Annotated in this window: 53 protein-coding genes, 1 pseudogene and 1 riboswitch (2 of these 55 cut by a window edge); of the genes and pseudogenes, 21 read left to right on the top strand and 33 right to left on the bottom strand. The window is 53.7% G+C overall.

The window, feature by feature from the left end:
* From ACYVHX_RS01035 to ACYVHX_RS01025, 3 genes are all read right to left on the bottom strand, one after another.
* Positions 1-2,499: the 5' portion of a SusC/RagA family TonB-linked outer membrane protein gene (locus tag ACYVHX_RS01035; RefSeq protein ID WP_460669735.1), read on the bottom strand. The gene continues 633 nt to the left of window position 1, outside the view; the window shows 2,499 of its 3,132 coding nt (coding positions 1-2,499); its start codon is at positions 2,497-2,499; the stop codon falls past the left edge of the window.
* Between the two features lie 292 nt (positions 2,500-2,791).
* Entirely contained in the window at positions 2,792-4,282 is a 1,491-nt protein-coding gene (locus tag ACYVHX_RS01030) for a RagB/SusD family nutrient uptake outer membrane protein (RefSeq protein ID WP_460669734.1), read from the bottom strand.
* Positions 4,283-4,334: 52 nt separating this feature from the next.
* Positions 4,335-7,406: a SusC/RagA family TonB-linked outer membrane protein gene (locus ACYVHX_RS01025; protein ID WP_460669733.1), complete on the bottom strand. Its 3,072-nt coding sequence runs from the start codon at positions 7,404-7,406 to the stop codon at positions 4,335-4,337.
* A gap of 207 nt (positions 7,407-7,613) precedes the next feature.
* On the opposite strand from ACYVHX_RS01025, the gene ACYVHX_RS01020 reads away from it, so the two are divergent.
* Positions 7,614-8,960 (top strand): amidohydrolase, encoded by a 1,347-nt coding sequence (locus ACYVHX_RS01020; protein ID WP_460669732.1) that lies wholly within the window; start codon positions 7,614-7,616, stop codon positions 8,958-8,960.
* Between the two features lie 103 nt (positions 8,961-9,063).
* Here ACYVHX_RS01020 and ACYVHX_RS01015 read toward each other — a convergent pair whose 3' ends face one another.
* The 3 genes from ACYVHX_RS01015 to ACYVHX_RS01005 form a co-directional block, all read right to left on the bottom strand.
* Entirely contained in the window at positions 9,064-9,426 is a 363-nt protein-coding gene (locus tag ACYVHX_RS01015) for a four helix bundle protein (protein WP_460669731.1), read from the bottom strand.
* A 104-nt stretch (positions 9,427-9,530) separates the two neighbouring features.
* Positions 9,531-10,436 (bottom strand): S66 peptidase family protein, encoded by a 906-nt coding sequence (locus tag ACYVHX_RS01010; RefSeq protein ID WP_460669730.1) that lies wholly within the window; start codon positions 10,434-10,436, stop codon positions 9,531-9,533.
* Positions 10,437-10,442: 6 nt separating this feature from the next.
* Positions 10,443-10,769 (bottom strand): DciA family protein, encoded by a 327-nt coding sequence (locus tag ACYVHX_RS01005; protein WP_460669729.1) that lies wholly within the window; start codon positions 10,767-10,769, stop codon positions 10,443-10,445.
* 254 nt (positions 10,770-11,023) lie between these two features.
* Here ACYVHX_RS01005 and ACYVHX_RS01000 point away from each other — a divergent pair, with 254 nt between their 5' ends.
* The 5 genes from ACYVHX_RS01000 (at position 11,024) to ACYVHX_RS00980 (ending at position 18,869) form a co-directional block, all read left to right on the top strand.
* Positions 11,024-12,499: a Gfo/Idh/MocA family protein gene (locus ACYVHX_RS01000; RefSeq protein ID WP_460669728.1), complete on the top strand. Its 1,476-nt coding sequence runs from the start codon at positions 11,024-11,026 to the stop codon at positions 12,497-12,499.
* Between the two features lie 266 nt (positions 12,500-12,765).
* Positions 12,766-12,882, top strand: a riboswitch (SAM riboswitch).
* Between the two features lie 241 nt (positions 12,883-13,123).
* On the top strand, positions 13,124-14,428 hold the full coding sequence (locus ACYVHX_RS00995; protein WP_460669727.1) for an O-acetylhomoserine aminocarboxypropyltransferase/cysteine synthase family protein: 1,305 nt from the start codon (positions 13,124-13,126) through the stop codon (positions 14,426-14,428).
* A gap of 117 nt (positions 14,429-14,545) precedes the next feature.
* Positions 14,546-15,592 carry a homoserine O-acetyltransferase family protein gene (locus tag ACYVHX_RS00990; RefSeq protein ID WP_460669726.1) on the top strand — a complete coding sequence of 349 codons (1,047 nt, stop codon included), beginning with the start codon at positions 14,546-14,548 and terminating at the stop codon, positions 15,590-15,592.
* 384 nt (positions 15,593-15,976) lie between these two features.
* Positions 15,977-17,188 (top strand): ROK family transcriptional regulator, encoded by a 1,212-nt coding sequence (locus ACYVHX_RS00985; RefSeq protein ID WP_460669725.1) that lies wholly within the window; start codon positions 15,977-15,979, stop codon positions 17,186-17,188.
* Between the two features lie 16 nt (positions 17,189-17,204).
* A complete protein-coding gene (locus tag ACYVHX_RS00980; RefSeq protein WP_460669724.1) occupies positions 17,205-18,869 on the top strand; it encodes a beta-N-acetylhexosaminidase in 1,665 nt (554 codons plus the stop codon).
* Between the two features lie 53 nt (positions 18,870-18,922).
* Here ACYVHX_RS00980 and ACYVHX_RS00975 read toward each other — a convergent pair.
* Positions 18,923-19,186: pseudogene (locus tag ACYVHX_RS00975) on the bottom strand (Txe/YoeB family addiction module toxin).
* Positions 19,176-19,394 (bottom strand): hypothetical protein, encoded by a 219-nt coding sequence (locus ACYVHX_RS00970; protein ID WP_460669723.1) that lies wholly within the window; start codon positions 19,392-19,394, stop codon positions 19,176-19,178. The pseudogene ACYVHX_RS00975 and the gene ACYVHX_RS00970 overlap by 11 nt, the downstream one beginning before the upstream one ends.
* 172 nt (positions 19,395-19,566) lie before the next feature.
* On the opposite strand from ACYVHX_RS00970, the gene ACYVHX_RS00965 reads away from it, so the two are divergent.
* From ACYVHX_RS00965 to ACYVHX_RS00950, 4 genes are all read left to right on the top strand, one after another.
* Positions 19,567-20,865: an acetylxylan esterase gene (locus ACYVHX_RS00965; protein WP_460669722.1), complete on the top strand. Its 1,299-nt coding sequence runs from the start codon at positions 19,567-19,569 to the stop codon at positions 20,863-20,865.
* Positions 20,866-20,947: 82 nt separating this feature from the next.
* On the top strand, positions 20,948-21,844 hold the full coding sequence (locus ACYVHX_RS00960; protein ID WP_460669721.1) for an SAM hydrolase/SAM-dependent halogenase family protein: 897 nt from the start codon (positions 20,948-20,950) through the stop codon (positions 21,842-21,844).
* A 52-nt stretch (positions 21,845-21,896) separates the two neighbouring features.
* Positions 21,897-22,412, top strand: coding sequence for a hypothetical protein (locus tag ACYVHX_RS00955; RefSeq protein WP_460669720.1), 516 nt, complete (start codon positions 21,897-21,899; stop codon positions 22,410-22,412).
* A 122-nt stretch (positions 22,413-22,534) separates the two neighbouring features.
* Complete coding sequence (locus ACYVHX_RS00950) at positions 22,535-23,317, top strand: M48 family metalloprotease (RefSeq protein ID WP_460669719.1); 783 nt, start codon at positions 22,535-22,537, stop codon at positions 23,315-23,317.
* 105 nt (positions 23,318-23,422) lie between these two features.
* Here the strand turns inward: ACYVHX_RS00950 and ACYVHX_RS00945 are convergent, their stop codons facing one another.
* The gene (locus ACYVHX_RS00945) at positions 23,423-25,054 is read right to left on the bottom strand and encodes an amidohydrolase (RefSeq protein WP_460669718.1); all 1,632 of its coding nucleotides are present in this window, start codon (positions 25,052-25,054) and stop codon (positions 23,423-23,425) included.
* Positions 25,055-25,196: 142 nt separating this feature from the next.
* Here ACYVHX_RS00945 and ACYVHX_RS00940 point away from each other — a divergent pair, with 142 nt between their 5' ends.
* The 4 genes from ACYVHX_RS00940 to ACYVHX_RS00925 all read left to right on the top strand — a co-directional run bounded on the left by ACYVHX_RS00940 (position 25,197) and on the right by ACYVHX_RS00925 (position 28,063).
* Positions 25,197-26,570 (top strand): TolC family protein, encoded by a 1,374-nt coding sequence (locus ACYVHX_RS00940; protein ID WP_460669717.1) that lies wholly within the window; start codon positions 25,197-25,199, stop codon positions 26,568-26,570.
* 99 nt (positions 26,571-26,669) lie between these two features.
* On the top strand, positions 26,670-26,867 hold the full coding sequence (locus ACYVHX_RS00935) for a DUF2188 domain-containing protein (protein WP_460669716.1): 198 nt from the start codon (positions 26,670-26,672) through the stop codon (positions 26,865-26,867).
* A 20-nt stretch (positions 26,868-26,887) separates the two neighbouring features.
* Positions 26,888-27,583 (top strand): DUF421 domain-containing protein, encoded by a 696-nt coding sequence (locus ACYVHX_RS00930; protein ID WP_460669715.1) that lies wholly within the window; start codon positions 26,888-26,890, stop codon positions 27,581-27,583.
* Positions 27,584-27,643: 60 nt separating this feature from the next.
* Positions 27,644-28,063: a DUF1801 domain-containing protein gene (locus tag ACYVHX_RS00925; protein WP_460669714.1), complete on the top strand. Its 420-nt coding sequence runs from the start codon at positions 27,644-27,646 to the stop codon at positions 28,061-28,063.
* Positions 28,064-28,136: 73 nt separating this feature from the next.
* Here the strand turns inward: ACYVHX_RS00925 and ACYVHX_RS00920 are convergent, their stop codons facing one another.
* Positions 28,137-29,198, bottom strand: a complete 1,062-nt coding sequence (locus tag ACYVHX_RS00920; protein ID WP_460669713.1) for a DNA topoisomerase IB — start codon at positions 29,196-29,198, stop codon at positions 28,137-28,139.
* Between the two features lie 134 nt (positions 29,199-29,332).
* Here ACYVHX_RS00920 and ACYVHX_RS00915 point away from each other — a divergent pair, with 134 nt between their 5' ends.
* A complete protein-coding gene (locus tag ACYVHX_RS00915) occupies positions 29,333-29,956 on the top strand; it encodes a porin family protein (protein ID WP_460669712.1) in 624 nt (207 codons plus the stop codon).
* A 58-nt stretch (positions 29,957-30,014) separates the two neighbouring features.
* On the opposite strand, the gene ACYVHX_RS00910 is transcribed toward ACYVHX_RS00915, so the two are convergent.
* From ACYVHX_RS00910 to ACYVHX_RS00865, 10 genes are all read right to left on the bottom strand, one after another.
* Complete coding sequence (locus ACYVHX_RS00910; protein ID WP_460669711.1) at positions 30,015-31,661, bottom strand: SulP family inorganic anion transporter; 1,647 nt, start codon at positions 31,659-31,661, stop codon at positions 30,015-30,017.
* Positions 31,662-31,835: 174 nt separating this feature from the next.
* Positions 31,836-32,150 (bottom strand): hypothetical protein, encoded by a 315-nt coding sequence (locus ACYVHX_RS00905; RefSeq protein ID WP_460669710.1) that lies wholly within the window; start codon positions 32,148-32,150, stop codon positions 31,836-31,838.
* Positions 32,151-32,265: 115 nt separating this feature from the next.
* Complete coding sequence (locus ACYVHX_RS00900) at positions 32,266-33,642, bottom strand: sensor histidine kinase (protein ID WP_460669709.1); 1,377 nt, start codon at positions 33,640-33,642, stop codon at positions 32,266-32,268.
* A 3-nt stretch (positions 33,643-33,645) separates the two neighbouring features.
* Positions 33,646-34,326 carry a response regulator gene (locus ACYVHX_RS00895; protein ID WP_460669708.1) on the bottom strand — a complete coding sequence of 227 codons (681 nt, stop codon included), beginning with the start codon at positions 34,324-34,326 and terminating at the stop codon, positions 33,646-33,648.
* Between the two features lie 19 nt (positions 34,327-34,345).
* Entirely contained in the window at positions 34,346-35,899 is a 1,554-nt protein-coding gene (locus tag ACYVHX_RS00890; RefSeq protein WP_460669707.1) for a hypothetical protein, read from the bottom strand.
* Positions 35,900-35,923: 24 nt separating this feature from the next.
* Entirely contained in the window at positions 35,924-36,388 is a 465-nt protein-coding gene (locus ACYVHX_RS00885; protein WP_460669706.1) for an RES family NAD+ phosphorylase, read from the bottom strand.
* 2 nt (positions 36,389-36,390) lie between these two features.
* Positions 36,391-36,810 carry an antitoxin Xre/MbcA/ParS toxin-binding domain-containing protein gene (locus tag ACYVHX_RS00880; protein ID WP_460669705.1) on the bottom strand — a complete coding sequence of 140 codons (420 nt, stop codon included), beginning with the start codon at positions 36,808-36,810 and terminating at the stop codon, positions 36,391-36,393.
* 56 nt (positions 36,811-36,866) lie between these two features.
* Positions 36,867-37,724: a 5'-methylthioadenosine/adenosylhomocysteine nucleosidase gene (locus ACYVHX_RS00875; protein WP_460669704.1), complete on the bottom strand. Its 858-nt coding sequence runs from the start codon at positions 37,722-37,724 to the stop codon at positions 36,867-36,869.
* Positions 37,725-37,766: 42 nt separating this feature from the next.
* Positions 37,767-39,083 (bottom strand): NCS2 family permease, encoded by a 1,317-nt coding sequence (locus tag ACYVHX_RS00870; protein ID WP_460669703.1) that lies wholly within the window; start codon positions 39,081-39,083, stop codon positions 37,767-37,769.
* Between the two features lie 235 nt (positions 39,084-39,318).
* Positions 39,319-39,666, bottom strand: a complete 348-nt coding sequence (locus tag ACYVHX_RS00865) for a hypothetical protein (protein ID WP_460669702.1) — start codon at positions 39,664-39,666, stop codon at positions 39,319-39,321.
* A 265-nt stretch (positions 39,667-39,931) separates the two neighbouring features.
* Here ACYVHX_RS00865 and ACYVHX_RS00860 point away from each other — a divergent pair, with 265 nt between their 5' ends.
* From ACYVHX_RS00860 to ACYVHX_RS00850, 3 genes are all read left to right on the top strand, one after another.
* The gene (locus tag ACYVHX_RS00860) at positions 39,932-41,113 is read left to right on the top strand and encodes a sensor histidine kinase (protein WP_460669701.1); all 1,182 of its coding nucleotides are present in this window, start codon (positions 39,932-39,934) and stop codon (positions 41,111-41,113) included.
* A 25-nt stretch (positions 41,114-41,138) separates the two neighbouring features.
* Entirely contained in the window at positions 41,139-41,885 is a 747-nt protein-coding gene (locus ACYVHX_RS00855) for a LytR/AlgR family response regulator transcription factor (protein ID WP_460669700.1), read from the top strand.
* An 82-nt stretch (positions 41,886-41,967) separates the two neighbouring features.
* A complete protein-coding gene (locus ACYVHX_RS00850) occupies positions 41,968-42,414 on the top strand; it encodes a PepSY-like domain-containing protein (RefSeq protein ID WP_460669699.1) in 447 nt (148 codons plus the stop codon).
* On the opposite strand, the gene ACYVHX_RS00845 is transcribed toward ACYVHX_RS00850, so the two are convergent.
* The 9 genes from ACYVHX_RS00845 to nusB form a co-directional block, all read right to left on the bottom strand.
* Positions 42,411-44,624: a S9 family peptidase gene (locus tag ACYVHX_RS00845; RefSeq protein WP_460669698.1), complete on the bottom strand. Its 2,214-nt coding sequence runs from the start codon at positions 44,622-44,624 to the stop codon at positions 42,411-42,413. The two genes, ACYVHX_RS00850 and ACYVHX_RS00845, sit on opposite strands and share 4 nt — an antisense overlap.
* 59 nt (positions 44,625-44,683) lie before the next feature.
* Positions 44,684-45,250 carry a pentapeptide repeat-containing protein gene (locus ACYVHX_RS00840; RefSeq protein WP_460669697.1) on the bottom strand — a complete coding sequence of 189 codons (567 nt, stop codon included), beginning with the start codon at positions 45,248-45,250 and terminating at the stop codon, positions 44,684-44,686.
* 79 nt (positions 45,251-45,329) lie between these two features.
* Positions 45,330-46,982 carry an amidase gene (locus ACYVHX_RS00835; protein WP_460669696.1) on the bottom strand — a complete coding sequence of 551 codons (1,653 nt, stop codon included), beginning with the start codon at positions 46,980-46,982 and terminating at the stop codon, positions 45,330-45,332.
* Between the two features lie 28 nt (positions 46,983-47,010).
* Entirely contained in the window at positions 47,011-47,631 is a 621-nt protein-coding gene (gene coaE, locus ACYVHX_RS00830) for a dephospho-CoA kinase (protein WP_460669695.1), read from the bottom strand.
* The gene (locus ACYVHX_RS00825) at positions 47,628-48,410 is read right to left on the bottom strand and encodes a YbbR-like domain-containing protein (RefSeq protein ID WP_460669694.1); all 783 of its coding nucleotides are present in this window, start codon (positions 48,408-48,410) and stop codon (positions 47,628-47,630) included. The genes coaE and ACYVHX_RS00825 overlap by 4 nt, the downstream gene beginning before the upstream one ends.
* A gap of 121 nt (positions 48,411-48,531) precedes the next feature.
* Complete coding sequence (gene yajC, locus ACYVHX_RS00820) at positions 48,532-48,849, bottom strand: preprotein translocase subunit YajC (protein WP_460669693.1); 318 nt, start codon at positions 48,847-48,849, stop codon at positions 48,532-48,534.
* A 66-nt stretch (positions 48,850-48,915) separates the two neighbouring features.
* Positions 48,916-49,356 (bottom strand): DUF1573 domain-containing protein, encoded by a 441-nt coding sequence (locus ACYVHX_RS00815; protein ID WP_460669692.1) that lies wholly within the window; start codon positions 49,354-49,356, stop codon positions 48,916-48,918.
* A 46-nt stretch (positions 49,357-49,402) separates the two neighbouring features.
* Positions 49,403-49,705: a YtxH domain-containing protein gene (locus tag ACYVHX_RS00810; protein WP_460669691.1), complete on the bottom strand. Its 303-nt coding sequence runs from the start codon at positions 49,703-49,705 to the stop codon at positions 49,403-49,405.
* Between the two features lie 99 nt (positions 49,706-49,804).
* Positions 49,805-50,980: a transcription antitermination factor NusB gene (nusB, locus tag ACYVHX_RS00805; RefSeq protein ID WP_460669690.1), complete on the bottom strand. Its 1,176-nt coding sequence runs from the start codon at positions 50,978-50,980 to the stop codon at positions 49,805-49,807.
* 279 nt (positions 50,981-51,259) lie between these two features.
* Between nusB and ACYVHX_RS00800 the strand changes: the two genes are divergently transcribed.
* The 3 genes from ACYVHX_RS00800 (at position 51,260) to ACYVHX_RS00790 (ending at position 53,696) form a co-directional block, all read left to right on the top strand.
* Complete coding sequence (locus tag ACYVHX_RS00800; protein ID WP_460669689.1) at positions 51,260-53,041, top strand: ABC transporter ATP-binding protein; 1,782 nt, start codon at positions 51,260-51,262, stop codon at positions 53,039-53,041.
* Between the two features lie 45 nt (positions 53,042-53,086).
* A complete protein-coding gene (locus ACYVHX_RS00795; protein WP_460669688.1) occupies positions 53,087-53,299 on the top strand; it encodes a hypothetical protein in 213 nt (70 codons plus the stop codon).
* A 61-nt stretch (positions 53,300-53,360) separates the two neighbouring features.
* Positions 53,361-53,696 (top strand): putative toxin-antitoxin system toxin component, PIN family, encoded by a 336-nt coding sequence (locus ACYVHX_RS00790; protein WP_460670405.1) that lies wholly within the window; start codon positions 53,361-53,363, stop codon positions 53,694-53,696.
* A 35-nt stretch (positions 53,697-53,731) separates the two neighbouring features.
* On the opposite strand, the gene ACYVHX_RS00785 is transcribed toward ACYVHX_RS00790, so the two are convergent.
* The 4 genes in view from ACYVHX_RS00785 to ACYVHX_RS00770 are tightly spaced (at most 43 nt apart) and all read right to left on the bottom strand, a layout consistent with a single transcriptional unit that may run on beyond the window.
* Positions 53,732-54,829 carry a dipeptide epimerase gene (locus tag ACYVHX_RS00785; protein WP_460669687.1) on the bottom strand — a complete coding sequence of 366 codons (1,098 nt, stop codon included), beginning with the start codon at positions 54,827-54,829 and terminating at the stop codon, positions 53,732-53,734.
* Positions 54,829-55,971 (bottom strand): amidohydrolase family protein, encoded by a 1,143-nt coding sequence (locus tag ACYVHX_RS00780; protein WP_460669686.1) that lies wholly within the window; start codon positions 55,969-55,971, stop codon positions 54,829-54,831. Before ACYVHX_RS00780 ends, ACYVHX_RS00785 begins: the two co-directional genes overlap by 1 nt.
* Before the next feature lie 43 nt (positions 55,972-56,014).
* Entirely contained in the window at positions 56,015-56,491 is a 477-nt protein-coding gene (gene ispF / locus ACYVHX_RS00775) for a 2-C-methyl-D-erythritol 2,4-cyclodiphosphate synthase (RefSeq protein WP_460669685.1), read from the bottom strand.
* A gap of 40 nt (positions 56,492-56,531) precedes the next feature.
* Positions 56,532-57,304: the 3' portion of a M16 family metallopeptidase gene (locus ACYVHX_RS00770; protein ID WP_460669684.1), read on the bottom strand. Its footprint extends 463 nt past the window's final position; 773 of the gene's 1,236 nt are visible here — the last part of the coding sequence; the start codon falls outside the window, past its right edge; the stop codon is at positions 56,532-56,534.

Raw genomic sequence — 57,304 nt, 5'->3', positions numbered from 1 at the left:
GGCCGTTCCGACAATGACGCCATACGGGTGTCCGACCACAATGGATGGGTTGATCCCGGTGAAGGCACCGCCCGTGATCGGCGACTGCGTAACACCCGGCGCAATTTCTTCCACTTTGTTGCGGATGCGGGTAAAGTTCAGCAGCAGATCCCACTTGAAACCGTTCTGCAAACGAACCGGCGTGGTGTTCAGAATCAATTCGATCCCCTTGTTACTGAGCGCACCAACGTTGGTCGTGCGGGTGTCATAACCGGTTGAATTGGAAACCGAAACGTTGAAAATCTGGTTCGTACTGCGCGTGTCGAAGTAGGCCAGATCGATGCTGGCCCGGTTCCGGAACAGACCGACGTTCAGACCAAATTCATACGAACGGACAAACTCGGGCGTCAGGTTGTTGTTACCAATGCGGGTGCTGGGGCCAAAACCGGGTAAGCTGGCACCACCCACCGAAATCGGGAAGGTAATGCTGGCGGCATTGTTCCCGTAGCTGGAACCCACAAAAACCGAGTTCAGCAAATAAGGATCGGCATCCCGCCCCACCCGGGCAATGCTGGCACGGACTTTGGCGTACGACAACACATCCGAGTTGATTTTGAAGGCGTCGGTCGGCACGAAGCTAACCGAGGCTGCCGGATAGAAGTAGGTGTTGCTCGATTTGGGCAGCGTCGACGACTGGTCAACCCGGCCGGAGAGTTCCAGAAACAGGTAGTTCTGGTACGACAAAGCCAGCTGACCGTAATAACCGACCAACCGGCGCAGGGTGTTGTTTTCCTGGCTGGCGGTAAAAACCGACCCGTTGCTAACGTTGTAGAAGCCCGGAATGGTTAATTGCTGAGCCGACAGCGTGGTGTTCTGATCTCTCCGCTGGTTGATGTTATTGCCCAGTAACAGCGTAGCATTCAGGCCTTCCAGAAAGATATTATCCTGGTGGGCGTTGATCAGCAGGTCACCATTCAATTCCGAACGGAAGAACATATCTTCGACAATCTGACCGGCCGGTCCCCGGGCTGATCCGATGGCAAAGCTCATTTTGCGACGATCCGTGTACGTATCGGCCGTGACGCGGTACGACACATTCAACCACTTGGTGATGTCATACCCAGCCTGGAAGTTACCGAAAACCCGGTCTACCCGGCTTTGCATCGTTTCGTTGTAGGTACTCCAGAGCGGGTGGTTTTGCGTGGTCGAGTAGTAAATACTCTTTCCCTGCGCATCCTGGTATGGTGAACCGATCAGGTCAAAGCTCCGCGGAATCCGGGTAAGCTGACCAAAGGCGCTACCGCCGTTTCCGACCGGAGTTCCGTTCTGGGCGGTTTTGACGTACGTGACCGTGCTGCTCAGTTTCAGACCATTCTGCAGTCGTGACTCACCACCGACCTGGATGTTGGTCCGGTCGAATTTGGTGTTGGGTACAATCCCTTTTTGCAGGGTGTTTCCAACGGTCAGGATGTAATTCCGCCGTTCGTCACCCGAAGCAATGTTGATGGAGTTTTGCCAGACATTGCCTTGTTTGTAGAAATCGGTCACGTTATCCGGATACGCCTGATACGGAACTGTAGCGCCTTGAAGCGTGGTAACCTGAGTTAAGTTACCGCCGAATTTAGGGCCCCAGGAGTTCCCGGACGTGTTGACAAAGTTGTTCTGCGTACCCTGTCCGTAATCGTTCTGCAGGGCCGGTAAACCGTATACATTCTGAATGTTGAAGGAAGAATTAACCGTTACTTCCGTTTTGCCTTTCAGGTTGCGACCGGTTTTGGTCGTGATGACAATGGCGCCGGCCGACGCCCGCGAACCGTACAAAACCGAGGCTGCGGGGCCTTTCAGCACGTTGATAGACTCGATGCTTTCCGGGTTGATATCGGCCAGACGGTTGGATGCCGGGGCGCTGAAAAGCGAGTTGTCCGTGTTCGGGTTGCGGTTGACGTCGTTGTTGAAAATAACGCCATCGACCACGATCAGCGGCTGGTTGCTTCCGTTAAACGACGTAATTCCGCGAATGTTGATGTTGGTTGACGCGCCGGGTGCACCGCTGGAAGGCGTGATGTTGACCCCGGCCAGCTTCCCTTGCAGGGCGTTCAGGACGTTAGGCTCCGAGCGCTGGGCCAGTTGCTCACCGCGAACATCCTGGGTGGAATAACCAAGTGAACGGCGGTCGCGTTCGATACCCTGGGCCGTTACGACGACTTCGGACAACTGACTGGCATCGGATTTGAGCTGGACATTGATCGTGGTCTGACTGCCGACTTCGATCTCCTGCGTTGCGGTTCCAATGAAGCTAAACACCAGACGGGCGTTGTTGGGAACATTGGGCAGACTGTAGTTTCCGTCTGAATCGGTCGTAGTACCGCGGCTGGTACCTTTCAATTGAATGCTCACACCGGGGAGGGAGGAGCCGTCGTCGGATGAGGTGACTTTACCAGTCACCGTCCGGTCCTGAGCTAATGCGGGCAGGGCAAAAAGCACGCACAATAGCCAGAATCCAGCTAAACGTTTTCTCATAGATAGGTTATTGTTTGGATGAACTATTAAAATGGTTGCAAAAATACTTTTATATCCGCAATAAATAAACCAAATAAGTAGTTCTCCATTATTTTTTTTAGACATACTTAAGATAGCCTTCAAATAGATATTTGATTACAAGGGAGTTATCGATTTGTTGATTAGAATCTTTTCTATTCGCAAAAAACAAACCTTCCGGCGGCAATTCTGATCCGAAACCATCGAATCGTCTTTGCTACCGGAAGGCTTTTAAAAATGAGCTGGCCCAATAATCAGACCATTTTATCCAAAATTAAGGATTCGGCTCGGCCAGTTTATTGACGTTTAGTTCACCCTGCGGAATGGGCCAGATGTACACCGACGCATCAACGGTTACGGCCTGAATGTTGGCTTTCGCCGGTAACGGTAGGTTCAGGCGGAGCAAATCATTCGAGCGGAAACCTTCGCCGAGCAATTCAATCCGGCGTTCGAGCAAAATGGCATCAACCAGGGCGGTTTTATCGGCCAGGGTCGTATAAACCGCCGTCGGGGCCGACCGACCCCGGACGGCGTTGAGCAACGCCAGCGCGTCGGCATCGACGCCAGCCGCCAGCCGGGCTTTGGCTTCGGCCAGGTTGAGCAGCACCTCGGCGTACCGGATAACGGGGGCATAATCGCTGTGCTGCGGCCCGGTCGGGAACTTGGTGAGCCGGATGCGGCCCGCATCGCCCGTAAAATCATTCTTCACAAAACTGGTTCGCCGGGCATCGGTCGCCGTGAAAGCCGGGCTCGCCAGGATGGCGTTGGGATTCAGGCTGTAGTCACCAATGCCGACAATGGGCATGTAATAACTGGCCAAACCGTTCTGCGTGCCGGGCAAATCATTGCTGCTCATCGGCATCGACAGAATGGATTCGGTGGTGGTGTAGTTCGAAAAAACCGTCGCGACCGATGCCTGCAACTGGTGAGCAACCCCGGTTGCGGCCCGGTACGGCGCCGTGGCCGAAACAATTTTGGCGGCTTCCGTCACCACGTCGGCATAACGGCCCATCGCCAGATACGCCCGGGTTTTCAGCGCAATCGCCGTGTTTTTGTGGGCGCGCGTGGTGTTGAGCGCGGCACTGGCGTAGGTAGCGGGCAGGTTTTGCTCGGCAAACGTCAGATCCTCCAGAATCTGCTTATACACATCCGCCACCGAACTGCGAACCAGATCATTGTTTCCGGTTCCCACTTCGCCTTTTAAGCGCAGCGGCAAACCGGGGCTGCTGCCGTTGTTCTTGGTATAGGGCTGGGCGTACAACTGAATCATCGAGAGGTAAGTCAGCCCCCGCAAAAACCGGGTTTCGCCCTTGTACTGGCTGGCCAAAGCCGCATCGACCACGTTGGGATTGGCGTCGATGCCTTCCAGAAACAGGTTCATCCGGTTGATGGCCAGATAGGCCTGATTCCAGAGGTTGGTGGGTTCGTTCGAGCCGGAGTTGTTGGTGTGGTTCCAGGTCTGAAGCGCCGTCACCCCGTTGTTGCTCACGTTCAGAAATTCTTCCCCCCGAACGTCAACGTAAACAAAATACCGCCCGCCGAGAAACTGACCGTTCTTGACGCTGGCATACAAGCCATTCACCTGCGCCAATACCCGGTCAGGGTTGGAAAAAGCTTCCACGTCGGCCAGACTGGTCAGTGGGGTGGGATTCAGGATGTCTTCCTCGCTGCACGAGGTCACAACAGGCATCAGAAGCACCGAAAACAAAGCGGTTTTCAGCAGGGTCCGCCGGTTTATGGAAGGAAACGATGTATGTTTTTTCATGGAAAATCGTGTTAACCGTTTAAAAGTGATCCGTAGTCCGTTAAACGGTCGGTTAGAAATTGAGGCTCAGACCAGCGGTGAACGTCCGCGCCTGCGGTACCGAGTTCCGGTCGACACCCGGTGCCGTGTTGGAGTTCCGGTTGGTCGAAATTTCGGGGTCAGCGCCCGTGTAGCCCGTGATAATGAAAGCGTTCTGAACTTGACCGTACACCCGAATCGACGACAGATTGGCTTTCCGCAGCAGGTCGTTCCGGAAGGTATACGCCAGCAGGATGTTGCGGCCCCGGACAAAATCACCTTTTTCAACATTTTCGGAAATCGGGTTGGCCGAACCGTTGGAGATGTTATCGTTCAAAACCGGGCGCGGCACATCGGTTACATCACCCGCCTGTTTCCAGTGGTTCAGCACCCCCACGTCGTTGTTCCACGGACGCTGATCGCGCAAACCGGCTTTTGTACCGTTGTAAATCACGTTGCCGCCCGAGAATTGCAGAAAAACACCCAGTTCCAGGTTGCCGTATCTGAAGGTATTGTCCAGACCGCCGTACCATTTCGGCAGGGCGGCTCCCACCACCACCCGGTCCGTGCCGGAAATAGCGGGCGCGTTGCCGTCCTTATCAACATACGTCCAGCGGCTGGCCGCCGGAGCCGAGTGGTCATACTGCACACGCTCGCCTTTGGCGTTGATAAAAATCCGGCGACCGTTGGCGGGATTGACGCCGTCCGTCCGGATCACGTAGATGCTGCCGATCGACTCGTTGACCCGCACAATGTTGGAGCTTTCCAGACCGCCGGTATTGGCCAGAATGTCGGCGTTGTTATTGGCCAGCGAGGTCACTTCATTTTTCAGCGTCGACAGGTTGAAGCTGGTCGTCCAGTTGAATTTTCCTTTCGTCAGGTTGTTCGACGTCAGCGCCAGTTCAATACCGGAATTGACCATCGAGCCAATGTTCGTCAGGATAAAATTGTTCGGAATCCCGCGCGAGGGCGCCTGCGGCTCGGGCAAGACGAGGTCGGTGACGTTTTTGTTGTAATAGGTCAGCTCGCCCGTAATCCGGTCGCTGAACAAGCCGAAGGCAATACCGACGTCGGTGCTGGTGCTGCTTTCCCACCGCAAAGCCGCGTTTCCGGCCTGGGCGAAGAAGAACGTCGGCACGGTGCTGTACAAACCGGAGTTAAACAGGCTTAACGAGCCGAAATCACTGATGCTGGCGTTGCCGACGCGGCCCAGGCTGGCCCGGATTTTGAATTCATTGACTACTTTGCCCAGGGAATTTTTCCAGAAATCCTCTTCCGAGACCCGCCACCCGATTGATCCACCGGGAAAGTTGCCGTATTTCTGCCCGGGCGCGTAGGCCGAATACCCGTCCCGGCGGAAATTGAAGGTCAGCAGGTATTTCTGGTCGTAATTGTAATCAAGACGGGCAAAATAGGAAACCAGGCCGTTCTGACTCTGGAAATTGCCCGACGGCGGCTGGTTGCTCGTGAAGTTGCCCTGATACGACGTAAAGAACGGATCGGACAGGCCCTGCCGCGCCCCGCCCCAGCGGTTGATGGTGTACTGCTGTACTTCGTTACCAACCACAACGGCGGCATTGTTTTTACCCAGTTGCAGATCGTACGTAAAGTAATTCTGCCAGTTCCACTGCTTGATGTTGGTGAAAATGTTAAACGCCTGACCACCCGCCGTGCCGCCTTCGCCGTGGATGCTGTTGCGGAAGTCGATGTCTTCAACGGTCGTGTTATCAATTCCGTAGGAAGTCCGGAACGACAGCCCTTTGAACAGGTTAACATCCGCGAAGATGTTCCCGATCAGGTGGTTGTTTTCCGATGTAAACCGGCTCAGTTCGAGGTCCGGCAGCGGGTTGTAATAGCCACCGGCGCCCACCAGGTTTTTGCCCAGGCCCATGTTGTTACCGGCGCGGTTGATGTTGTACGAACCATCGGGGTTGCGGGGAGCCAGGTTCGGGGCCAGCACCAGCGGCAGACGGCCCAAACCGCCCGTGCTGAAGGCCCCCGTTGTGCCGGTATTGGGCGCCTGGTTGTTGCTGTTGGCCAGCGTGATGTTAGCACCCAGTTTAATGGCTTTGTTCAACTGGTGCGAGATGTTCATCCGGCCCGTCATCCGGTTAAAGGAATTCTGTTTCAGCATCCCTTCCTGGTTCGTGTAGCCCACCGAGAAGGCGTATTTGGTGTCTTTGGTCCCGCCGTTGACGCTCAGGTTGTGGTTGTGAGCCGTTCCGGTGCGGTAAATAACGTCGTACCAATCGGTGTCGGCTACGCTGCCATCCGCATTGATGGTGGGGAAGAACTGGTCCGGCAAACCGGCGTTGCGGGCGGCCAGATTCTTGTAATCCATGTACTGCTGGGCATTCAGGATGTTGAACAGGCGGAACGGTTTGGTGACGCCGACCCAGCCGTCGTAAGCTACCTGAACCCGGCCTTCCTTGCCTTTTTTGGTGGTGATCAGAATGACCCCGGCGGCTGCGCGCGAACCGTAGATGGCCGTGGCCGAGGCATCTTTCAGGATTTCCAGGGATTCAATATCCGACGGATTGATGTCGCCCAGCGGGTTGTTCACCGTAAAACCGCCTGCCGACACGTTGTCATTGGAGTTAATCGGTAACCCGTCGATGACGATCAGCGGAGAGGAACTGCCGTTGATGGACGAAACCCCGCGTACCCGGATCACCGGCGCGTTATTGAGGACCCCGTTGGGCGTGATGATGTTCACCCCGGCCGCGCGCCCCTGCAACGCCTGATCAAAACTCTGAACCGGTTTGTTGGCGATGCTTTCCCCGCCTACTGATGACACGGCACCGGTTATTGTCTTTTTACTCTGGGTCCCGTAGCCCACAACCACCACCTCGCTGAGGCTGGTGGCATCGATCTGGAGGGTGACATTTACATTGGAACGGTTTCCGACTTCGACTTCTTGCGAAGAAAAACCGATGAAGCTGAAGACCAGTCGTGCATTGGACGGTACGTTGGTCAGGCGGTAAGTGCCGTCGCCGTCGCTGTTGGTGCCCCGGCTGGTACCTTTGAGTTGAACGCTAACGCCGGGGAGCGGAGAGCCGTCGTCGGATGAAGTGATTTTGCCGGTGATGGTGCGGTCCTGAGCCAAGCCAGGTAGCGACAAGAGGACAGACCACACCCATAGAAATGGTAAGAATTTCTTCATAAATCTGTATATTTGTTTAGGTTATTTGCAAAAATGCTTCAAAAATTGATTCTACAATACGGTTGTATTAAAATTTCATTAAAAAAGTTTTACCATTGCTTATAAACCTAAAATTCTGACAATCACTGGAAATCTGTTTGAATTGGTCTTATGAAAATAACTACGGGAATAGTTTGCTTACTTTTTGGTGTTTTTTGCCTTTTGTCGTATGCTACCTACGCGCAAGGACCCCTGAAAACCCAGATGAATAAACTGGCCGATGGTGTCGAGAAAAAGGTGGTGACCTGGCGCCGGGAGATTCACCAGAATCCGGAATTGGGTAATCGTGAATTTCAGACCTCGGCCAAAATTGCCGCCCACCTGCATTCGCTCGGAATCGACGTAAAAACCAATGTTGCCAAAACTGGGGTCGTCGGTATTTTGAAGGGCGGAAAACCGGGTCCGGTCGTGGCGCTGCGGGCCGATATGGATGGCTTGCCCGTGACCGAGCGGGGTGATTTGGCCTTTAAATCGACGGTTACGACCGAATACAACGGCCAGAAAACCGGCGTCATGCACGCGTGCGGACACGATTCGCACGTTGCCATCATGATGGGCGTTGCCGAGGTCCTGGCAGGTGTGAAGGGCGATCTCAAAGGAACCGTCAAGTTTATTTTCCAACCGGCGGAAGAGGGCGCTCCGGCGGGGGAAGAGGGCGGTGCCCAGTTGATGGTGAAAGAAGGCGTGCTCGAAAATCCGAAAGTCGATGCCATTTTTGGGCTGCACATCAATTCCCAAACCGAAGTCGGAACGATTAAATACCGCCCGGGCGCCACGATGGCCGCCGTTGATTTTTACAGCATCAAAGTGAAAGGCAAACAAACGCACGGGGCGGCTCCGTGGTCGGGGGTCGATCCGATCGTGACGTCTTCCCAGATCGTGATGGGGCTACAAACCATCGTCAGCCGGAACCTGCCAATTACGGAATACCCGGCGGTGGTGACGGTTGGCGCGGTGCACGGCGGGATTCGGCAAAACATCATTCCGGAAGAAGTAAACATGATCGGGACCATCCGTTCGTTCACGCCGGAAATGCAGCAAACGATCCACCGCCGGATCAACGAAATTGCGACGCATGTGTCGGAAAGTGCCGGGGCCAAAGCCGATGTTAAAATTGACGTGATGTATCCGGTAACCTACAACGACCCCGCCCTGACCGACCAGATGGTGCCAACGCTCGAAGCCGTGGCCGGAAAAGACAAGGTAATTATCCGCCCGCTCGATACCGGAGCCGAAGACTTTTCCTTTTTCCAGCAGAAGGTGCCCGGTTTTTTCTTTTTCCTGGGTGGGATGCCCAAAGGACAGAAACTGGAGAATGCCGCTCCGCACCACACCCCGGATTTTCACATCGACGAAAGCGGTTTTGGCCTGGGCGTCAAATCACTTTGTCACCTGACGGTGGATTATATGGAACAGTGGAAAGGAGCCGGCGCTACGGCGAGTGGGAAGAAAAAATGAATAATGAATAATGAATAATGAATAATGAATAATGAATAATGAATAATGAATAATGAATAATGAATAATGAATAATGAATAATGAATCTTTCTAGAAGAACAGCCTATTTTTGCAGGCTGCGTTCTGCGGTGTCGATGCTTTTCTTAAAAATCCGTATCAGTTCGTTACACTCTGTCAACGTGGGAAAACCGGACGGGCCTAATAAATTTACTTTTTCGAGGATTCGTAGATTGATGCGGGATTCGCGGAGTTCCTTGAGCGCTCCTTTCATCTTGTGAACGAAATCTTTTTGCGATTCAGCGCTCTGGGCTTCGCCGTAATGAAGGGCTGGAGCAGTACCTGATCGCAGAAGCTGCCCGCCAAGATGACTCGAAGCTTTTGTCAACGGTAGTTCTTCCACAGCGGTTATTATCGCTGCCGAAAAATTGATAAGTCGATCCTCCAGGTCAAATTTCCGCTCGGTCATTCTTTCAGTATTCGCTATTCAACATTCATTATTCGATATTGATAACTTCTACTGCGTTAGACGTTTGCCAAGCAGAACGGTCACTTCTACATTGATCATTTCGGCTAAAACCGCAAAACCCCACCCGCGTCTGTCACCTCCAGCACCGCTTCCTGCCCGATTGGCAGGGCGAGGTTCCGGGCAACGTGGCCGATCGGGAAGTCGAAGCAAACCGGGAAGCCGAAACCAGCCACCTGCTCGGCAATGATTTCATACACGGTTTTACCAAAAGGCGCCGACTCGTTGATGCGCATTTCCGTAAACTGCCCCACGATCAAACCGGCCAAACCGCGGAGACGGCCGGAACGCCGGAGTTGAATCATCATGCGATCGGTGGAGTAATACGTTTCGTCAATGTCTTCGATGAACAGCAGTTTGCCGGTCAGGTCGATGTCGGAGGGCGTCGCCAGGGTGTGCGTGAGCAGTGTGAGGTTGCCGCCAACCAAGGGCCCCGTGGCGGTTCCGGGCCGGTTGAGCGCGTTGGCCGGACTCGTATACGGCGCAACGGTTTCGCCAAACAGGCATTGACGCAGCGTTTGGAGTGACTCTTTTATTCCCTCGTTGCCAAAAAGTTTGGGCATAATGGCGTGCAGACTCTGAACGCCCAGGCGGTGCAAATGGCAGTGCAAAACCGTAATGTCGCTGAAGCCGACAATCCATTTCGGGTGGTCGAGGAATTGCGTGAAGTCGAGCTGGTCGAGAATCCGGTAACTGCCGTAGCCTCCGCGGGCCGAAAAAACCGCCCGGATGCTCGGGTCGTTGAGCATCTGCTGCAAATCGCGCCCGCGCACAAAATCATCCCCCGCAAATTGGTAATAACTGCTTTGGAGCGATTCGCCTTCAACCACTTCGAGCTGCCAGTCGTCGCGCAGAATGCGGAAAGCCGGTTCCAGCGTTTCGTAATCCAGGCGACTGGCCATGGCCATGAGTCCGACGCGCTGGCCGGCTTGTAAAAAAGGAGGACGTATCAAGGTAAATCAGATGAAAATGACATCTTCCAGCACGTCGGCCCCCATTTCGCGGTTGATGAGCTGAATCATTTTTTGCTTGGCAATGACCAATTCGCTGCGGAGCGGAGCGGAATTAATTTCGATGTGCAGTTTGCGGTCTTTGACGTAGAGCCGATTGGTGCGGGAGGCAATGGCTTTGCCCATCATTTTTTCCCAAAAGGCTTCCAGATACGTTTCGTTGAAGCGGGTTTGGAGTTGGTACGACTTCAACATTTGCCCGATGGCATCTTTCAGGGCAACCGCCCCCGCGCGCCGGGACGCGTTATCTTTGTCAAAGCGATAGGATTGGGCCATACGGAACGGTGTCTTATTACAAAGGTAACGAACGACCCGAAGGAATGGCAAGCGGGACTCAGAAAAATTTTAGCGCCCGGAACGGGTGTTGCAGGGCGGGAGGATTGAAAAGAATGGGAGAACGACGGGTCGGTTTTAGCCAGCCAGTCCTTTTTTCAGCTCCTCTACTTTAACCATTTTTTCGCCTTGATTGATAAATTTTCCCGATTTTGGACTTAATTTGTATTGATTTACCTATAGTCCTTATCTGATTTATGCAATCTTCCGAAAAACCGTCGCAAACATCGCGTCGCAAATTTATTCAGGCCGGGGCATTAGCCGCTGGTAGCTTCTTTATCGTACCCCGCCATGTGCTGGGTCGGGGATTTATTGCTCCGAGTGATAAACTGAACATCGCCGGTGTTGGTATTGGCGGAAAAGGGTTTGGCGATACCAACAATGCGTTTAACAACGGTGCGAATAACATCGTCGCGCTGTGTGACGTCGACTGGGGCCTTCCCCGCGTCAAAGAAAATTTCACGAAGCACCCGAACGCCAAACGGTATAAGGATTTCCGTGAAATGCTCGAAAAAGAAGGCAAATCCATCGACGCCGTGACGGTTTCGACCGCCGATCACACCCACGCAGTGGTGGCCATGGCGGCCATGCAGCGCGGAAAACACGTATACGTTCAGAAACCGCTGACGCACAATATTTACGAAGCCCGGATGCTGACCGAAGCCGCTCGTAAGTACAAAGTGGTGACGCAGATGGGAAACCAGGGTTCGTCGAATCCGCAGCAAAGAACGATGGTCGAATGGTTCGACAAAGGACTGATCGGCAAAGTAAACGAAATTCAGATCTGGACCGACCGACCGGTTTGGCCGCAGGGAATACCCGTTCCGCAACCGGCTGGCGAACCATCAGCCGATTTGGACTGGGATTTGTGGCTCGGACCTGCCCAAAAGGTCGGTTACACCCCGGCGTATCACCCGTTCAAATGGCGCGGCTGGTGGAACTTCGGCGCGGGTGCGCTCGGCGACATCGGCTGCCACATCATGGACATTCCGTTCCGGGTGCTGGGACTGGGCTACCCCACGGAAGTGGAAGCCAGTATCAGCTCGGTATTCCTGAAAGACTGGACGGCGGAATACAATCCGGAAGGCTGCCCGCCCGCATCACACGTTGAACTGAAATTCCCGGCTTCGGCTAAAAATAAGTCCGACGTAAAACTGGTATGGTCCGATGGCGGTCTTCGCCCGTTCCGGCCGAATTTCATGCCCGCTGGCGAAGCCTATCCCGAAGGGGGCCAGAACGGAATGTTCATGATCGGTGATAAAGGCCTGATTGCCTGCGGTATGTACGGTGACGATCCGAAGCTGTACACCAAAGACGGACAGAAAATGGAGGCACCGGCGAAACCGAAACCCGCCGATGGCAAACCCTGGCCGGAAAATGGTCACCAGATCCTGTGGACCGAAGCCTGCAAAGCCGGTTTTAACAGCAAAGAACACAAAGGCCTCACGTCGTCGTTTGACTTTGCCGGTCCGCTGACCGAGTCGGTTTTGATGGGTAACCTGGCAATTCGCAGCTACATGCTCCGGACTCCCAAGGCCGACGGCAAAGGGTTCAACTACCCCGGTCGCCAACGCCTGACCTGGGATGGCAAAAACATGAAAATTACCAATTTCGACGAAGCCAATCAGTTTGTTTCGCGGCAATACCGCGACGGCTGGAAGCTTCCCGTATAATTGAATTTACCCGGCCAGTCTTCCAGAGCGGCCGGTTGGTGAAGCCTCCTGTTTTACGGTTAAAAAGCTGTAAGACGGGAGGCTTTTTGTTGGCGGACCGGACAACCGTTTAAGAAAACGATGCGCACCATTTCGGCGCGTCGGGGCGGTTTCCTGCCAAAAAATTTGCAGCAACGGACTCCGTTCGCTATACTTGCGGCTCAAATCAAGTTTCCGGCCCCATTCAGCTACGCCGGATCGTTGCAGCAGACCATCCTGTTGCGCTTGGTTTATAAAGAAGAGGCAAGAGACCGGGCTCGGTGAACCTCTGGCAACCTGCCGCGTGGCAAGGTGCTACATCCCGCCTACGGTTTGTGAACGCAAGCCGATAGGAGATATAAATCGAATCGACTCATGATTAACATCCGATGCTGTATGCCCGTCGGCGGGCTACTATTCTCACACACTCCAAGTACACCGACAACCGGGAGAGGCTTTCGGCGAACGATTGAACGACAGCGTCGTTGAGGCTGGCTGTTGCCTTTTCAATCCGTTACAATCCCTGGCTTCGGTGGTCCGGCAAAACCGGGTTCCACCCGAAGCAACTCGAATCCCTATTCGTTATCGTACCTAATTCACAGCAATATGGCAACTCCATTGCACTTTGAAACCCTGCAATTGCACGCAGGGCAGGAGCCCGACCCCACCACCAAATCGCGGGCCGTACCCATTTATCAAACCTCGTCCTACGTTTTTGATAACGCCGAACACGGCGCCCAACTCTTTGCTTTACAGCAATTTGGGAATATTTACACCCGGATCATGAACCCAACCACCGACGTTTTCGAGAAGCGCATTGCGGCTCTGGAAGGCGGGGTGGCGGCTCTGGCGGTGGCCTCCGGCCAGGCGGCTCAGTTCGTGGCGCTCAACAACATTCTGAGCGTGGGTGAAAATTTTGTTACCACATCCTACCTCTACGGCGGAACCTACAACCAGTTTAAGGTTTCGTTCAAACGGCTGGGAATCGACGCGCGTTTTGCCGGGGGAAATGATGTTGACAGTTTTGAAAAGCTGATCGACGATAAAACCAAGGCGATTTACCTCGAAACGATTGGCAATCCCGAATTCAATATTCCGGATTTTGAAGCGTTTGCGGCTTTGGCCCAGAAACACGATCTGCCGCTGATCGTCGATAATACATTTGGCGCCGGAGGCTACCTGTTCCGCCCCATCGAACACGGCGCGGCTGTGGTGGTGGAGTCGGCTACGAAGTGGATCGGCGGCCACGGAACCAGCATTGGGGGCGTAATTGTCGACAGCGGAAATTACAACTGGGGGAACGGGAAATTCCTGCAATTTAGCGAACCTTCCGAAGGCTATCATGGCCTGGTTTTTAACAACGTATTCGGCATTGGCGGGCCTTTTGGCAACATCCAGTTTATCATTCGCGCCCGGGTCGAAGGGCTCCGCGACTGGGGGCCGGCGCTGAGCCCGTTCAACTCCTTTTTGTTTCTTCAGGGGCTTGAAACCCTGTCGCTCCGCGTCGATCGCACGGTTCAGAACGCCCTCGCGGTTGCCCAGTGGCTGGAACAGCACGAGCAGGTCGAGAAGGTTTTGTATCCGGGGCTGGAAAGCAGTCCGTACCACGATCTGGCGAAGAAGTACCTCAAGCGCGGTTTTGGCGGGGTGTTATCGTTCAAGCTGAAAGCCGGTCGGGAAGCTGCCGATAAGTTTATTGACAACCTGCAGATGATCAGTCACTTAGCTAATCTCGGCGACGTGAAAACGCTGATCATTCACCCGGCCACGACCACGCACCAGCAGTTGAGCGACGAAGAACAACTGAGCGCCGGGGTGCAACCGGGTCAGCTTCGGTTGTCGGTGGGTACCGAACACATTGACGACATCAAAGCCGACCTTGAACGGGCTTTTGCCGCAATCAGTACATAGTTTTTCCTTTACGGTTTTTGGAATACGGTTTTTGGATTGCCCGGTCAGAAGGAGGAGAAACCGCTTCGGGCTGAATAATCGAAAACCGTATCCCAAAACCGACAATTCTTTTCTCGATTGGAAACCCGGTTTTTCGACTACAAATACACTTTCGCCGTAGAAGCGGGCGTAACCCTGGCGGGTTTTCGTCTGGCGTATACGACCCGTGGAACCCTGAACAACGATCGTTCCAACGTCGTCTGGATTTGTCATGCCCTGACGGGAAGTGCCGATCCGGGCGATTGGTGGGCTGGCATGGTGGGGCCGGGAAAATACTACGACCCCGCTCATCACTTTATCATCTGTGCCAACGTCTTAGGCTCCTGTTACGGATCAACCGGCCCCTTGTCGGTTAATCCGTTAACCCGGCAGCCTTATTACCACGATTTCCCGCTGATCACGATTCACGATGTGGTGAAAGCCCTGGACCTGCTGCGGCAGGAGTTGGGCATCGAAAAAATTCAAACCTGCATCGGTGGGTCGCTGGGCGGGCAACAGGCGCTGGAATGGGCGGTTCAGCAGCCGGGCGTGATTCAAAATCTGATTCTGATTGCCGCCAACGCCGTTATGTCTCCCTGGGGAATTGCCTTCAACGAATCCCAGCGCATGGCGATCAGCGCCGATCCCACCTGGAAGGAAAACCGGGATGATGCGGGCAGTGCGGGTCTGAAAGCGGCCCGGTCCATTGCCTTGCTGTCGTACCGAAATTACGATACGTACGGTTTTACCCAGGCGCTGGACAACAACGAACAGCTCGATCAGTACAAAGCGTCCAGCTATCAGCAGTACCAGGGCGAGAAACTGGTGAGCCGCTTTAACGCGTATACGTACTGGGCCTTGTCGAAAATGATGGATTCCCACAACGTTGGGCGAAACCGGGGAAGCATCAGCAAGGCGCTGGAGCAGGTTGCTTCGCCGACCCTGGCCGTCGGCATCAAATCCGATATTCTCTTTCCGCCCGCCGAACAGCGGACATTGACCCGGCACATTCCGGATGCCCGCTACGAAGAAATCGATTCGCTGTATGGACACGACGGGTTTCTGATCGAAACCAAGCCACTCACCCAAATCATCCGTACCTGGATGGAGGAACGGAGCGTACCCGTTGCGGGCCGCGTGATGTGAACCGGCGCTGAAACTGGCTCGCTCTGTTAGCCCGACCGACGGGCTGGCGCCACGGATTTGGGCGAATACCGTGTCGGTGGCAGTGAATTTCCTGCGCTTTGCCATAGCGTTCAGGTTGATTTCCGGGTTTTCCTGCTGCCCTGCCCCAAAGTACCAATTTGTGCACTTATTCGGTCGCCCATAAGTAAATACCGGGTTTTCTGCCGCTTTCTGTACTGACCTAATGCAGGATATATTGATTTTCAAGGATTAGGCGTAACAAAATTTGTTATTTTGTAAATTATTTAATAAAATCGCGCTATTAATAAATTTTTTTAAAAATCTTCTCCCGCTTGCCCCTTTTCCCTTTTTATCTCATAGTTCCCTTACCGGTTATACGTTTTTATGGAGGCAAATGATACCATCTCTATTGTAGACAAGAAAAAGAATCGTTTAAAGCGCGGTATTTTAAAAGAAATGTACCGGCTCGGCGCCCGAACCTTGGCGCAGCTGGCAAAAGCACTGCACGCTAGTGTGCCGTCGGTCACGATGCTCATCGACGAACTGGCGTCCGAAAACTGGGTCCAGGAAATCGGAATTGGTACCGCACAATACGGTCGAAAACCGGCTTTATTTGGTCTGCGATCTGGTAATCAGGCTATTGTCGTCATTGACATCAACGTTCATGATGTCAAGCTCATGGTTTTCGACCTGACCAATCAGGTTCTGGATCGACTGGATGTCAATTTACGTCTGGAAGATTCGGCGGCTTTTCTGGAAGCGTTAAAAGGGCCCATTGAAGAAATTGCCGAACGGATTCAGGAAAAGCAACTGAACGTGATTGGCGTTGGCTGTGCCCTGCCCGGCCTGGTCGATCCCCGCACCGGCACCAACTACACGTACAAAAAATTAAACCGGCCCGAGCAGTCATTGCAGCAACTGCTGGCCTTCAGTTTCGATGCGCCGGTTTACCTCATCAACGACACCAAAGCGACCATTCTGGGCGAACACCGTTTTGGCCTGGCCAAAGGCAAAAACCACGTTTTGTCCATCAACATCGACTGGGGCGTTGGTCTGGGTGTGATCGTTAACGGCGAAATTTTGCAGGGACTGGCCGGTTTTGCGGGCGAGTTAGGCCATATTCAGCTTCAGGCCGACGGCGAGTTGTGCTCGTGCGGAAAAGTGGGCTGTCTGGATACACTCACCTCGGCATCGTCGCTGATTCGCCGGGTAAAAACCGGGTTGCGCGAAGGGCGGGTTTCGAAGCTGGCCGAAGAGAATTTTGAAAATATTGACGTCGAGATGGTCATCGACAAAGCCAAAGCGGGCGACGAACTGGCCATCGACCTGCTCAACGAAGTGGGCAGCGAACTCGGCAAGGGCTTATCCATCGCCGTTCATTTGTTCAATCCCGAACTGATCATTGTCAATGGGGTGGTTGCCAAGGCCGAGCGACTCATTACCCGGCCCATCGAACAGGCCATCGACAAGTATTGCCTGGCGGACTTCCGGAATAAGTTAGTCATTACGGTTTCCCGGCTGGGCGAAATGGCCAAGCTCTGCGGCACGCAGGCGTATGTGGTTCACTGCCTGCTCGATCACGAGGAAATTCCCTAATCAACTCCATTCCTGAATGAAAATTCTGTTTTCCTGTCTAGCGGTTTTTTGTCTGACAATCCGGTTTTCGGGCGCTCAGACAAACCAGTATGCCCTTATTCCCCAACCCGTTCAGGTAACGGAGCAAAATGGCCGTTTTAAACTTCCGGCCAGACTGGTGATTGGCATTGGAGCCGGAAATGCGGACGTGCGCCGGGTGGCCGGAATGCTGGCCGACCAACTGGCGAAATCGACCGGCCGGACCCCGACCCTCAAGGCGGGCAACACCGGAGACATTGTGTTGGTGACCGCTAAAAGCCCCAAACTGGGCAAGGAAGGCTATTTTCTGACCGTAACCCCCAGGCGCATTACGCTGACGGCCCAGGAGCCCAGCGGTTTTTTCTACGCCCTGCAATCGCTGCTGCAACTGCTGCCCGCCGAGGTATACGGCAGTGCGGTTACTCCCAATGTCGATTGGTCGGTGCCCTGCTGTGCAATCGAAGACCAGCCGCGCTACGGGTATCGGGGTACCATGCTGGACGTGAGCCGCCATTTTTACCCCGTTCCGGCCGTCAAAAAATTGCTCGATCAACTGGCGATGCACAAGATCAATACGTTTCACTGGCACCTGACCGACGATCAGGGCTGGCGGATCGAGATCAAAAAGCACCCTAAACTGACCGAAATCGGCTCAAAGCGCAAAGAGACGATGCTGGGCCATTACCGGAATAATAAGTACGACAAGACACCTTACGGCGGTTTTTACACGCAGGATCAAATCCGGGAAGTGATCAAGTACGCCCAGGACCGGTTTATCACGATCGTTCCGGAAATCGAAATGCCCGGCCACGCGATGGCGATCCTGGCGGCTTATCCGCAACTGGGGAGCAGTCCGGACAAGATCGTGCCGGTGACGGGCAAGTGGGGAGTGCACGAGGACGTGTTGTTTCCGCGCGAAGAAACGTTTCAATTTCTGGAAGAGGTGCTGACGGAAGTGATCGGCCTGTTTCCTGGCCAGTATATTCACATTGGGGGGGACGAATGTCCGAAAACGCAGTGGATCCAAAGCCGGTTTTGCCAGGATTTAATTAAAAAGGAAGGGCTGAAAGACGAGCACGAACTGCAAAGCTATTTCATCCGGCGCATCGACAAATTCATTACCTCGAAAGGTCGCAAGATGATCGGTTGGGACGAAATTCTGGAAGGCGGTTTGTCGCCTAACGCCACCGTGATGAGCTGGCGGGGCGTCAACGGCGGAATTGCCGCGGCCCGGCAGAACCACGATGCCATCATGACGCCGACGACGTTCTTTTACCTCGATTATTACCAGGCTGACCCAAAAACCGTTAGCCAGCCGGTTTCCATTGGCGGTTTACTGCCGCTGGAAAAAACGTACGCCTACGAACCCATGCCCGATAGTTTGTCGGCTGAACAGCAGAAGCACATCATTGGCGTTCAGGCCAACCTCTGGACGGAATACATCAAAACGCCGGAACACATGGAATACATGCTGTTTCCCCGGGCCATCGCCATGGCCGAAATTGGCTGGTCACCGAAGGAGCACAAGAATTTTGATGCGTTCAAACGGCGGCTGGACGTGCATAAAAAACGGCTGGATGCGCTGGGAGTCAATTATTTCGGCGCGCCGATCAACAATAACTTCATTTATGTCAAGCCCGACGGTTCGACGGGGAAGTTATAAGAGGCAGGCTCTTCACAGACCCAACAAGGCCCGGAGCGAAGCTCCGGGCCTTGTTACGTATAATGGCCGTGACAGGAAAAAATTGAAATGGAATCAGTTTCCACTTTATAAAGAAGCCGATGTTCATCGGTGATCCGTCGTGACCAGTATCCCTAGAAATTCCCTTTCAAACCTTCCGGTTTTCCTTTGCCTTCAAATGGGGTCCGGGTGCATTCATCGACCAGTTCCCCAATCTTTTTGGCTATTTTCGGATTCGTGACAATCCAGTTTTGAAGCTGATCAAAAGCAAACGGAGAGAAGATAATGTTACGCGGCATTTCCTACCAAAGCCTTTAATTCGTCAGGGGTCAATGTAATGCCCTGACCGGCCTGAATGGCGTCTTCTCCCGCTCCAATGATTTTTTCCAGCGACAGGTTATGGTCAGCGATTTCGGTTGTTATGGTCGCTCCAACAGCCTGCGCGAGTCGTTTGAATGCGGCTAGATGCCGCCCATCGGTTTTAATATGAATGGTAAATGTTTCCACCTCCTATGCGGGTCAGAAATTTTTGATACTAGTTCTTAAACATAAAAAGAAATTGCAAAGGTTGCAATTCTTATAAATAAAGAAAGTTACTATGCCCCAATAGGTAGAGCGCGCCGGTTTTTTACTTACCAGCAACAAAGTATCGACTGAACTTTTAAACGCCTGATCCCTTATGAAAAAATACGCTCTGCTGGTCTATTTGTGCCTGTTTGTATCGATTTCGGTCTTTGCCCAGCCCGCCGAACGGCCCATCAAAATCGTGGTTGCGCCCGATCATACCAGCTGGCAGTACCGTCCCGGCGAAGCCGTCAAGTTTACGATTACGGTGTTGCAGAACGGCAACCCGGTCAAAGGCGCCAAAGTCGCCTACGAAGTTGGACCGGAAAAAATGGACCCGACCAAAAAAGAAACCGTCACGCTGGCCAACGGCTCAACTACCATCGACGGCGGCACTATGAAAACACCCGGTTTTTTGCGCTGCATCGCCACCGCTGAAATCAACGGCAAAACCTACCGAAACCTGGCGACGGCCGGTTTTAATCCCTTGCAGGTGGCGCCAACCGTCGAAAATCCGGCTGATTTTCAGGTCTTCTGGGATAGTTCAAAAGCCGAGTTGAGCCGCGTTCCGCTCGACGCCCGCATGACGCTGATGCCCGAACGCTGCACCGAAAAAGTGAATGTGTATCACGTCAACATCCAGAACTACGCAAAATCCCGGTTGTACGGAATCTTGTGCGTGCCCAAACAGGAAGGCAAATACCCGGCTTTGCTGCGGGTTCCGGGGGCGGGCATCCGGCCCTACGGCGGCAACATCGCCGATGCCGAAAAAGGCATCATTACGCTGGAAATCGGCATCCACGGCATTCCGGTCGATCTCGATCCGGCGGTTTACCAGAACCTGAGCGCCGGTGCGCTGGGCGGTTACATGAATTTTAACCTCGACGACCGCGACCGGTATTACTACAAGCGCGTGTACCTGGGCTGTGTGCGGGCCAATGATTTTCTGGTGAGTTTGCCGCAGTACGACGGCAGCAATCTGGCAGTTACGGGTGGCAGCCAGGGGGGCGCTTTGTCGATCATTACGGCCGGACTGGACAAGCGCGTGAAATGGCTCGGTGCCTATTACCCGGCGCTGGCCGACATGACCGGTTATCTGAAAGGCCGGGCGGGGGGCTGGCCCCATTTGTTTACCGGCAAGGCGCTGGCGTTTAACAACACGCCCGCCAAAATCAAAACCGTGGCCTATTACGACGTTGTCAATTTTGCCCGGCTGGTAAAAGTACCCGGTTATTATTCGTGGGGGTTCAACGACGAAACCTGTCCACCCACGTCGATGTACGCGTCATATAACGTTATTGCGGCCCCTAAGGAGTTGCGCTTATACGAGGATACCGGCCACTGGACCTATCCCGAGCAAACGGAATGGATGACAACCTGGCTGGTCGATCAGCTGAAGGGAACGAATAAGTAAGGATGAATGATGAATGATGGATGATGAATTAGTGCATACGTTCATTCATCATTCATCGTTCATAACTCATCATTTAAGAGCAATGAACCGCAAAACCGTCTTCCTGCTGCTTTACGGTTGGCTAATGACTACGGCCTTGTTGGCCCAGAATGGCGTACTGGTTTTTCAGTCGGATTTTGGGGTGAAAGATGGGGCGGTTTCGGCCATGAAAGGCGTGGCAATTGGGGTGTCACCCAACCTGAAAATCTTTGATTTAACCCACGAGATTCCGGCGTATAACATCTGGGAAGCGGCATATCGACTGTTGCAGACCGTTCCGTATTATCCCAAAGGCACAGTTTTCGTGTCGGTTTGTGATCCGGGCGTGGGAACGGACCGTAAATCGGTGGTTCTGCTGACCAGATCCGGGCATTATGTGGTAACGCCCGATAACGGCACGCTTACATTTATTGCCGAAACGCTGGGCATTCAGGAAGTGCGCGAAATCGACGAAGCCGTCAACCGCCGGCGCAATTCCGGCGAATCATACACCTTTCACGGCCGCGACGTGTATGCCTATACGGGAGCCCGGCTGGCGGCCAACCTCATCACGTTTGCGCAGGTTGGAAAAAAACTACTCCCTGAAGTAACCCGGATTCCGTACCAGAAACCGGTTTTTGAAAAAGGCGTTGTGAAAGGCAATATCCCGGTCCTGGATGTGCAGTATGGAAACGTCTGGAGTACAATTCCGAAAGCGCTTTTCGCGCAGCTGGGGGCAAAAACCGGTGAACAGGTGCGGGTTCGGATTTTCAATAAGGACCAGAAGGCATTCGATGATCGGGTGCTGCTCGTGAACACATTTGGTGAAGCGAAAGAAGACGAAAATGTGGCTTATTTCAACAGCCTCCTCAATTTTTCGGTCGCGGTCAATCGGGGAAATTTTGCCGGTAAATACAAAATCAGCAGCGGACCGGACTGGCGGGTGGAGGTGAGCAAATAAAACCGGTTTCAACAATTCATCCGATCAGCCTGCGTTACTGTAGAAAAAATGGATGCGGAGTCGGTTTTTACTCGTGGCCTTTCTGGTCATTTTTCAGGCTAAAGCGCAACTTTTCAAGCCTTATGAAGAACCGCGCCGGTGGGCGGCAACCGCAGAATTGGGCGGGCTGAGCCCGGTTTTTGCGCTGAATCTCGAATACACACCGCTCCGGTTTCGCTCGCATTTCTTCACGATCCGGGCCGGAGTGGGGTCCATGTTTACGCACTACAGCCTCCTGACCTTGCCGCATTCCCTGACGGTCAATCTGCTGCTGAACCCCAAATCAAGCCGCTGCCCACCGCCCGTTGGTTTCCGTAAGCTCTGGTTTCTGGAATTGGGCTGGGGCGGGCTGGCATTTGTTCGCCCGTTGCAAAAAGGCGATTTTCGGTCTTCACCCCTGGTGGGCGTCCGGCAATATTTCAAGCTCAATCAGGAGCGCACAACCGGTTTTCTAAAGGCGCAACTGACGCCATTGATTCTGGATCGCTGGCGCTTCTGGGGTGGATTCGGTTTCGGCGTCATCCTTTGATCTACTCATTAAGTAGTTTTAAGTCAGGTTGTTAGGGCGGTTTTTGTGGGCAGCGTAAGAACTTTTCGTTTCTTTTTGGTTTAGTATACGATTAACGTAAAACCTCCATACTCTCTACTCCCATGCGCTCACGAGCCACTCGCATTGTCATTGGTCTGGTCATGGCCCTGGTTGCCCTTTTTACCTACTTCACAAACACGCAGGAAAACCCGGTGACGGGCGAAAAGCAGCACGTCAACATGTCGCCCGAGCAGGAGGTACAACTGGGGTTGGAAAGCGCCCCGCAAATGGCCCGCGAATTCGGTGGTTTGTATCCGGACGAAAAAGTGCAGCAGTCGGTGAAGCGGGTGGGGCAGAAGCTGGTGAACTCGACCGACGTAAAAAATAGTCCGTACCAATTCGATTTTCACGTGCTGGCCGACGAGCGGACGGTCAACGCCTTTGCCGTGCCGGGCGGACAGATTTTTATTACGGCGGCTCTGCTCGATAAACTAAAAAGTGAAGACCAGCTGGCGGGTGTGCTGGGTCACGAAATTACGCACGTCATCGGGCGGCACTCCGCCGAGCAGATGGCTAAACAGCAACTGACGCAGGGACTGGCCGGGGCGGCTGCCATTGCCACCGAAGATCCCAACTCCCCGGGCCGCAATGCCGCCATTGCCGCGTATGTTGCAAACCTGATTGGCCTGAAATACGGCCGTGACGACGAAATCGAGTCCGACCAACTGGGTGTTCGCTGGATGGTGGAGAGCGGTTACAAGCCCGAAGCGATGATCGATGTCATGGAAGTTCTGAAAGCCGCCGGTGGGCCAAACCGCCCTTCCGAATTCATGAGCAGCCACCCGGACCCGGATAATCGCATCGACCGGATCAAGGAAGCCATCGCCAAGTACAAGGGGCAATAGTTTACGGTATACGGTTTACAGTATACGGTATACGGTTTTTGGTTTACGGTGGCTGACGCACGAACAAGAATGCGTCAGCCACCGTAAACCAAAAACCGGTGGTAATCAATACAAGCGTTCACCGCCGATCCAGGTCTGCGCGACTTTGACATCACGAAGCCGGGCCGCCGGAACGGTCATAATATCCTGGCGCAACACCACAAAGTCGGCCTGTTTTCCGGCCGCGATACTGCCGCGGAGGTGGTCCTCAAAATTGGCGTAAGCCGCCCAGCTCGTCATGGCTTTGAGAGCGGACGCCCGGTCGACGGCGTTTTCAATCTGATAACCGCCCGCCGGATACCCCTTGGCATCGACCCGGGCCACGGCAGCGTGAAAACCATAGAGCGGATTCGGCGATTCGACCGGAAAATCGCTCCCAAACGCAATGAAACCGTTTTGTTTCATTAAATCCCTGAAGGCATAGGCGCCCTTCACCCGCACCGGCCCTAGCCGGTCGGCGGCCCAGTACATATCCGAAGTCGCGTGTGTCGGTTGTACCGATGGAATGACGGAATACCGGTTGAATTTCCAGAAATCATTCGGCGAAACGACCTGGGCGTGTTCGATGCGCCACCGGCGATTGTTAGGTTTGGTGAGCAGTTTGCCGTATAAATCCAGAATGAGATGATTGGCTGAATCACCGATGCAGTGCGTGTTGGCCTGAAAACCGCTCCCGGCCAGTAGGGTCAGCGCCCGTTCCAGCTCCCTGGGGCTCAGCAGCAGAAAACCACCGGTTGCGGGACGGTCCGCATACGGTTTTCGCAGGCAGGCCCCGCGTGACCCCAGCGCGCCGTCGGCATACAGTTTGAAGGAGCGCACCGTCAGCCGGTCGGTTTGGAACGGGCCGCGTTTGAGGTAATACTCCAGATTGGGTTCGCCGAGGCTTACCATCACGTAATCCCGGATTTTTAATCTGCCATTTTGGTGCAACTGCGCCACCAGCTCAATGTCTTTGCGATCCAGCCCGGCGTCGGAAACCGTCGTCAGACCGAGCGACAGGCACACTTTCTGGGCCGCCAGCAACATGCGTTCCTTATCCTGGGCGTCGGGCTGAGGCATCACACGCCGGATAAGGCCCATCGCATTGTCGACCAGCACACCCGTCGGTTCGTTCTTCGCCAGCACCACGTCACCCCCCGGTATCTGGGTGTTGGCGGTGATTCTGGCGAGCCGGATGGCCTTGGAATTGATTACCACCGCGTGTCCATCGACGCGGGTCAGGCAAACCGGGAGGTTCGGAAAAGCCGCATCCAGTTTTTCTTTGGTCGGAAATTGTTTGTCGGCCCAGTCGTTTTGATCCCAGCCCCGGCCTATGAGCCAGATCGCAGTCGGGTGGGTTTTGTGAAAGGCTTTCAGCCGTTCAACCACCTCGTCGAAGGAGGTGGTGCCCACCAGATCGGCCTGATCGAGCACCTGACCCAGTCCCAGGAAATGGGCGTGCGGATCGTAAAAACCGGGGTAAACCGGCTGAGCCTGTAAATCGAACGCGCTATCGGCCTTGTAATCGTTCAGAATGCTTTCGGAAGAGCCGACGGCCAGAAACTTCCCTTCTTTCACGGCAAACGCCTGCGCCGTAGTAAAGGCGGAATCAGCCGTATACACCAGCGCGTTATGAACGATAAAATCCGCTTGCTTTTTGGAAGAACAGGCCGCCAGAAACAGAAGGGATAGGCTGGCAATCAGGCAACGGTATGGCATACGACAATTTTTGTCATTTGATCAAACGATTGGATTCGAAAACGTTCGGCCGCGAAGAAATCCCCCAAATCTAATTCTGGTATACAAAGAATGACAGAATATCTTTTAATTTTGAAGACAATTACCTAAAAATAACCCCAGAATGCGCTTCTTTTTAAGCCTAATCCTCCTGATTTCATTTTTTACCGCCTGGTCTCAGCCTGTTCAGCCCCTTGCCCCGCGTACGCGTCGTACGTCACCGGTTATTCAGGAAGGATCAACTTTAACGCTTCAGGAAGCCATTTCGGCGGCTCTTGAAAAAAGCTACCAGATTCGGATTTTCAAATCGCAGGAACAGATCGCCCGCACGGATTTTAACACCGCCAAAGCCAGTTTTTTTCCAAATTTGACCGGTAACGTCACGAACAACAGCAACTTACAAAATCTGCGTCAGGAGTTTCTGGACGGCCTCCGCCCCCCGCAGAATTTATACGGCATTACGAACCGCAACACGCAGGTGGGCGTCGCGCTGAACTGGACGGTTTTCAACGGATTCGGTAATTTCATCGCCTACGACCGGCTGGGCGAAGTCGTCAAGATCAGTGAAGTGAACACCCGCGCCAACATCGAAGCGACGGTGGCCGATGTGGCTACGGCCTATTACGACGTTATCCGGCAGTTGCAGCAACTGGTTTCGCTGCGGCAGGCCCTTGACATTTCGCGCGACCGCCTGGAACTGGCCCGCGCCAATTTTGAAGTGGGCACCCGTTCGCGGGTCGATTTCCTGAGCGCCCAGGTCGATTACAATACCGATAGTTCGGCGATGGTGACGCAGCAGCAGAATGTGCGAAACGCCAAAGTGTTGCTGAACACGCTCATTGTCCGGGACCCGGCCACCGAGTTTGCGGTTCGGGATACGATCATTGTCAAAACCGATATTTCACTTGATCAGCTCCGGCAGTCGCTAACGACCAACAACCCGCAGCTGATTTCCGCATCCCTGAACCGCCGGGTGGCGAACCTGAACGTCCGGCTGGCCCGTTCGCAGCGGTTGCCGGTGGTCAACCTGGTGGGGGGCTATAACTTTACGGCCATCGACAACCAGGGCGGTTTTGGGGTAAAAAGCGCCCGGAACGACGCTCTGGTGTACGGAATTCAGGCCACCGTCCCCATCTTTACCGGTTTTAACCAACGTCGGTTGATTGCTAACGCCCAGACGAACGCCCTGATCACGGAATACCAGGAAGCTGACCAGCGCCTGTTGCTCCAGCAGGCTCTCGAACAAACGTATTCGCAGTACCAGAACAGCCTGATTCTGGTCAATCTGGAAGTCGAAAGTTTTAAAATCGCCAATCAGAACGTCGATATTGCCTTTGAACGCTACCGGGTCGGAAACTCGACGGCGGTCGAATTCCGGGATGTGCAGCGTAACGCCGTGGCCGCCGAAACCCGGCTGATCAACGCCGAATTCAATACGAAACTCGCCGAAATCGAGCTTCTGCGACTTAGCAGCCAGATTCTGCAACAAACCAAATGAGTTAGGAGTTATGAATGAAGAGTTAAGCGTTAAAAAGCTCTGCTGGAAGAGCATGCGTCAGCCAACTCCTAACTCTTTGCTCTTAATTCTTACCTGCTCATGCCCTGGACGAAGGAAAATTATCCGGTGTCGTTGAAGAATTTTATGGCGCCGGTGCGCAACAAGGCCATTGAAATTGCCAATGCGTTGTTGAAGGAAGGAATGCCCGAAGACCGGGCGATTCCGATTGCGACCTCGCGGGCCGAAGATTGGGCCACCAGCCGGAAGCTGAAAATCCGGAAAAATAAAGCATCCTGAATCACCTGAAAACCGACTAGATGAACCAAGAAGAGCCGGTCCGGCCGTTCGACTGGCAACGGATGTTTATCCACGATTTTCCGCTGGGGTACCTCGGTGAAGTGGCGCTGCGGACTTTTGTGATGTTTCTGATCTTACTGCTCGCGCTGAAAATTTCGGGCAAGCGGGAGGTTAAACAATTGTCGGTTTTTGAACTCGTGCTGGTAATCGGGTTGGGATCGGCGGCTGGCGACCCCATGTTCTACCACGATGTGCCGCTGCTGACGGCTGTGGTGGTGTTTGTGGTGATGATGGGCAGTTATAAATTTTTCACCCGCCTGGCCGACAAAAATAAAACCATGCGGGAGCTGCTGGAAGGAAAACCGGTGTACGTTATTGAAAACGGCTGCATTCTGGTGCAGAATTTCGACGACGAAGATCTGGGCCGCGACGAACTGTTTGCTGAACTGCGCATGGCGGGCGTGAAGCACCTCGGTCAGGTAGAAACCGCCATTCTGGAACACAACGGCGAAGTCAGTATTTTTCAGTTTAAAGACGAAGAAAGCAAACGCGGCTTACCCATTTTTCCCCATAAGCTCAAAGCTCCCGTCGATACCCTGACCGAAACCGGTCATTTCGCCTGTTGTAACTGTGGTCAGGTGGTCGAATACGGCAAAAAACCAATTGAAACCTGCCCGCGCTGTAACCACCAGGAGTGGGTGCAGGCTGAGGAGTAGCGCAATTAGAGAAGTCTGTTAATCTGCGGTTTGTCTACTTTCTGATTTCCGAGCACCATCATGGCAACAAACAAAACGACCCAGACGGCCACCAGCGTCACCGATTTTCTGGATGCGGTTGCGGACGAGAAAAAGCGCACGGATTGTTTCCGTCTGGCTGCGCTTCTGAACGAGCAGACCGGTTTTGAGCCGGTGTTGTGGGGAAGTAGTATTGTCGGTTTTGGCAGTTACCACTACCGCTATGAGAGCGGCCGGGAAGGAGACGCTCCGCTGGTCGGGTTTTCGCCGAGAAAGGAAGCCCTTGTGCTGTATCTGGCTGCGGACTTTGAGCAGAAAGAAGCCTTGCTGCAACAACTCGGCAAGCATAAAACCGGTCAGGGTTGCGTCTATTTCAAAAAACTCGAAGACATCCGGATCGAAGTGCTGAATGACCTGGTAGCGAACTCCGTCGATTCCCTGAAACGCACTAACAGAATGTAATCAAAACCGGGTTTGTAGACCTGCAAGGTTCAGGCGACCCCGTTTTCAAAACCTTACAGGTCCACGCTTTTTTTTATTGTTTCACCTGATCTTTCAAAAACCGCAGCAGCAGCTTTTCGATGGGGTCCAAACCGTATTTGGACGTCTGGCGAAACTGGTTTTTGCGTTTCAGATACGGATTCAGATCCTGGCATTCGTAGGCTTCCAGGATCTGCGGATGTACGTAATATTTCCGGCTGACGGTGCGCGTGTTGCCCAGTCGGTGCGCCACTTCATCCATCACCGTATTGATGTTTTTCTTTGCTTCCTTGTCCGTCGAACACGGTTCCAGCTCGGCCAGCAGCCGCAGCGCATTGACGGTTCCGGCCCAGGTCCGGAAATCTTTAGCCGAAAATTCTTCCCCCGTGCATTCGCGCAGGTACTCATTAACCATCCCGGAATCGATGCTCCGGTGCTCGCCGGTTTCGTCGTAATACTGGAACAATTCCTTGCCGGGAATATCGCGGCAGGCTTTGACCAGCCGCGTCAGCCGCCGGTCGCGGACGGTAATATCGTGGTAAATCCCCTTTTTGCCTTTAAACCGGAACTGGACTTCGGAGGTGGCTACGCTGACGTGTTTATCCTTTAAGGTGGTCAGGCCGTAGTGGCCATATTCTTTTTCGTACGACGCATTTCCGATCCGGATGAGGGTTTGCTCCATCACGCTGAGGGCAATCGCAATCACTTTTTCTTTGGTTAGCTCCCGGGTCTTCAAATCTTTCTCGATGCGGGTGCGCAAGTTTGGCAATTGTTCGCCAAAGGCCACCATCCGAAAAAACTTGGTTTCGCTGCGGATGGCGTTCCAGTTGGCGTGGTAGCGGTATTGCTTTCGTCCTTTTGCATCAAAACCGGTGGCCTGAAGGTGGCCGTTGGGTTTGGCGCAAATCCAGACGTTCTCCCAGGCGGGTGGAAGGGCCAATTTTTTGATGCGTTCCAGCGTTGCCTCGTCGTCAACGCGCTGGCCTTTAGGGTCTTTATAAACAAAATGATCGCCCGAACGCTGGCGTTGAATGCCGGGGGCGGAGTCGTTGATGTACGTCAGTTTAACGGCCTTGGCGGTTTTGGCAGCGTCCTGGGCCAGAATTGCTAGATTCATTGGGTGCGGTTCAAATCACTGCCTAAACTCGCTGTGATGCTAAATAGTTAAAACCGCTGGTTAGAAAGTTAGAAAAGAACAGATGAACAGAAACCGGTTTGTCGTTTATCGAACAGAACCAGAAGCTGGAATCCATGAAGAAGCTTTTCTTTGTCGCGCTGATTAGTTTGCCGGTGAGCCTGTTCGCGCAGGTGCAGGTTGGCCTGCGGCTGGGCCTGCACGGGTCCACGATTCGTTACCCGCAGGCGACCCTTAATCCCGGTTTTGCAGCCGCCCTGCCGGTGCAGTTTTTGTTTGCGGAGCGCTGGGCCATTCGGGCCGAACCCTCGTTTATTCAGAAAGGCTGGCGGGACCGCGTCGATTACACCACCGATGACGGGCAGCCGGGCGGAACGGGCACCATGAGCCTGCGCTACGGGGTGGCCGAACTGCCGCTGTTGGTTTCCTTTCGCCAGCAGGTTAATAAACAGGTGGCTTATTACGGTTTAGTGGGGCCGGGCATCGGCTATGCGCTGGGTGGGCGATTGACGATCAGGAATGCAACTGCCGAAGTATTCAGCGATCGGTTGCGTTTCGACAACCGCATCGAAACCGGGATCTGGGCCGGGGGCGGTATTGAGGTTCCGGTGGGCGGGCTGATCTCTTTTCTGGATGTTCGCTACTACCACGGTCTGCATCATTATTTAATGGCCGTACCGAAAGGAACGATGTATGGTTTTACGGTTTCGGTGGGTTGCTGGCTGCCCACAAAAAAATGAGACGGGCCGCAAATTCCAGCCCGTCTCAATCGACATTTATCACACAAAGAATGAATTACTACTCGAGTTGTTGAATTTCGCGCAAATGGCGGTTGCGCATGGCGCTGATTGATTCCGGCACCGGCGGTTTTGCTTTATAATCAACCGGTTCGTTGAGAAACACCAGCTGGATGTTGCGGTGCCGCGCCGTTTCTTTAAAGTTCTGGATGGTGTTCATCACATCGCTGTCGATGTACGACGAATTGCTGCTGTCAATTTCAACCACGGCATTATCCGGGATGGACGTCAGCAGTTTCACGATGCTGGCTTTGCTCAGAAACGACACGTAATCGCCCATGCTGATCCGGATGTATTCTTTCTCGCCGTTCCGGAACGTTTGGGTCCGGTGGGCGTTCCGGTAGTTTTCCCGCAGAATGAAAAAGAGGGCGACCAGCATACCGACGGCGATTCCGGTCAGCAGATCCGTCAGCAGGATCGCAGCCACCGTAACCACGAACGGAATAAACCGGTCAAGGCCTTCGCTGAAAAGTTGTTTGAAAATGCTGATCCGGGCTAATTTATAACCGGTAATGAGCAGAATAGACGCCAGGGCCGCCCAGGGAATCTGGTTCAGAACCGTCGGCAGGGCAATCACGCAGACCAGCAGCAAGGTGCCGTGAACCAGCGCGGCCAGCTTGGTACGCGCCCCGGCATTGATGCTGACCGAACTCCGAACGATGACCGACGTCAGCGGAATGCCCCCAATCAGGCCGCTGACGATGTTGCCGATGCCCTGGGCTTTCAGTTCGGTGTTGGTCGACGTTTTGCGTTTCTGCGGGTCGAGCTGATCGGTAGCCTCAATGGACAACAGGGCTTCCAGACTGGCCACCAGGGCAATGGAAAGGGCCGCTGCGTAGACCTGCGGATTGTTCCACTGATCGAAATCCGGAAAGGTGAAAAGACCTAAAAAACCGCTCACGCTATCGGCAACCGGCAATTGGACCAGGTGGTTGCCCTTCAGAACCCAGTCCGGAGCCAGCACTCCCACCAGACCATTGACGGTAATACCGAGAATGACGACCACCAGCGCGGCCGGAATATTTTTCAGCAGCTTGTGTTGTTTGAAAAATGGACGCTCCCACAGCAGCAAAAGCGAGATCGACAGCGCGGCAATCAGAATGGCGACGCTGTTCAGTTGTTCCAGCGCCATCCGGAACTGACTCACGATGTTGAAACCTTCGGGCTGGAACAGTGAAATTTCTTCGGCTGAATCGGCATCGTAGCCAACCAGGTGCGGTATTTGTTTGATAATCAGAATGACACCGATACCGGCCAGCATGCCTTTGATAACGGACGTCGGGAAGAAATTGCTGACGATGCCGGCCCGCAGGAAACCCAGTCCGATCTGGATAATACCGGCCAGACAGGTGGCAAACAGAAAGGCGGGAAACGTGCCGAGCGATTCGATGGCGGCCAGGGTGACCACGATCAAACCGGCTTCGGGACCGGAAATGCTGAGCGCCGAACGGCTGAAGATGCCGACAACCAGTCCGCCGACAATGCCGGCGATGATGCCCGAAAAGAGGGGTGCTCCGGAGGCTAACGCAATTCCCAGGCAGAGAGGAACAGCGACCAGAAACGAAACAACACCACCTCGAATATCGCCTTCGGCATGGCTGAAATCGAGGCCGAAGGGCTTTTTATGGGTTGTTTTATTCAGATTCATTTGCATGGCTGGATTCTTGTTTTGTCGTTTCTCCCGGTTTATCCGGCGGAGAACAGCGACAAGCTTGTATGGTAACGGTCGTTCCGGTTTGCTCACGACGGTGCGGGCTGCAAGCAGGCTTGTCAGCTCTCGGTCGTCGACATAGACCGATTGACCCGGTTTTGGACGGAGTGATTAGTTCGCGGAAACAGATGCCAAGTCCGTGGCTTCGGACGCCGGTTGTCCGGAATTAGAGACGGCGCTGGTGGCCTGAGAGCGCGCAGCTTTTATTTCGAAGAGCTGACGTTCCAGTTCGCCTTTCACGGCGCGCAGGGAATCCGCTTCCGAGGCTTTTGCCTCATATTGAGAGCGGTAGGTTTCTTTATCCTGCTTGTTCTCGCTGTAATTGATGTACAGATCAAGGGCAATGGCGGCAAAAATCAGCCCCCATACCGTTCCCCAGTTGACAAAATTGTTTGTCTTTTTTTTGAAGTTCGTGTTCGTTGCCATTTGGTTACATTCTTTTGGTGTGACTTTGTACAAAGTTACCCCAAGAATATAATGGCTTAATTAAGAGCCTATTAGAAGTTAATGAGAAGGGAATTATAAAGTGATTAGAAAGCGATTAGAGGGTTTTGGAAAATTTCAATATAAAAGTGGTTCCTTCGTTGATGCGCGACGAAACGCTGATCTGACCCCGGTGAAGCTGAATAATCCGGTAAGTCAGGGGCAGGCCAATGCCGTAACCGTGAATCCGTTTGGCGTTCTCGGCCCGAAAAAAAGGTTCGTAAATGTGCTTGATGTCGGCTTCGTCGATTCCGATTCCCTGGTCTTTAAACTGGATGGTGACCCACTTTTCGGTGGCGCCCAGAATCACTTCAACCTGGTTGTTGGCGGAAAATTTACAGCCGTTTTCCATCAGGTTCAGGAAGGCTGAAATCAGTAAGGAGTTACTGCCCAGCACCGTTAACGACGACTGCATGGACTCGGTAGCTTCTTCAAACGAAAAGATGACGTGGTAGTCGGGGCGCCGGGTGGTCAGCATCTTGGTGGCCTGATAAATCGCTTCGTCGAGGGCTACCTCCTGAAATTTGATGGGTGCATCGTCGAGGCTGACCTGCGCCAGTTCGAGCAGGTTATTGGCCAGCAGATTCAACCGCTTGATCACTTCCAGCACGGCTTTCCACTTGGCTTCGTGCTCCTCCACGGTTCGCTGTTTGATCAGCGTGACTTCAATCTGCCCCGTGATGATCGTCAGGGGTGTACGCAGCTCGTGCGACGCATTGGCCACAAAATTGCGCTGAATTTCAAACGCTTCCTGCACCCGGTCGAGCATGGAGTTGAACGTGTGGGCGAGCTGGGCAATCTCATCACTGTTTTTGCTGGCATCCACCCGCAGGTTCAGGTTCGAGGCCGTTATCTGGTCCACCTGCCGGATGACGTTGGAAATCGGTTGCAGGAACCGCCCGGCAAACATCCAGCCCGAAATGCCCACCAGCGACAGGCTGAAAACCAATCCAAAACCGAGGATGTTCCTGAGGTGGCCCATTTCGGTCAAACCGGATTCGTCGTAGGCCGTAGCAATAACAACGTACTCCTGTTGCTTGTGCGGATACGTTAGTCCGACAATTTCTTTTTTACTTCGGCGCAGATAAAGCTGTTTCTGCTGCCGCACCCGATCCAGCAAGTCGTGCCTTCCCACAATTTCGTGGGCCGTATCGGCGCTGGCGTAAATCTGCTTGTCCTGCTGATCGTAGATAACGATGTGTTCTTCCGGCAGCGAAGTCAGGTTGTTGCGTTCGATTAACCGCAAAATGGCCGGATCAATTTCCTCTTCCTCAATCAACAGGCGGGCGGTGATGCGGGCTTTGTCGGTCAGGCGATAATAAAAATCACGCTGCCGGAAATATTCAGAAATAAAATAAATGGCAAGCGAAAAAAGTACCAGGTTGGTGGCAACAATCACCAGGAACGTAACGGAAATGCGGGCGCGTATTTTCATTTACTAATCTTCAGATTCCTGCATGATGTATCCAATTCCGCTGATGGTATGAATCAGCTTGGGCGAAAAATCCTTGTCGATCTTTTTGCGCAGATAATTAACGTACACATCAACGACATTCGTACCGGTATCGAAATTAACATCCCACACTTTTTCGGTAATCTCGTTGCGGGTCAGGGCCTTGTTCTGGTTTTTCATAAAGAACTCCAGCAACGCCAGTTCACGGGCCGTTAGCAGAATTTTCTGATTGCCGCGTTTGACGGTTTTGCTCTCCTGATTCAATTCCAGATCGGCGATTTTAAGAATCGTATCGGACGAAGGCAGAGCCCGCCGACGGTTCAGGGCGCGCAGTCGGGCAATCAACTCCCTGAATTCGAAGGGCTTGATGAGGTAGTCGTCGGCACCGGCATCAAAACCGCTTAATTTACTTTCGGTGCTTCCCAGGGCCGTTAACATCAGAATGGACACGTCTTCGTAGCGGCTCCGGATGATTTTGCACAACTCAAAACCGTTGATAACCGGCAAATTGACATCCAGAATAATGGTGGTATAGTCGCTATTCGCCAGCATCATCTGAGCCTGTAACGCATCATTGGCAATGTCGGCGCTGAAACCGTAATCTTCCAGTCCGCTTTTAATAAATGCAGCAACTTCCTGTTCGTCTTCTACAATTAAAATCTGCATACGTCAGTCCTAAAATCTTCTATAAATCCCGCAACAGGTCGGCCATGGCGCGGTATAACTTCGGGGCGGTTTCGGGACCGGTCGAGTTGATTTCGCCATACGGTTTATCCTTTGCATTGTACGAATAAGGCGCTTCGGTGTCCCATTCACTTTTCGGAATAATATACCCCAGTTCGTCGTTTGCCAACCCGATCACAAACCGGTATTTGCCTTTCATCAGACGGCGCAGGGGCGGGGTTTCGGAGGGGTTCATCCGGAAATCCGCACCCGCCGGATTTTCCACTCCGCCGTTGACAATTTCGGGGTAAATTTCGCCCGGTACTCCCAAAAACGTCGCGTCACCAATACGAAAAGCCGCAATTTCGGTCCGTAAGTTCCCCCAGCGGCTAAAACCGGCATCCAGAACACCCAGGCCGACGGCCAGTTGAAAGAGTTTATTATCCAGCGGAATGTCCAGCGTGTGCGCCCGTAATCCGATTCCGGCCTGCGGAACAAAAACCGTATCCTGCTGCAAGGCTTTGTAAATCAGCAGGGCCAGCTGCTTTCCCTGCGCATCGGCCTTCCCGAACGTCGGCTCCGTGAACCGCTCACCGGTCAGCGGGTCCTGAATGGTCACTTTCGGCGATGTGGTCATCAGGCCGCCCACGCAGCCCGAGGCATACACCACCGTGCCCCCCAATCCTTTCTGAATAACCGAGTCGCCCAGCGTAATGCCTTTTTCCAGATACTCCCGGACGTAATGCGGAAAGTCCGACGTTAGCAGCGTGTTTTTGCTCCACAGGGTTTCGGGGTGATTTCCCCATACCACCAACGTCCCCAGGGTGCTGTCTTTCACCGCATCCAGCGCCTGCATCAGGTAGAGCCCCGGATCTTTCACGAGCGGTTTTCGGGTATCCATCAAAAGCGAATCCGCGCCGGTCAGGTCCTGGGCAAACCGGAGCCGGGCCGGCTGGCGGTTGTTGGCGGCCAGCACGATGGCCCGCGTAACCTGTTGTTCAACAAACTGTTCGTAGGATTTGTTAACGCCACTTTTCAGCACGCTGCCGCCCCACATGCCCAGAAAATCGGGCGCTTCGTGCGTGTGCGTACTGCAAATCAGGGCGTACGAAATGCCGGCACTGGCGGGCAGCGCCTTTCGGACGTTGATGACATTTTTGTGCATAAAACCGAGCAGATCCACGGCGACAATCGCCAGGCGGGTTTGCCCGTCGTCGATCACCATCGCGCGCGCCCACAAGTCGTCGTGAACGCCGTTGGCAGCCCGTTTCTGGCTGAAACCGGCCATCCAGTAGGCATCAAATTCGCCGTTCTGGTTGCCATCGGTATAGGTGTCGCCGTCGGCCGGTTTATAGGCCGCATCCCGGTTTTTGTCGGTCCAGCGGTCGGGCAGGTACGGCGTGATTTTAAGGGCCGCAAAACCGACCTTCAATGGTTGGGGCGTTGCCGGTGCTTTGATGGTCAGGTTGAGCGAATAACCGGGATGGCGGTCGCGGCTGTTGTAATACCCGTAGCCCGCACCGAGCAGGAGCAAACCAACAATCAGGAACAGGAAGCCGAGAAGAAATCTACGCACGGTGAAAGGGTTTTCGGGCTCTAATCAATTTCGTAACCGGGGATCACTAATCAGCGGTTTTTCTTCAATGATTTCAAGGTGTTGATAAGCTGCGTGGGCCGGATGAACCAAGTAGTTTATTCCATCCGGCATCACCGAAGAAGGTACCCCCAACGCCAGCACATCCGGATTGGTTAACCATTCAGTTAGTAGGGTCTGACTTTTTGCATACCTATTTTCGTTCCAGTAAGCAGGCGATTCGTCAGCCCGTATTAGGCGTCGGCTGTCGTCGGGTATTCGTAGGCTAAAGAGCCGGAAGGACGGCAGGTCGGCGTAGGGGACTTGTGGCATATGCACCAGAATTTCCACTAGGGCCAATGCCGGATGTTCGGCCGTATACAGAATGCCAATGCCCGGCGGATTCCAGCGGCCGCCGTTTAGCCGTGTGCCGGTTACATCCAGTGGACGGTCTGCATACTTCTGACGGACAACCCGATAAATGAGCGCCATCGTCAGCCAAAAATTCCGTGATCAATCCGTCCTAAAATCCGATCTACCACCGTATAGCCCGTTACTGTATCCAAGGTTTGAATGGGGGTTTGATAATTCAACTCCCGAAGCGAAGAACGAAGCCAATTTAAAACCGTTGCCGTTTTTCCTTCAAAGGTGTCTAACGCGTGTCGCAGGAGGTTTTCCAGCAGCAGCAGCCGTTCTGAGGCATCCTGACTGATGCGTTGATCAGGCTTGAGTCGATGCAGGTAAGAGGCCGATAAACCGAGCGCCAAGGCCGTTTCTTTGTCGGTTAAACCAACCAGTCCAGCGACACGGTCGGCCTCGGCACGGAACAAACCCTGCCGGCTACGGGTAATAATTTCCTGCTCGGTTAAGAGAGAAGGATCGGAAGAAGCAGAAAGTTTGAATGCAGTAATCATACAAGTGAACTTTTGTACCAAGATAAGTGCAAAAGTTCACTTTGTCAACTCCCGCTTCATTTCAATCTTTCTATAATCGCCAGCACCAGATTGGCCGAATTCCGGGCGGCAATTTTATAGAAGGTCCGTATATCCTGCCGGGCGCTGGCATTGGCCTTGTCACTCAGGCTCCGGATGACCAAGCACGGCACCTGCTGCTGGTAACAAACCTGCGCTACGGCGGCTCCTTCCATTTCGGTGGCGTCGGCTTTGAATTCCGCCCGCAAACCGGCCACTTTTTCTTCGGACGAAATAAATTGATCGCCCGTCACCACGGTTCCAACCATAACGGATGGCGGCCGCGAGGTGGTCGGAAGGCTTTCGAACCGAACGGTTTTGGCAGCCTCCTGCGCCAGCAGCAGCAAGCCCGAATCGCCGGGAAAATAGGCCGGATTCAGGTCTTTCGTGATGGCGTTGCGGGTCTGGCTGATTTTCTGCTGCTGAAAGCCGGTGGAACTGTAATCATGGTGGGCGGTTTTTTGGGCGATAACGATGTCGCCGGGCTGGAGATTCGGGTTGACTCCGCCCGCGATACCGGTGAAAAGCACCCGTTCCGGTTTAAAGTGAGCCAGCACAAAAGCCGTCGTCATGGCGGCATTCACTTTGCCGATGCCGGTTTCGGCCACCACTACGTCCCGCCCGTTGAGCTGACCGGTCATGAATTGGATGCCGTTGAGCGTCTGACGTTTCGGATTCCGGAGCGATTGCTGGACCAGTTTCACTTCTTCATCAAAGGCGCCGAGCAAGGCCGTGATGGGTTGGGGCTGATAGCGTTGGCCGATTACCGGTAAAAAACCGACAAACAGGTACAGAATCAACGTGTATTGGACTAACAGGCGGCTGGGTTGGCCGGAAGAGGGCGACGTTTTTGGCATTGGAACCAGAATTAAAAAACCGGATGAAGTGAAAAAGCAATTTTAATGGCCGGAGAAAAGCGCCAGAACGCAGAACACATCGACAAGCAGCAAACCGGGCGGAACTTCCTTTGCTTTACCACTGGCCAGTTTCACGGCTGTCCAGCTCAGAAAACCCCAAATGATGCCCTGCGTGATGGAGTAGCTGAACGGGATCAACACCAGCGCCAGAAAAGCCGGGAGCGCATCGTCCAGTTGACCCCAGTTGATTCGGGTAACCGGTTTCATCATGAACGCGCCAACCAGCACCAGGGCCGGGGCCGTAGCGATGGCCGGAATAACCGACAGCAAGGGCGACAGAAACAGGAACGGCAGAAACAACGCACCGGCCACGATGGCCGTCAGACCCGTCCGTCCGCCCTGCGCAATGCCGACGGCCGACTCGACGTAGGCCGTGCCGGGGCTGGTTCCTAAAAAACCGGCTACGGTAGTGGCCACGGCATCGACGGTCAGCGAGCGGTTCAGGTTGCGCGGATTGCCGTCTTCATCGTACAGGTTGGCGGCTTCGGCAACGCCCACAAAGGTGGACAGGCTGTCGAATAAGTCCGTGAAAACAAAGGCAAAAATCACCGGCCAGAGCGACCATTGCAGCGAGTTGATCAAATCGAGTTTTCCAATCAAACTGAAATCCGGCGCGGCCAGAATCCCCTGAAAATTGACCAGCGTTTTTTGTCCGGAAGCAACCGCCGAAGCATCCCCCCACCACCGGCCAATGGGCAGCGCCACCAGCGTGGTCAGCACAATACCGATGATGATGGCGCCCGGGAAATTTCGAACGACGAGCACTGCCGTTACCAGCAAGCCAAAAACAAAGGTCAGAATAATGGGATCTTTCACGCTGGCGATGCTCACCAGCGTGGCCGGGTTGGCCACGATAAACCGGGCGTTTTCAAAACCGATCAGGGTGATAAATAAGCCAATACCCGCCGAAACCGCATATCGCAGCGGTTTGGGGATGATTTTAACCAGGGTGGAGCGGACGTTGAAAATCGATAAAACCAGAAACAGGATGCCCGCCCAGAAAACCGCCCCCAGCGCCACTTCGGGGCGGATGCCCATGCCCTTGACGGCCGTGAACGTGAAAAAGGCATTGAGGCCCATGCCGGGTGCGACCACCATCGGATTCCGGGCGTACAGCCCCATCAGCAGACTGCATCCAAAGGAGAGCAAAACCGTTGCCGTTACGACTCCGCTGAACGGCAAACCGGCCTGACTCAAAATGGCCGGATTGACCACAATGATGTACATCGTTGCCAGAAAGGTGGAAATGCCCGCCAGAATTTCGGTACGGGGAATGGATGCCGGAGGGGCGGTCTGCATGCAGCGAAACGGTTGGATCGAAGTCCGAAAGTACGGATTACGGCCGCCAGTTCAAGCACGGACCAGGCATTATTACCACAAAAAGCCCCCGGCCCGGAGCAAGCTGCCCAAGTCGGGGGACTCAAACCAATTTAACCAAATTATTATTTTGAGACCGGGGAGACTAGTCAGACGAGCGCAGGACACGGCTGCGCTGCTTCCTTCAAGGACGGGTCTTTAGGCTGGTCGCTCCGGTCTATTTCTGAAATTCTGCCGCCAGCCATTGCTGATTGGTCGGGATGGATTCGCGGCCCGATTGCTGGTTCAGCGCCCACTGACGCAAAGCCTGTTCCAGCACCGTGTTCAGGCTTTCCCGGGTGGTGGCGCGTTTGATGTTGAGCTGTTTCTTGGCCAGAACTTCCTGATAGACCAGCTGATTGTCATCGGTGTAAAAATAAACGGTGCACTGTTTTTTGGGTTGTGATTCAACCACCCAGAAGCCGCTGCGGGCCGTGTTGGTTTTGCGGTTTTGGCCAAAGGTGGCAACCGACAGAAAAAGAGTCAGGGCAACGAGTGCCAGGCGAAGGTGTGAGTAGCGTTTCATTGTCATACCGCCGGAGCGGTTCATTAGCAGTTGCTGTTTAATTCTGGTACGTGTTTCAAAAGTAAACCGTGGAAAAAACCGCTGCCTGACTTTTCGCTCAATGGATTTGCCCGCCCTTGATACAGCATCCGGCGGGCGACGAGTGTAGTTGGACGGCTAAAAAAAGTCATTTGGCGACGATTGGCTACCGTTCGTCTACAAATGCCCGGAAAAATGGCGGTTTTTACGTCGTTTGTCTATATTCGGTCGGTAATCCGGTAATCGTATGCAACTGGCGGACAGCAACTTCATCTTTTCCAATCAGCCGCGCTACCGGCTGGCCCGGCACGGACTCTTCTGGGGCGTGGTCTGGCTGTACTTCACGGTTTTGTACGGTGTTTTTCCGGTTAAGGATTTTCTGTACCGGGGCTACAGCGAGACGGTGGCTTTGCTGATGGGCTTTCTGATATCCGGGATTGGCTCGGTCCTTTTCATGCCCGCGCACATGGTGCTGGCCTATGGCATTATCTACGTTTTGTTTCCCCGGTATTTAGACAAGGGGCAGTATTGGAGAATCGTTGCCGGGGTTGTTTTCTTTTCGTTTCTGAGCGCCTTTGCGTCGGCTGGGCTGTCGGTCTGGGTGCTTACGCCCGTTCACGCCTGGATGGGAAATTCGCAGGTGCGTGGCGCCGATCTGAATTACCTGCTGATGGCGGGTTTGCGGGGCGGGATTACGGTGGCCGGTTTTGTGGCGGCAATCAAGCTGGTGAAAATCTGGTACCTGAAAGAGCAGGCTTTCCGGCAAATCGAAAAGGAAAAGTTCAACGCGGAGTTACAGCTACTTAAATCGCAGATTCACCCGCATTTTCTGTTCAATACGCTGAATAACCTGTACGCGCTGACCTTGCGGAAATCGGAACAGTCCCCGGCGGTGGTGCTGAAATTGTCGCAGCTGCTGAGCTACATGCTCTACGACTGCAATGCGTCGGAGGTGTTGCTGGAGAAGGAAATTGCCTTTATGAAAAACTACATCGGGCTGGAACAACTGCGTTACGGAACCCGGCTGGAGGTTTCCATCAATTTTCACGGTGATTTGCAGGGGAAACAGATTTCGCCCCTGCTGCTGATTCCGTTTCTGGAAAATGCGTTCAAACACGGCACCAGTGAGCAGCTGGAACAGGCCTGGATTTTTCTGGATCTGGCGGTGGATGACAACGTGCTGACGTTCAAGCTGGTCAATAGCCGGGATGCGGACGCGCTGCCGTTACCGGCGGTAGGAGGGGCTTCCGTCGGGGGCATTGGGTTGCAGAACGTGAAAAAGCGACTGGAATTGCTGTATCCGAACCAGTACGAATTACAGATTCAGCCCGAAGCAGAAACGTTTCTGGTCGATCTGCGGTTGCGGTTGCCGGCAAATTCGCTGCTTCCGAAACAACCGGCGCAGCCGGCCACTGAAATGCCAGTTTAATACAACAACAAATACGACTTTGAACATGAACTTACGTTGTTTACTCATCGATGACGAACCCCACGCGCTGGAAATCATCGAATCCTACATCGAACTGGTCGATGGGCTGGAGATTGTCGGCAAATGCCACAATGCCGTTCAGGCTTTCAGTATGCTGCAATCGACGCCGGTCGATCTGCTTTTTCTGGACATCAAAATGCCCCGGCTCACCGGCACCGATTTTCTGCGGAGCCTGCGAAATCCCCCCAAAGTGATCTTTACGACGGCCTACCGCGAATACGCCCTCGACGGGTTTGATCTGGATGTGGTCGATTATCTGCTGAAACCGGTTCCGTTCGAGCGGTTTTTGCGGGCGGTTTCCAAAGTGATGCGCCTGGAGCCGCTGGCGGTTTCCACCCTGGTTCCCGGGCCGGATCAGCCGCCGGCTGAGAAAGAACTGGTGCCATCGGAGCGCGATGCCTTTCTGTATTTCCGGGCCGACCGCAAAATGGTGAAGGTGTACACGAAAGATATTCTGTACGTCGAAAGCCTGAAAGATTACATTAAAATCATCACCGGCACGGCCAAACCGCTGGTGGTCAAACAGGCCATCAGTTCGGTGGAATCCATGCTGCCGGGTCGCGATTTTCTGCGCATTCACCGCTCCTTCATTGTGGCCGTCGACAAAATTTCAGCCTGGTCGCCCAGTCACATCGAGGTCGCCGGACAGGAACTCCCGATCGGGCGTCTGCATCAGAAAGATGTTGGCAAAGTGCTGAAGATGGAGGTGTAGCGCGAAAAAAGCAAACCGGCGTAGGGGGAAGCGTCCGTTGAGGGGTCTGGATTCAAACGACTATAACCTCAACTGACACTGTATGAAAACGAGAATCGCAGCGATTGCCGGTATGCTGATGTGGGCCACAACGGCCTGTGACCAGGAAAACCTAGTGGCGCCGGAATCGTTGCCGCAAAATGCCAGAACGTTTATAACCACCCATTTTCCGCAGGAAACCGTTGTGCAGGTCGTCAGAGACCGCGACGGACTCACGACCAGTTTCGACGTTATTCTGAGCAACGGTTTTGATCTGGATTTCACCAGATCCGGCGAATGTACGCAGGTGGACGGAAAGAATAGAACCATCCCCGATGCCGTCATCAACCCCGACAAAATCCGCACTTACGTCCAAACGAACTTCTCCCAGCACACCATCGTGAGCTGGGAGAAGGACAAAAACGACCGCGACCGGTACAGCGTGGAGCTATCGAACGGACTGGATCTGAATTTCGATAAGGACGGCACGTTCCTGCGGATCGACGATTAATTGGTCGTGCCGGTTTTCAGGTACTTTTCCAGGTATTCCGTATACTGTTGGTGCAGCAGGAGCGAGGTGGTGCCGTTGTAGGCGACGCCGTGGGCTCCCGGTGGATAAATGCGCAGGTCGGCGTCTTTGCCGGCGTCTTCCAGCGCATTCATCAGCTGCATGGTGTTCCGGACGTGCACGTTCTCGTCCATCGTGGAATGGGCCACGAACATCTTGCCCTGCAAATCCTTGGCCTTCGGCGAAACCGCGCTTTGCCCATATTTCGCTTCGTTTTCGGGCAACAAACCCATGTAGCGTTCCGTGTAAATGCTGTCGTACAGCCGCCAGTCGGTGACCGGAGCACCCACCAGCGAAACTTTGAAAATACCGGGATGGGCCAGCATCGTGTAGCTGCTCATGTAACCGCCGTAGCTGTGGCCTTTGATGGCCATCCGGCTCGCATCCACCCACGGCAGCGTGGCCAAATGGCGGGCGGTTTCCACAAAATCCCGGCTTTCGTACTGGCCTAACTTTTCGTAGACCACTTTTTCGAATGCATACCCGTAGCCTCCGCTGCCCCGGTTATTAACACTGACAACCACGTAGCCCTGCTGCGCCATAAACTGATGCCATCCCGACGTACTAAACTCATTATAAACCGATTGTGCTCCGGGTCCGCCGTAAATGTCAATTAAAACCGGGTGTTTTTTCGTGGCGTCGAACGGGATCGGTTTGATGATCGAGATGTCGATTTTCTGGCCGTCAGAGGTCGTGAAGTTGCTCAGTTCCTTCGGGGAGTAGGAATACGTGCCCACAAACTGCGTTACGCTGGTGTTTGCCTCCAACACTTTCAGCGATTTGCCTTTGGTGTCGAACAACTCCACGCGCAAGGGCGTCGTGGCATTCGAAAACCGGTCGATGTAATACTGGCTCCCGGGCGAGAAATCAATTTTATGACGCCCCGGTGCCTGGCTCAGCTTCTGTTTGTTTTTGCCGTCGAAATCAACCACGTACAACTGCCGGTCGAGGGGTGATTGTTCGGTCGAGGTGTAGTAGATTTTCCGGTTTTTGGCGTCGACGTTGTGCACAAAAACCACTTCCCAACGGCCTTTCGTTACCTGGTTGACCAGTTTGCCCGTGTAATCGTAGCGGTAGATATGGGCAAATCCATCGCGCTCCGAAACCCAGAAAAATTCCTGCGAGTTGGCCGGGAAATAAAAGTAGTGCATGATTCCGGCGAAAAAATCGAATACATCCACCCAGGCCTTGTTCGTTTCCTCCATGATCTGCTTCGCGTCGCCGGTGCGGGCGTTGGTCATAAACAGCTTCAGGTGGTTTTGCTTGCGGTTCAGGTGAACAACCGCCAATTGGCCTTCCTGCGAGGTCCAGTAGATGCGCGGCAGGTACCCATCGCCCAGGTCTATTTTCATCCACTGGGTTTTGGGGTTGGTCAGCTCCACCACGCCGATGCGGGCGGTCGGGTTTTTGTCGCCCACGCGCGGGTAGGGGAGTTTCACAAAATCCTCATCAAAGCCCTTGTAGTCGGTCATGGCGTAAATCGGAACCTGCCGCTCGTCGATTTGCCAGAACGCGATAAACTTGCTGTCGGGCGACCATTCCCAGGCTTGCGCCAGGCCAAATTCTTCTTCGTAAGCCCAGCCAAACCGCCCGTTGTAGAAATACGGAGCTGCGTCGTTCGTCAGTTGGGTTTCTTTCTGGGTCGCAAAATCAAAAACAAAGAGGTTGCCGCCCCGCTCGTAACCAATTTTGGAACCGTCGGGCGACAGTTCGGCGGTTTGCGCATCTTTGGCCACCAACGTCAGGTTCTTGGCGGCTACCGAATAGACGTAATAATCCGAAAGGCCCGAACGGCGCCAGACCGGGCGAAAGTTGCTTTGAAACAGGAGGTTTTTGGAGTCTTTCGACCACTGGAAGGATTCGTAAGAGAACGGCTGGTCAGTGCCGGGAAACGTCAGGGTGGACCCGTTGAAAACCACTTCTTCGCGCTGGTCTTTGGGCGAATACGATTTGATCACGCCTTTGTCGATGAACGAAAACCGGGTGCCGCCGTCAATCCAGTTGACGCTGGCCGGCCCCTGCGATCCCGCCAGTTTTCCGGTGGCCGCCAGAGCCTGCTGCAAATTTTGAAACGATTGTTTCGGTTGGGCAAAAACCGCCGTGTGGACAACCAGGAAAAAGACGAAGCGGTATAAAGAAAGGTGATGAGTCATGAAAACCGTTTGCTTGAAGTGTCGTCAAATTTAACGAAAAAACCGGACCTGATCGTGCGCTACCGGCTGATGACCAGATCGTGTTTGGTCAAAAGCCCCGGCAGGTTGTGCAGCGAGAATTTTGCTTTTTTGATCTTGTTCGTGTCCGGGTTCAGTTCCAGGTTATAGGAAGTAGAAAAATCGGCCTGAACCAGGTTGTTGTCTTCGAACCGGGCCAGCTCCAGATTGCATTCTTTGAATTTAGCCCCGGGCAGGTCGCATTTCAGGAAGTGGGTTTCCTTGAGCGAACAGTCGATGAACTGGGCTTTTTTGAGCTTCCGATTCAGAAAAACCGCATGGTCGAGCTGGCATTTCTGAAAATCAGCGTGGAAGCTGAACGCATTACAGGGGCCGAAATCAACGTACGCCAGTTTGCAGTGGACGAACAGAACGTCCTGGAGCTGCGTATTTTTTAATTCAATTCTCGTCAGATCGCAGTTTTCAAACCGGCAATTGATCAAGTTTGCGCCGGAAAACACCGCTTCGGGCAAACTAAGTTTTCGGAACGTGCATTGTTCAAAAGTGTGCCCCACCCACGCATTGAGCGGGGTTTCACTGGCATCAAAAAGCTGGTTGTAATAGTCCATCGGTGGTTGTGCGTTGGCTGCAAAATTACCCGGTATTCTACTGGGGAGGAAGCATCCGGTAAATCTTTTGAACCAGGCACTAAAGCGCAGGGTGTTTTTTGTGAAACTCCGTCGCGTCCTGATAGTGTTTGGCCACCGCCAGCAGCCGCCCTTCGTCGAACAATTGACCCATGAACGTAATGCTGGTGGGCAGGCCTTTGGGCGTAAAACCGTTCGGAAGTGCCACGCACGGATGCCCGGTCAGGTTGGTCAGGGTCAGGTTGGCGTTGCCAAACGTGGGCGTGATGTACACATCAAACCCTTTCATGGTTTTCGCCATTTCGTTGATCAGCCGGGTCCGGATGCGGTTGGCCTGAATGTATTCAACGGCGGGAATAAACCGGGCCGAACGGAAGGCATTCGGCCAGGCGCTCCTGACCTGGCGCACCAGTTGATCGTCCTGCCCCGAACGGGTCAGCTCATCAAAAGCAGCCGCGGCTTCGGCGCTCAGAATCAGATTCATCCGGCCCACCGGAATGTCGGGCAACTCGAACGGGATTAATTCCGCACCCAGCTTGCGAAGGGTTTTAAGGGTGGCTTCGTCGGTGGCTTTGGTCGGGCGGTCTTCGTCAAACGCTTTTTTCAGATACCCGATTCTGACGCCTTTCAGCGAGCTCAGCGGAGCGTACCGAAACGGAGCGGCAAAAACCGTTGGGTCGAGTCCGTCGGGGCCGTAAATCGCGTTGAAAACCAAGGCACAATCTTCGACCGAGCGGCACATCGGCCCGATTTTGTCCATCGACCAGCTCAGCGCCATCGCACCGTAGCGGCTCACCCGGCCGTAGGTGGGACGCAAACCGGTGACGCCATTGACGGTGGCAGGTGAGACGATGGAGCCCAGCGTTTCGGTGCCGATTGCAAAAGGCAGGAGCCCGGCCGATACGCTCGAACCCGAACCCGCCGACGATCCGCTGGAACCGGTGGAGGGGTCCCAGGGATTCCGGGTTTTGCCACCAAACCAGACGTCGCCCATCGCCAGTTCGCCCATCGTTAACTTGGCGCACAAAACCGCCCCGGCTTTTTCGAGCCGTTGGACGATGGTCGCGTCGTAATCCAGCGTCTGATTTTTGTACGGCACGGAGCCCCAGGTGGTTTTGTAACCTCTGCGGGCAAACAAGTCCTTGGCTCCGTAGGGAATCCCGTGCAGTGGTCCCCGGTATTTCCCGGCTTTTAATTCGGCGTCGGCCTGCTGCGCCTGTTTCAACGCCAGCTCGTCGGTCAGCGTGACGACACACAGCAGTTTCTCGTTGTAGGTTTTCAGCCGTTCGAGAAAAAATTTGGTCAGCTCAACCGAACTGATCTGGCGCGTCCGGATCAGTTCGCCCAATTGAGCCACCGAATAGTACGCCAGGGCGTTGCGGTCGGCCGGAAGGGTCGTTTTTCCAACCGGGCTGGCTTTGAAGGACGGCGCGCCCTGCGGCACTTTAAAACCGGATGGTAACGGGCTGAAATACAGCGCCGGAGCAATGTCGTTTGTCAGTTCGATTTTTCGGAGCGCTTCGTAATTGCTGCGGTAGTTGTTTAGATTGCTCAGCATCGAATCGCGTTCTGCCGGGCTGAATTCCAGGCCAAAAACCCGGGAAGCCGCATCGACCAGGTCGGCCGTCAGCGGTTTTTTCGGTTCGTCGTCGGTGATGAAGGCGCCGGCCAGAAAACTCAGTGCGCAGGCGGCAGGAAGGAACAGTTTTTTCATTTTCGTAGGTACGGAAAAAACCGGGGAATTACAACGCCCGCTGGCGGAAGCGTTCGTGCAGGTGCACCACCTGCGGAATCAGCAACTGGGTTTCGTCGTTATACACCACATAATCGGCCATTTGAAGGCGCTCTTCGTTGCTCATTTGCCGGCTGATGATGTTTTTGATCTCCTGTTCCGTCCGGTGCGGATCGCGTTTCCGGATGCGCTGGATGCGGAGTTCCAGCGGAGCATGAACCACAATGAGCTTGTCGAGCCTGTTCCCCTCTTCGCCAGCCGCCCGCAGTAAAGCCGCTTCCTTAATGACATACGGTTTTTCCGCGTGGCCCGCAACCCAACGTTCGGTGTCGGCGTAGACCCGGGGATGGATCAGGGCATTCAATTGATGCAGCAGGTCCGGCTGGCTGAACACCTGAGCCGCTACCCACGACCGATTATACCGTCCGCTCGGGTCATAGGCTTCAGGACCCAATAAGCGGGTAACATCGGCTTTCAGGATTGCGTCGTTGTCAACCAGCCATTTGGCGCGCTCGTCGGCGAAATAAACGGGAATACCAAAGGCTTCAAATAGTTGGCAAACCGTCGTTTTGCCGGCACCGATTCCGCCCGTGACGCCAATCAGCAGCGGTTTTTTCAGCGACTGATTCATTTTTTACGGGACGATTTGGATTTCTTGCCGGATTTAGCCGGTTTTTCCACGTTGGCCGGTTGCACGGGTGTCGGAGCGGGTGGCGGAGGAAGGGGCTGCAACAATTCGGCGACCTCGAAACTAACCAGAACCTGGTCGGCACTCGCCCGAATGAGCGGGTGACGGGGGATGGGCAGCCGCAATTCTTCGTCGTAGCTGAGCGCCAGCCGCCGGGCCGGAATCTTGACGTTGATCGTGTCGGGCATCGCGCGCAGCAAGCGGGCCGGGCCTTCAAACCGGATGGTGCGGGGCGACACATTGATCAGGCTGGACACCACCATCTGCTCGGCCAGATCAATACCCGCGCTATCGACAATCACCGGAACGTCCTGAGCCGCCAGCCGGTCAAAATTCAGCTCGAGCGTATCACCCGCCACAAAATTGACCCGCACATCCTTGGCGTGATCGGTTAGCAAAGCCGCCAGCGAAGCGGTATTGATAAACCGGGTTTGCAGCGGGCGATTGACCGGGTAATGAATGGGTTGCGACCGAAAGGGCAGCCACGATTTCCGGAAGAGTTTCCAGCCGTTGCCGGAGATGCTGACGGTAACGGTTTTGGGCAAGGGAGACGTGGGGACGTACAGCTTCTGGTTGTATACGAATTCAATCGGATACTGCACGCTGACGGTATAGTTGTTTTTATTGAGTGCGTTCAGCAACCAGATGACAGCAGCCGCCAGCAGACACAAAAGCAGCGTCGGCAGTTGAACAGGGCGGGATTGGGCAGTGGTTAACGGCACAAGAAAAATAAATGATGAATGATGGAGGATGAACGAAGAATGAGCTGATGCCGCGCAATTAACTCCGCGGGCGGACCCGTCATCGTTCATCCTCCATCATTCATCATTTTGTTTAAATGAACTAGGACGCGATTTTGACCGTGGCTTCGCGGGAAATGGCGGTTTTTTCAAACGTTAGTTTCAGTCCTTTATCGACTTCCAGCGTAACCGTATTGCCTTCGACGGCGTAGATTTTTCCGTGTAACCCACCAATTGTTACCACGCCGTCTCCTTTCTTCAGGTTCTCGATAAAACTTTTCTGGTCCTTCTGCTTCTTTTGCTGCGGACGGATCATGAAAAAGTAAAACACTACAAAAATACCGACCCACAAAACAATGTTCCAGACCATGGAATTGGACGAGCCAGCCGGTGCCTGCACTAAAACAGAAAGGAAAGTCATGTTGACAACTAGGGGTTAAAATGTAAAGTCTGATGGTTCAGCAAGCAGCGCTAAAACCGGGTTGGCTTATTGGACGGCGCTGGTGCGGGCTGAGTCGGCCCGCGGGTTGACCATCACCCGAAAGGCCAGTTCGGTGTAAGCCGGGTCGGTATTGGCGTAAACCGTGACGGTTTTGTTCTGAACTCCCCGTTTCCCCTGGCTGTTGAACAGCACCCGGATCGACCCTTCCTGACCGGGTTCAATCGGTTTTTTGGGCCATTCGGGGGTTGTGCAACCGCAGGAGGTTTGGATGTTGTTGATGATCAGCGGAAACTCACCTTCGTTTTTGAATTTGAAATTCCGCGCTACGGTATCGCCTTCGGCAATGTCGCCAAAATCATAGACACCCGTGTCGGTGAAAACAATTTTGGGCATTTTGCCCGATAGTTCTTTGGTCGACTCGTTCTGAGTCTGGTTGCAGGCCACGACGCCAAGGAGGAGCGCCAGACCGATGGCAAAGTTTTTCATTCGTTTTATCGCTAAATCGTCAGGCATCGGATTCGTCAACGGCTGCTTAAGCACCCTGTTGTTTAATTTGGGCCATCAGCCGGTCGACATCTTCCAGCAATTTTTCGGCTTTTTCGCGCGCGTCGTTCACCACCCGTTGGCCTTCCGCTTTGGCAAAGCTCTCGGGCAGGGCGTCCGAATTTAGCACGTCATCCAGCAGCGAACGGAGTTGTTCGCGGTATTTCGACAAACGATACGTCAGCCGGTCGCGGGTAACGGCGCCTTTTTCCGGGGCATACAATAATCCTAAAGCGGTTCCGGTTACGCAGCCCGTCACAAAGGCGATCAAGGTTTGGCTTGTTCTGCTCATGGTTTTGTTTTGTTGTTGCCCCCGAATCGTCTGAGAGACTTCGGCCTCCGGAAAACCGGCGGATCGCCTGTTCTTTCAGCTAATTCGGGCCAAGAAACGTTATTTGTTATCCAATAAACCCCGGCCGCTTTTGCGAAGCTGGCCCGTGGTTTTCAATTTTTCCGACAAACTGTCCAGAATGCCGTTGACAAATTTGCCACTTTTTGGCGTACTGTACACTTTTGCCAGTTCAATATATTCGTTGATGGTCACTTTCACCGGAATGTTCGGAAAATTCAGCAACTCGGCCAGCGCCAGTTTCAGAATGATCTTATCCAGCTGGGCTACCCGTTCAACATCCCAGTTGGTCAATTGTTCGGCCAGCAGGGCTTCGTATTCGGCGTCGTTTTCCAACGCTTTTTTATACAGCGTTTCCAGAAATAACCGGTCTTCTTCCCAATCGTCAGTCAGTTCCGTTAATTTGATGCCTTCCGGACCCTGGACGGATTTGAGCGTTTTGATGGCCATGCTCCGAACGAGCTCGCTGTTTTCGGCCCAGCTCAGGTCGCTTTCTTCAAAATAGTTTTTGGCCGGATCCTGCTTCAGCAACACGTTCCGCAGAATATGCTGCGCCAGTTGCTGATCCTCCTCGGCGGTATGCTCGGCGGTTTCGCAGTAGGTGCGGTACAGCTCGTCTTCTTTCAGAATGTCGTTGTAGATCGAACGAATCATTTGCCGATCATCGCCCCATTCGATTTTCCGGCGAATTTTCTCGACTTCCAGCGGTTTGTACTGCTGCAAGGCCTGAATGATCCGGTTCCGGTCCAGGCCCGATTCCTTGGCAATGGTCCGGGCATCAACATCTTCGTATTTCCGAACCCGTTCCCGGTCCACCTGCGCCACGTGGGCCAGTTCGAGCAGCAGCGTCAACAGCCGGATCAGCGAGTTGTCCAGGGTCCGGACATCATCAATCAGCGCCTGAAATACCCGTTGCCGTTCCCGGGTCAAACTGTTGCGGTAATCAACCAGCGCCTGGTTGGCCGCTACCCGCACCCTGTGCGGTATTTCCTCTTCCTCCGCCGGTTTTTCGACCGTCAGTCCTTCTTCAAATAAAATCGTTGCCAACCGGCGGAATCCTTCCAATTGCTGAAGGTTTTGCACCTCCATCGAATTCAGGTCCGGCTGAAACGTTTCGGTAATCACATCGACGGCCAACTGCCGACTCGATAATTCGGATTGGCGCAGGGCGTAATAAGCCTGCATGACCTTAATCCGTAATAAACGTCTGTTTAACATTCTGTCCGGCAAGAAACAAAGAACTGGGTTCGATATTTCGAAGATTGATAATTGGGTACAAAAGTACGGAAAATAAAGGGAAAAGGGAAGGAGAGCCGGAGGGGAAGAAAAGAGAGTGGGCAAGGAAAGAGAGCCGGAAAGGGGGAAGGAAACCCCACCGGCCCGGTCATTCCTCTTATGCTTTCCGGCCCCTGCTCCATGCGTTGCAACCTTTCCAGCCGGTTTTCTGTTACCCAGCCAGAAACCCGGTTTTTACAGCTGAAAGACGTCTCCTGATTTGTGAAAGCACTCGCCCACCTCAATAAATACCTGCTAAAATACAAATGGTACCTCATCTGGGGCACCGCTTTCACGATCATTTCCAACCTGTTCGGCATTATTCCGGCCCAGTTGGTGCGGTATTCGCTCGATCTGGTCAAAGAGACCCTCGATATTTATTTTCTCTACAACGGAAACCGTCTCCAGAGCCGGTTGTACGATGTTTTTGCCTTCAGCATTTTATTCTACGGCCTGCTGATTCTGGCGATGGCGCTCCTGAAAGGTTTTTTTCTGTTTCTGGTTCGTCAAACGCTGATCGTGATGTCGCGGCACATCGAATACGATCTGAAAAATGAGATTTACCTGCACTACCAGACCCTGCCGCTGAGCTTTTTCCGGCAGCATAACACCGGCGATCTGATGGCGCGGATTTCGGAAGACGTCAGCAAAGTGCGAATGTACGTGGGGCCCTCGATCATGTACGGTTTGAATCTGATTACCTTATTTGTGCTGGTGATCACCTACATGGTGTCGATCAACGTCCGGCTGAGTTTGTATGTGTTGTTGCCGTTGCCGGTTTTGTCGGTGGCGATTTATGTGGTTAATACCGTCATTATCAAGCGTTCGGAAGAGATTCAGCGGAGTCTTTCCAATCTGTCCACCTTTGTTCAGGAAGCTTTTTCGGGAATCCGGGTGCTCAAAGCGTTTGTGCGCGAAGAAAATTCGGCGGCCAATTTCACGGTCGAAAGTGATGTTTACAAGTTCAAGTCGCTGCAACTGACGCGGGTCGATTCGCTGTTTTTTCCGCTGATCATGCTGCTCGTCGGGCTGAGCAACGTGCTGGTGGTGTATGTGGGGGGGCAGGAAATTCTGACGGGCCGGCTGACGCCGGGCAACATCATGGAATTCATTCTGTACGTCAACATGCTGACCTGGCCGGTGATGGCGCTCGGCTGGACGACCAGCCAGACCCAGCGGGCGGCCGCTTCGCAGCAACGCATCAACGAATTTCTGGCGGCCAAAACCGACCTGGTTTCCGAAAAGTCGCTCGAACGGGTAATTGAGGGCGAAGTGGAATTCCGGAACGTGCGGTTTATATACCCGGATTCGGGCATTGTCGCGATCAAAAAATTCAACCTGAACGTCAAAGCGGGCGAAACCGTTGCGATTCTGGGTACTACGGGATCGGGCAAAAGCACGCTGGCGAACCTGATCACGCGGATGTACGATCCGACGGAAGGCGAAATTCTGATCGACGGCCTGTCGTTGAAAGATTACAGCCTGACGAGCGTCCGGAAGCAGATGGGCTACGTGCCGCAGGAAGTGTTTCTGTTTTCCGAGTCCATCAGCAACAACGTCAAATTCGGGCTGCCGGAAATGCCGCAGGAAAAAGTGGAGCAGGCCGTGAAAGATGCAGATTTGTACCAGAACATTCTCAATTTTCCGGAGCAGTTTGAAACCCGGATTGGCGAGCGCGGGGTGACGTTGTCGGGCGGACAGAAGCAACGGCTTTCCATTGCCCGCGCCATTGCCCGCGATCCCAAAATCCTGATTCTGGACGACTGTCTGTCGGCGGTGGATACCAACACGGAGAACATCATTCTGAACAACCTCCACCGGATCATGGAAAACCGTACTTCCGTGGTGATTTCGCACCGGGTGTCGTCGGCCAAGCTGGCGGATAAAATCATTGTGCTGGATGAGGGCGAAATTGTTGAGCAGGGAACGCACGAAGATTTGCTGGCGGCCAACGGCGTGTACCGCGAACTCTACGAGAAGCAGTTGCAGGCCGAGGAAGTGTAACGGTTTTTTACGTAAGTTAGGAGAAATTGAAAAGCGGGCAGTATCATGACACAGACCGAGTTTATTAAAACATTCGAAACTTTTTCCGCAAAGGATCGACTCGCCATAGCCAAGAAGCTGCAAGTACGGTTGCTTGATGACCTTTTTGATGAGCTTGACGCTGAAATGCCTGATAGCGAGCTGTCAAGCGAAGAAATTCAGGAAGAGATCAACGCATACCGGCATGAAAAAAGGCAAAAAGCTCAAAATCGTTCTTGATGCAAACTGGTATATTTCGGCTTGTATAAGCCGAAAATCACGCCGGACGGTTTAGTATGAAATTCTGAAAAGCCCTCATTTACAAGTTTATTACTCTTCCGAACGGATCGCCGAATTTGATGCGGTTATCAATCGCCCCAAATTCACGAAATTTGTCAATCCCAGACACGTCAACCGGTTTAAAAGTATTGCCTTCCAATTTCTGAAACAGACGGCTATCGGCGTTGTACCAACGATTGTTCGGGATGCAGATGATAACTATCTACTCGGAATCTGTGCAGGCTGTCAGGCTGATTTTTTGATTACTGGCGATCAGGATTTATTGGTTTTAGGGCGTTACGGAGAAACAAAAATTGTAACGATGAGCCACTTTCTTCACTCAGGAGCAAGGACGTAAAGTACGTTGTGGAACTGACCGGAATGAGGTTAACCTCACCGAATTTCCATCTTCTCCAGACCGGCCAGATAGCTCTCGTCCACAGTGGCCCCAAGGCCCGGTTCAGTGGGTAGTTCGATTTCGTAACCGTGGTAGGTGACTCCGCCCAAAACCGGGTTGCTGGCGTGTTCGAAGGGCGCATCCAGATCGTAGAACCGGACGTTGCGCCGGGCGGAGGCAAAATGCGCTTTGGCCGTAATGGCCAGGCGCGACTCCGACATGCAGCCAATCATGCACGGAATACCGGCTGCTTCGGCAATGGCGTTGATTTTCTGAGCGTTAAAAATTCCTCCGCTTTTGGAAAGCTTGATGTTGAAGTAATCGACGGCATCGTCCTGGGCCAGGCGCAAGGCATCCCGGGGGCTGAACAGCGACTCGTCAGCCATTATGGGCACGCTGGTGTGTTGTCGCAGGCGCTTCAGATCGGCGATGGCCCAGTGTTTTACCGGTTGCTCGCAATATTCGATGTTCCAGTCCTGAATGGTTTTCAGAACGGTACGGGCGGTAACATAATCCCAGCCCTGGTTGGCGTCCGTCCGGATCGGAATGGCATCGCCGACCGCTTCCCGAATTGCTTCCACGCGCCGGATGTCGTCGCGCTGGTTGGTGCCCAGTTTGACTTTGATCGCCAAACCGCCCTGCTCCTTAATCCGAATCGCGTCGGTCGCCATGCGTTCCGGCGTGTTGATATAAATCGTTTCGTCGGTTACCAGTGAAAACCGCTCCCCGCCCAGAAAAGCGTAAAGCGGCAACCGGGCTGCCTGGGAAGCCAGGTCGTACAACGCCATATCAAACGCACTTTTGATCGTCGGATTATTGGGCAGGTAAGCGTCCAGCCGGTTCAGATTTCCCTCCGTATCCAGCGCATTTCGCCCGATGAGCAGCCGGGCAAAATCCTGAGCGGCCGCAAAACCGGTTTCCTGCGTTTCGCCCACAATCATCCAGAACGGCGATCCTTCTCCCCAGCCGATCAGTCCGTCGGCATGAATCCGGATGAGCAGATTCCGGGCATTGTCAATGGTGCCCAGCGAAATCGCAATCGGAGCCTTGAGCGGAATGTTGTACTTGAAAATCTCGATCCGGGTGATGTTCATCAGTTCGGGAATTGCGATTTATCCAGACCCGGAATGATCCGCAGGGCGTTTTTGTAATAAACTTTTTTCAAAACGTCGTCCGGCAGCGCCATGCCGTACATGCGCCAGAACGCGTGGTATTTTTTGTGGTACGGGAAATATTCGTCGTCGGTTTCCAGTACGCGGAAATAAGTGGCGTATTCCGACGGAACCCAACTGTCTTTCCCGAACAGAATCCGGTCCTGGTATTTTTCGAAGAACTTCCGGGACGCCCGGGGCTGGCGACCGAGTTCGGCAATGACGGCACCCAGCTCCACGTTCATGTTGGGAAAAACCGTCATCAGGCTGTCCAGTTTAACCAGATCGTTCGGGTACCACCCCATGTGCGCATTGATGAATGCGGTTTTCGGATGCTTCCGGAACACATTATGTTGTTCGGCAATCAGTTGTTCGAACGAAACCGGGTTGGTATCGGAGCGTTTGCGGCCGGGGTGGGTTTTGAGTTCGAGCCAGCGCTCGTTGAAGCGGTCCATCGGGTCCCAGAACGGTTTAGGGTCGGCCGTATGAATCAAAACCGGAATGCCCAACTGGCCGCATTTGGCCCAGATCGGGTCAAGGCGCGGATCGTCGACGCGAACGCGGTTGCCTTTGGTATCCTTCACGTTGAATCCCAGACTCTTGTAAATCTTTAGCCCTTTCGCCCCTTTCTTCACATCCTCTTCCAGTAGTTTTACCGCCTGTTCCGTCCAGCCCGGTTCGCCCAGATTCGCGAAATTGATGTTGGTGAAAATCGCCAGCCGTTTCGGTTCGGTTTTCTGAATATTGGAGAGTGCTTTATCCAGAAACGTGGTGCTTTCGGCCACGTTCGAGGTAAAACCACGGCCGCTCAGATTGACCATGATGCCCATGTTCAGGCTGTCCATCTGCGTAACCAGTTTCCGCAAATCGGTGCCGTCCATGTTATACTGGTGGTTGTGAACGTCGATGAAGGGGTATTTGGCGCGGTTCAGGTGGTGTTCCGGCGTCTTGAGGGTCGAAACCGGTTCGTATTCTTCAAAATCAATCGGGCCGTTGGCGGTTGCCACTTTGGGTTGGGCGTGGGCCGCAGTCAGCGCCAGCAGAAAACCCGCGAAAAAGGATGCATTTCGGAGAGATGCCATCATAATTTAAGTAGATAAAGCACTGAAAATAAACTAACTCCGTTGGTCAGGAATGGATCAGGGCAACGCAAAAAGCCGCAATACCTTCCTGACGACCCACAAATCCCATGTGTTCGGAAGTGGTGGCTTTAATCGAAATATCGTCTTCCGGCACCTGCATGACGCCCGATAAACAGGTTTTCATCGCCGGAATATGCGGATTCAGCTTCGGTTCCTCCAACACCACCGTTACATCGACGTTCGAGACTTCATAGCCTTTTTCGCGAATCATCTTCATGACTTCGGCCAGCAGGAGCTTGCTGTCAACGCCTTTCCAGCGTGGGTCTTTGTCCGAAAAATGATAGCCGATGTTGCGCAGATTGGCCGCGCCCAGCAGCGCATCACACAGGACGTGACACACCACATCGGCGTCGGAATGGCCTTTGGCACCGTGCGTGTGCGGAATCAGAATGCCGCCGAGCCAGAACTCCCGGCCTTCAACCAACTGATGCACATCGTATCCTTGTCCTACGCGGATTTTCATAAATGTTTGATTACACAGTTCCGGTTTTACGCGACCCGACCTACGCGGCCCGATAGTACAACGTGGAACGGTTTTCTTTCCGGAGCAGGTTCTGGGCCGTCGCCTGAATCGCATCCGGCGTTACGGCCTGCAGACGTTCTGCTTCCTGATTCACCCAGTCGGCATTGCCCGCGTTGGCAGCGTAGGCCAGATTGATGGCGCGGTTCAGCAATTCCACTTCGGAGAAAGCCAGCGTCGATTCGGCCTGATTCTTTACTTTGGCCAGTTCTTCTTCGGGCATTGGTTGGTTCATCACCTCATCCAGAATGGATTCAATGGCTGCATCGGCCTCTTCCAGCGACACGCCCTGGTTCAGCGATCCGCTCACCACGAGCAAACCGGGGTCGAGCGATCCGCTCACATGCGCCGAAATACCGGTAAAAAGCGCCTGTTCCTTCAACAGCTTCTGGTACAAGCGGGACGATTTACCCCGGCCCAGCACATCGCCCAGCAAATCGGCCTGGTAATACCCATCGGTAAAACGGCCCGGCATGTGATAAACTTTATAGAGCGCATTCAGCGGCACCTCGGCGACGGTTTCCAGAAACCGGGCTTCCGTCTGTACGGGTTCCTGGGGCAGGTTGCGAACCGGCGGTTTTCCCATCGGAATGGGCGAAAACCATTTTTTACACAATTGCTTGACCTGCTCCAGCGTGACATTCCCGGCCACGACCAGGGTGGCGTTGTTGGGTACGTAATGCGTATAAAAAAAGTGCCGGACGTCGTCGAGCGTGGCGTTTTCGATGTGGCTGATGTCTTTGCCAATGGTGGCCC

Source organism: Larkinella ripae (assembly GCF_054780775.1).
This window is presented reverse-complemented; position numbering and strand designations above follow the sequence as displayed.

Excerpts from the sequence above, each read along its gene's own strand:
- yajC (WP_460669693.1), bottom strand. The coding sequence starts at position 48,849 with ATGACTTTCCTTTCTGTTTTAGTGCAGGCACCGGCTGGCTCGTCCAAT.
- ACYVHX_RS00940 (WP_460669717.1), top strand. The coding sequence starts at position 25,197 with ATGCGCTTCTTTTTAAGCCTAATCCTCCTGATTTCATTTTTTACCGCC.
- ACYVHX_RS00935 (WP_460669716.1), top strand. The coding sequence starts at position 26,670 with ATGCCCTGGACGAAGGAAAATTATCCGGTGTCGTTGAAGAATTTTATG.
- ACYVHX_RS01030 (WP_460669734.1), bottom strand. The coding sequence starts at position 4,282 with ATGAAAAAACATACATCGTTTCCTTCCATAAACCGGCGGACCCTGCTG.
- ACYVHX_RS00905 (WP_460669710.1), bottom strand. The coding sequence starts at position 32,150 with ATGGCAACGAACACGAACTTCAAAAAAAAGACAAACAATTTTGTCAAC.
- ACYVHX_RS00985 (WP_460669725.1), top strand. The coding sequence starts at position 15,977 with ATGGAGGCAAATGATACCATCTCTATTGTAGACAAGAAAAAGAATCGT.
- ACYVHX_RS00870 (WP_460669703.1), bottom strand. The coding sequence starts at position 39,083 with ATGCAGACCGCCCCTCCGGCATCCATTCCCCGTACCGAAATTCTGGCG.
- ACYVHX_RS00995 (WP_460669727.1), top strand. The coding sequence starts at position 13,124 with ATGGCAACTCCATTGCACTTTGAAACCCTGCAATTGCACGCAGGGCAG.
- ACYVHX_RS00895 (WP_460669708.1), bottom strand. The coding sequence starts at position 34,326 with ATGCAGATTTTAATTGTAGAAGACGAACAGGAAGTTGCTGCATTTATT.
- ACYVHX_RS00845 (WP_460669698.1), bottom strand. The coding sequence starts at position 44,624 with ATGACTCATCACCTTTCTTTATACCGCTTCGTCTTTTTCCTGGTTGTC.
- ACYVHX_RS00915 (WP_460669712.1), top strand. The coding sequence starts at position 29,333 with ATGAAGAAGCTTTTCTTTGTCGCGCTGATTAGTTTGCCGGTGAGCCTG.
- ACYVHX_RS00980 (WP_460669724.1), top strand. The coding sequence starts at position 17,205 with ATGAAAATTCTGTTTTCCTGTCTAGCGGTTTTTTGTCTGACAATCCGG.
- ACYVHX_RS00875 (WP_460669704.1), bottom strand. The coding sequence starts at position 37,724 with ATGCCAAAAACGTCGCCCTCTTCCGGCCAACCCAGCCGCCTGTTAGTC.
- ACYVHX_RS00920 (WP_460669713.1), bottom strand. The coding sequence starts at position 29,198 with ATGAATCTAGCAATTCTGGCCCAGGACGCTGCCAAAACCGCCAAGGCC.
- ACYVHX_RS00910 (WP_460669711.1), bottom strand. The coding sequence starts at position 31,661 with ATGAATCTGAATAAAACAACCCATAAAAAGCCCTTCGGCCTCGATTTC.
- ACYVHX_RS00795 (WP_460669688.1), top strand. The coding sequence starts at position 53,087 with ATGACACAGACCGAGTTTATTAAAACATTCGAAACTTTTTCCGCAAAG.
- ACYVHX_RS00810 (WP_460669691.1), bottom strand. The coding sequence starts at position 49,705 with ATGAGCAGAACAAGCCAAACCTTGATCGCCTTTGTGACGGGCTGCGTA.
- ACYVHX_RS00840 (WP_460669697.1), bottom strand. The coding sequence starts at position 45,250 with ATGGACTATTACAACCAGCTTTTTGATGCCAGTGAAACCCCGCTCAAT.
- ACYVHX_RS00835 (WP_460669696.1), bottom strand. The coding sequence starts at position 46,982 with ATGAAAAAACTGTTCCTTCCTGCCGCCTGCGCACTGAGTTTTCTGGCC.
- ACYVHX_RS00900 (WP_460669709.1), bottom strand. The coding sequence starts at position 33,642 with ATGAAAATACGCGCCCGCATTTCCGTTACGTTCCTGGTGATTGTTGCC.
- nusB (WP_460669690.1), bottom strand. The coding sequence starts at position 50,980 with ATGTTAAACAGACGTTTATTACGGATTAAGGTCATGCAGGCTTATTAC.
- ACYVHX_RS00960 (WP_460669721.1), top strand. The coding sequence starts at position 20,948 with ATGAACCGCAAAACCGTCTTCCTGCTGCTTTACGGTTGGCTAATGACT.
- ACYVHX_RS00850 (WP_460669699.1), top strand. The coding sequence starts at position 41,968 with ATGAAAACGAGAATCGCAGCGATTGCCGGTATGCTGATGTGGGCCACA.
- ispF (WP_460669685.1), bottom strand. The coding sequence starts at position 56,491 with ATGAAAATCCGCGTAGGACAAGGATACGATGTGCATCAGTTGGTTGAA.
- ACYVHX_RS00860 (WP_460669701.1), top strand. The coding sequence starts at position 39,932 with ATGCAACTGGCGGACAGCAACTTCATCTTTTCCAATCAGCCGCGCTAC.
- ACYVHX_RS00780 (WP_460669686.1), bottom strand. The coding sequence starts at position 55,971 with ATGATGGCATCTCTCCGAAATGCATCCTTTTTCGCGGGTTTTCTGCTG.
- ACYVHX_RS01005 (WP_460669729.1), bottom strand. The coding sequence starts at position 10,769 with ATGGCCCAATCCTATCGCTTTGACAAAGATAACGCGTCCCGGCGCGCG.
- coaE (WP_460669695.1), bottom strand. The coding sequence starts at position 47,631 with ATGAATCAGTCGCTGAAAAAACCGCTGCTGATTGGCGTCACGGGCGGA.
- ACYVHX_RS00815 (WP_460669692.1), bottom strand. The coding sequence starts at position 49,356 with ATGAAAAACTTTGCCATCGGTCTGGCGCTCCTCCTTGGCGTCGTGGCC.
- ACYVHX_RS01020 (WP_460669732.1), top strand. The coding sequence starts at position 7,614 with ATGAAAATAACTACGGGAATAGTTTGCTTACTTTTTGGTGTTTTTTGC.
- ACYVHX_RS01015 (WP_460669731.1), bottom strand. The coding sequence starts at position 9,426 with ATGACCGAGCGGAAATTTGACCTGGAGGATCGACTTATCAATTTTTCG.
- ACYVHX_RS00965 (WP_460669722.1), top strand. The coding sequence starts at position 19,567 with ATGAAAAAATACGCTCTGCTGGTCTATTTGTGCCTGTTTGTATCGATT.
- ACYVHX_RS01000 (WP_460669728.1), top strand. The coding sequence starts at position 11,024 with ATGCAATCTTCCGAAAAACCGTCGCAAACATCGCGTCGCAAATTTATT.
- ACYVHX_RS00785 (WP_460669687.1), bottom strand. The coding sequence starts at position 54,829 with ATGAACATCACCCGGATCGAGATTTTCAAGTACAACATTCCGCTCAAG.
- ACYVHX_RS00955 (WP_460669720.1), top strand. The coding sequence starts at position 21,897 with ATGCGGAGTCGGTTTTTACTCGTGGCCTTTCTGGTCATTTTTCAGGCT.
- ACYVHX_RS00865 (WP_460669702.1), bottom strand. The coding sequence starts at position 39,666 with ATGAAACGCTACTCACACCTTCGCCTGGCACTCGTTGCCCTGACTCTT.
- ACYVHX_RS00945 (WP_460669718.1), bottom strand. The coding sequence starts at position 25,054 with ATGCCATACCGTTGCCTGATTGCCAGCCTATCCCTTCTGTTTCTGGCG.
- ACYVHX_RS00925 (WP_460669714.1), top strand. The coding sequence starts at position 27,644 with ATGGCAACAAACAAAACGACCCAGACGGCCACCAGCGTCACCGATTTT.
- ACYVHX_RS00880 (WP_460669705.1), bottom strand. The coding sequence starts at position 36,810 with ATGATTACTGCATTCAAACTTTCTGCTTCTTCCGATCCTTCTCTCTTA.
- ACYVHX_RS00885 (WP_460669706.1), bottom strand. The coding sequence starts at position 36,388 with ATGGCGCTCATTTATCGGGTTGTCCGTCAGAAGTATGCAGACCGTCCA.
- ACYVHX_RS00930 (WP_460669715.1), top strand. The coding sequence starts at position 26,888 with ATGAACCAAGAAGAGCCGGTCCGGCCGTTCGACTGGCAACGGATGTTT.
- ACYVHX_RS00855 (WP_460669700.1), top strand. The coding sequence starts at position 41,139 with ATGAACTTACGTTGTTTACTCATCGATGACGAACCCCACGCGCTGGAA.
- ACYVHX_RS00950 (WP_460669719.1), top strand. The coding sequence starts at position 22,535 with ATGCGCTCACGAGCCACTCGCATTGTCATTGGTCTGGTCATGGCCCTG.